Source organism: Nonomuraea diastatica, from assembly GCF_004349015.1.
GTDB lineage: Bacteria > Actinomycetota > Actinomycetes > Streptosporangiales > Streptosporangiaceae > Nonomuraea > Nonomuraea diastatica.
On record NZ_SMKP01000014.1, the window covers coordinates 1 to 57,671 of the forward strand.

Annotated in this window: 50 protein-coding genes (1 of these 50 running past the window's edge); 20 read left to right on the forward strand and 30 right to left on the reverse strand. The window is 71.0% G+C overall.

Going from position 1 to position 57,671, the window contains the following annotated elements; translation table 11 throughout:
• Positions 1–78: 78 nt before the first annotated feature.
• Positions 79–648, reverse strand: a complete 570-nt coding sequence (locus E1294_RS06990; protein WP_132505952.1) for a substrate-binding domain-containing protein — start codon at positions 646–648, stop codon at positions 79–81.
• Between the two features lie 64 nt (positions 649–712).
• Between E1294_RS06990 and E1294_RS06995 the strand changes: the two genes are divergently transcribed.
• The 3 genes from E1294_RS06995 to E1294_RS07005 all read left to right on the forward strand — a co-directional run bounded on the left by E1294_RS06995 (position 713) and on the right by E1294_RS07005 (position 2,388).
• A complete protein-coding gene (locus E1294_RS06995) occupies positions 713–1,138 on the forward strand; it encodes a CBM35 domain-containing protein (protein ID WP_281284385.1) in 426 nt (141 codons plus the stop codon).
• Positions 1,139–1,247: 109 nt separating this feature from the next.
• Positions 1,248–1,811 (forward strand): hypothetical protein, encoded by a 564-nt coding sequence (locus E1294_RS07000; RefSeq protein WP_132505956.1) that lies wholly within the window; start codon positions 1,248–1,250, stop codon positions 1,809–1,811.
• A complete protein-coding gene (locus E1294_RS07005) occupies positions 1,795–2,388 on the forward strand; it encodes an OmpA family protein (RefSeq protein ID WP_132505958.1) in 594 nt (197 codons plus the stop codon). The genes E1294_RS07000 and E1294_RS07005 overlap by 17 nt, the downstream gene beginning before the upstream one ends.
• 7 nt (positions 2,389–2,395) lie before the next feature.
• Here E1294_RS07005 and sthA read toward each other — a convergent pair whose 3' ends face one another.
• A complete protein-coding gene (gene sthA, locus E1294_RS07010) occupies positions 2,396–3,811 on the reverse strand; it encodes a Si-specific NAD(P)(+) transhydrogenase (RefSeq protein WP_132505960.1) in 1,416 nt (471 codons plus the stop codon).
• Between the two features lie 60 nt (positions 3,812–3,871).
• On the opposite strand from sthA, the gene E1294_RS07015 reads away from it, so the two are divergent.
• Complete coding sequence (locus E1294_RS07015) at positions 3,872–4,702, forward strand: PhzF family phenazine biosynthesis protein (protein WP_132505962.1); 831 nt, start codon at positions 3,872–3,874, stop codon at positions 4,700–4,702.
• On the opposite strand, the gene E1294_RS07020 is transcribed toward E1294_RS07015, so the two are convergent.
• The 7 genes from E1294_RS07020 to E1294_RS07050 form a co-directional block, all read right to left on the reverse strand.
• Positions 4,680–5,624: a 5-oxoprolinase subunit C family protein gene (locus E1294_RS07020; RefSeq protein ID WP_132505964.1), complete on the reverse strand. Its 945-nt coding sequence runs from the start codon at positions 5,622–5,624 to the stop codon at positions 4,680–4,682. The genes E1294_RS07015 and E1294_RS07020 overlap by 23 nt on opposite strands.
• Positions 5,625–5,719: 95 nt before the next feature.
• Positions 5,720–6,349 (reverse strand): 5-oxoprolinase subunit B family protein, encoded by a 630-nt coding sequence (locus tag E1294_RS07025; RefSeq protein ID WP_132505966.1) that lies wholly within the window; start codon positions 6,347–6,349, stop codon positions 5,720–5,722.
• Entirely contained in the window at positions 6,346–7,101 is a 756-nt protein-coding gene (locus E1294_RS07030) for a LamB/YcsF family protein (RefSeq protein ID WP_132505968.1), read from the reverse strand. The genes E1294_RS07025 and E1294_RS07030 overlap by 4 nt, the downstream gene beginning before the upstream one ends.
• A gap of 17 nt (positions 7,102–7,118) precedes the next feature.
• Positions 7,119–7,505 (reverse strand): thioesterase family protein, encoded by a 387-nt coding sequence (locus tag E1294_RS55565; RefSeq protein ID WP_342775021.1) that lies wholly within the window; start codon positions 7,503–7,505, stop codon positions 7,119–7,121.
• Positions 7,442–7,873 carry an acyl-CoA thioesterase domain-containing protein gene (locus E1294_RS57060; RefSeq protein WP_132505972.1) on the reverse strand — a complete coding sequence of 144 codons (432 nt, stop codon included), beginning with the start codon at positions 7,871–7,873 and terminating at the stop codon, positions 7,442–7,444. The genes E1294_RS55565 and E1294_RS57060 overlap by 64 nt, the downstream gene beginning before the upstream one ends.
• 21 nt (positions 7,874–7,894) lie before the next feature.
• A complete protein-coding gene (locus E1294_RS07045; protein WP_246082867.1) occupies positions 7,895–9,385 on the reverse strand; it encodes a hypothetical protein in 1,491 nt (496 codons plus the stop codon).
• Between the two features lie 198 nt (positions 9,386–9,583).
• On the reverse strand, positions 9,584–9,808 hold the full coding sequence (locus E1294_RS07050; protein ID WP_132505974.1) for a hypothetical protein: 225 nt from the start codon (positions 9,806–9,808) through the stop codon (positions 9,584–9,586).
• Between the two features lie 154 nt (positions 9,809–9,962).
• Here E1294_RS07050 and E1294_RS07055 point away from each other — a divergent pair, with 154 nt between their 5' ends.
• The 3 genes from E1294_RS07055 (at position 9,963) to E1294_RS07065 (ending at position 14,765) form a co-directional block, all read left to right on the forward strand.
• Positions 9,963–10,532, forward strand: a complete 570-nt coding sequence (locus E1294_RS07055) for an HhH-GPD-type base excision DNA repair protein (RefSeq protein ID WP_132505976.1) — start codon at positions 9,963–9,965, stop codon at positions 10,530–10,532.
• Positions 10,533–10,776: 244 nt separating this feature from the next.
• Positions 10,777–12,870 (forward strand): SpoIIE family protein phosphatase, encoded by a 2,094-nt coding sequence (locus E1294_RS07060; protein ID WP_132505978.1) that lies wholly within the window; start codon positions 10,777–10,779, stop codon positions 12,868–12,870.
• 242 nt (positions 12,871–13,112) lie between these two features.
• Positions 13,113–14,765: an RNA polymerase sigma factor gene (locus E1294_RS07065; RefSeq protein WP_132505980.1), complete on the forward strand. Its 1,653-nt coding sequence runs from the start codon at positions 13,113–13,115 to the stop codon at positions 14,763–14,765.
• A 244-nt stretch (positions 14,766–15,009) separates the two neighbouring features.
• Here the strand turns inward: E1294_RS07065 and E1294_RS07070 are convergent, their stop codons facing one another.
• Positions 15,010–15,747: a YaaA family protein gene (locus E1294_RS07070; RefSeq protein WP_165977137.1), complete on the reverse strand. Its 738-nt coding sequence runs from the start codon at positions 15,745–15,747 to the stop codon at positions 15,010–15,012.
• Between the two features lie 403 nt (positions 15,748–16,150).
• Between E1294_RS07070 and E1294_RS07075 the strand changes: the two genes are divergently transcribed.
• Positions 16,151–16,867 (forward strand): GNAT family N-acetyltransferase, encoded by a 717-nt coding sequence (locus E1294_RS07075; RefSeq protein ID WP_132505982.1) that lies wholly within the window; start codon positions 16,151–16,153, stop codon positions 16,865–16,867.
• Between the two features lie 97 nt (positions 16,868–16,964).
• On the opposite strand, the gene E1294_RS07080 is transcribed toward E1294_RS07075, so the two are convergent.
• A complete protein-coding gene (locus tag E1294_RS07080; RefSeq protein WP_132342023.1) occupies positions 16,965–17,195 on the reverse strand; it encodes a DUF7455 domain-containing protein in 231 nt (76 codons plus the stop codon).
• 224 nt (positions 17,196–17,419) lie between these two features.
• On the opposite strand from E1294_RS07080, the gene E1294_RS07085 reads away from it, so the two are divergent.
• Complete coding sequence (locus E1294_RS07085; protein WP_132505984.1) at positions 17,420–19,510, forward strand: DNA gyrase/topoisomerase IV subunit B; 2,091 nt, start codon at positions 17,420–17,422, stop codon at positions 19,508–19,510.
• Positions 19,511–20,223: 713 nt separating this feature from the next.
• Here E1294_RS07085 and E1294_RS07090 read toward each other — a convergent pair.
• Positions 20,224–20,736 (reverse strand): beta-class carbonic anhydrase, encoded by a 513-nt coding sequence (locus E1294_RS07090; protein WP_132505986.1) that lies wholly within the window; start codon positions 20,734–20,736, stop codon positions 20,224–20,226.
• A gap of 141 nt (positions 20,737–20,877) precedes the next feature.
• Between E1294_RS07090 and E1294_RS07095 the strand changes: the two genes are divergently transcribed.
• Entirely contained in the window at positions 20,878–21,192 is a 315-nt protein-coding gene (locus E1294_RS07095) for a hypothetical protein (protein WP_132505988.1), read from the forward strand.
• Positions 21,193–21,215: 23 nt separating this feature from the next.
• On the opposite strand, the gene E1294_RS07100 is transcribed toward E1294_RS07095, so the two are convergent.
• Positions 21,216–21,779: a thioredoxin family protein gene (locus E1294_RS07100; protein WP_132505990.1), complete on the reverse strand. Its 564-nt coding sequence runs from the start codon at positions 21,777–21,779 to the stop codon at positions 21,216–21,218.
• 54 nt (positions 21,780–21,833) lie between these two features.
• Between E1294_RS07100 and E1294_RS07105 the strand changes: the two genes are divergently transcribed.
• On the forward strand, positions 21,834–22,205 hold the full coding sequence (locus E1294_RS07105; RefSeq protein WP_132505992.1) for a VOC family protein: 372 nt from the start codon (positions 21,834–21,836) through the stop codon (positions 22,203–22,205).
• A 121-nt stretch (positions 22,206–22,326) separates the two neighbouring features.
• Here E1294_RS07105 and E1294_RS07110 read toward each other — a convergent pair whose 3' ends face one another.
• Together E1294_RS07110 and E1294_RS07115 are read right to left on the reverse strand one after the other, a co-directional pair.
• Positions 22,327–25,392, reverse strand: coding sequence for a glycoside hydrolase family 3 N-terminal domain-containing protein (locus E1294_RS07110; protein ID WP_246082861.1), 3,066 nt, complete (start codon positions 25,390–25,392; stop codon positions 22,327–22,329).
• Positions 25,393–25,765: 373 nt separating this feature from the next.
• Positions 25,766–28,261 (reverse strand): DNA gyrase/topoisomerase IV subunit A, encoded by a 2,496-nt coding sequence (locus E1294_RS07115; protein ID WP_132505994.1) that lies wholly within the window; start codon positions 28,259–28,261, stop codon positions 25,766–25,768.
• Between the two features lie 493 nt (positions 28,262–28,754).
• Between E1294_RS07115 and E1294_RS07120 the strand changes: the two genes are divergently transcribed.
• Both E1294_RS07120 and E1294_RS07125 read left to right on the forward strand, forming a co-directional pair.
• Positions 28,755–29,576 (forward strand): TauD/TfdA dioxygenase family protein, encoded by an 822-nt coding sequence (locus E1294_RS07120; protein WP_132505996.1) that lies wholly within the window; start codon positions 28,755–28,757, stop codon positions 29,574–29,576.
• 117 nt (positions 29,577–29,693) lie between these two features.
• On the forward strand, positions 29,694–31,811 hold the full coding sequence (locus tag E1294_RS07125; protein ID WP_246082862.1) for a RecQ family ATP-dependent DNA helicase: 2,118 nt from the start codon (positions 29,694–29,696) through the stop codon (positions 31,809–31,811).
• Positions 31,812–31,838: 27 nt separating this feature from the next.
• Here E1294_RS07125 and E1294_RS07130 read toward each other — a convergent pair whose 3' ends face one another.
• Together E1294_RS07130 and E1294_RS07135 are read right to left on the reverse strand one after the other, a co-directional pair.
• Positions 31,839–34,526 (reverse strand): ABC transporter substrate-binding protein, encoded by a 2,688-nt coding sequence (locus tag E1294_RS07130; protein ID WP_132505998.1) that lies wholly within the window; start codon positions 34,524–34,526, stop codon positions 31,839–31,841.
• A gap of 301 nt (positions 34,527–34,827) precedes the next feature.
• Positions 34,828–35,721: a carbohydrate kinase family protein gene (locus tag E1294_RS07135; RefSeq protein WP_132506000.1), complete on the reverse strand. Its 894-nt coding sequence runs from the start codon at positions 35,719–35,721 to the stop codon at positions 34,828–34,830.
• 169 nt (positions 35,722–35,890) lie between these two features.
• Between E1294_RS07135 and E1294_RS55575 the strand changes: the two genes are divergently transcribed.
• The 4 genes from E1294_RS55575 (at position 35,891) to E1294_RS07155 (ending at position 42,000) form a co-directional block, all read left to right on the forward strand.
• Positions 35,891–38,824, forward strand: coding sequence for a bifunctional acetate--CoA ligase family protein/GNAT family N-acetyltransferase (locus E1294_RS55575; RefSeq protein WP_246082863.1), 2,934 nt, complete (start codon positions 35,891–35,893; stop codon positions 38,822–38,824).
• 114 nt (positions 38,825–38,938) lie between these two features.
• The gene (locus tag E1294_RS07145; protein WP_132506002.1) at positions 38,939–39,529 is read left to right on the forward strand and encodes a DUF5998 family protein; all 591 of its coding nucleotides are present in this window, start codon (positions 38,939–38,941) and stop codon (positions 39,527–39,529) included.
• 546 nt (positions 39,530–40,075) lie between these two features.
• On the forward strand, positions 40,076–41,182 hold the full coding sequence (locus E1294_RS07150) for an alkaline phosphatase family protein (RefSeq protein ID WP_246082864.1): 1,107 nt from the start codon (positions 40,076–40,078) through the stop codon (positions 41,180–41,182).
• Positions 41,179–42,000 (forward strand): sulfurtransferase, encoded by an 822-nt coding sequence (locus tag E1294_RS07155; RefSeq protein ID WP_132506006.1) that lies wholly within the window; start codon positions 41,179–41,181, stop codon positions 41,998–42,000. The genes E1294_RS07150 and E1294_RS07155 overlap by 4 nt, the downstream gene beginning before the upstream one ends.
• 180 nt (positions 42,001–42,180) lie before the next feature.
• Here the strand turns inward: E1294_RS07155 and E1294_RS07160 are convergent, their stop codons facing one another.
• From E1294_RS07160 to E1294_RS07175, 4 genes are all read right to left on the reverse strand, one after another.
• A complete protein-coding gene (locus E1294_RS07160; RefSeq protein ID WP_132506008.1) occupies positions 42,181–44,682 on the reverse strand; it encodes a CHAT domain-containing protein in 2,502 nt (833 codons plus the stop codon).
• A gap of 59 nt (positions 44,683–44,741) precedes the next feature.
• Positions 44,742–45,191, reverse strand: coding sequence for a hypothetical protein (locus tag E1294_RS07165; protein ID WP_132506010.1), 450 nt, complete (start codon positions 45,189–45,191; stop codon positions 44,742–44,744).
• On the reverse strand, positions 45,188–45,742 hold the full coding sequence (locus E1294_RS07170; protein WP_132506012.1) for an RNA polymerase sigma factor: 555 nt from the start codon (positions 45,740–45,742) through the stop codon (positions 45,188–45,190). Before E1294_RS07170 ends, E1294_RS07165 begins: the two co-directional genes overlap by 4 nt.
• 73 nt (positions 45,743–45,815) lie before the next feature.
• Positions 45,816–46,829 carry a S8 family peptidase gene (locus E1294_RS07175; protein ID WP_132506014.1) on the reverse strand — a complete coding sequence of 338 codons (1,014 nt, stop codon included), beginning with the start codon at positions 46,827–46,829 and terminating at the stop codon, positions 45,816–45,818.
• Between the two features lie 174 nt (positions 46,830–47,003).
• On the opposite strand from E1294_RS07175, the gene E1294_RS07180 reads away from it, so the two are divergent.
• Positions 47,004–47,498 carry a DUF3145 domain-containing protein gene (locus E1294_RS07180; protein ID WP_132506016.1) on the forward strand — a complete coding sequence of 165 codons (495 nt, stop codon included), beginning with the start codon at positions 47,004–47,006 and terminating at the stop codon, positions 47,496–47,498.
• A gap of 167 nt (positions 47,499–47,665) precedes the next feature.
• Here E1294_RS07180 and E1294_RS07185 read toward each other — a convergent pair whose 3' ends face one another.
• From E1294_RS07185 to E1294_RS07225, 9 genes are all read right to left on the reverse strand, one after another.
• Positions 47,666–49,090 carry a carboxyl transferase domain-containing protein gene (locus tag E1294_RS07185; protein ID WP_132506018.1) on the reverse strand — a complete coding sequence of 475 codons (1,425 nt, stop codon included), beginning with the start codon at positions 49,088–49,090 and terminating at the stop codon, positions 47,666–47,668.
• A gap of 1 nt (position 49,091) precedes the next feature.
• Positions 49,092–50,324 (reverse strand): beta-ketoacyl-ACP synthase II, encoded by a 1,233-nt coding sequence (fabF, locus tag E1294_RS07190; RefSeq protein ID WP_132506020.1) that lies wholly within the window; start codon positions 50,322–50,324, stop codon positions 49,092–49,094.
• A gap of 49 nt (positions 50,325–50,373) precedes the next feature.
• Positions 50,374–50,613: an acyl carrier protein gene (locus tag E1294_RS07195; RefSeq protein WP_132506022.1), complete on the reverse strand. Its 240-nt coding sequence runs from the start codon at positions 50,611–50,613 to the stop codon at positions 50,374–50,376.
• Positions 50,614–50,705: 92 nt separating this feature from the next.
• Positions 50,706–51,662: a beta-ketoacyl-ACP synthase III gene (locus tag E1294_RS07200; RefSeq protein WP_132506024.1), complete on the reverse strand. Its 957-nt coding sequence runs from the start codon at positions 51,660–51,662 to the stop codon at positions 50,706–50,708.
• Positions 51,659–52,555, reverse strand: a complete 897-nt coding sequence (locus E1294_RS07205; RefSeq protein ID WP_132506026.1) for an ACP S-malonyltransferase — start codon at positions 52,553–52,555, stop codon at positions 51,659–51,661. Before E1294_RS07205 ends, E1294_RS07200 begins: the two co-directional genes overlap by 4 nt.
• Before the next feature lie 103 nt (positions 52,556–52,658).
• Entirely contained in the window at positions 52,659–53,783 is a 1,125-nt protein-coding gene (locus E1294_RS07210; protein WP_132506107.1) for a PucR family transcriptional regulator, read from the reverse strand.
• Positions 53,784–53,897: 114 nt separating this feature from the next.
• On the reverse strand, positions 53,898–54,329 hold the full coding sequence (locus tag E1294_RS07215; RefSeq protein ID WP_132506028.1) for a DUF350 domain-containing protein: 432 nt from the start codon (positions 54,327–54,329) through the stop codon (positions 53,898–53,900).
• A 66-nt stretch (positions 54,330–54,395) separates the two neighbouring features.
• On the reverse strand, positions 54,396–55,541 hold the full coding sequence (locus E1294_RS07220; protein ID WP_132506030.1) for a glutathionylspermidine synthase family protein: 1,146 nt from the start codon (positions 55,539–55,541) through the stop codon (positions 54,396–54,398).
• 3 nt (positions 55,542–55,544) lie between these two features.
• Positions 55,545–55,946 (reverse strand): hypothetical protein, encoded by a 402-nt coding sequence (locus E1294_RS07225; RefSeq protein WP_132506032.1) that lies wholly within the window; start codon positions 55,944–55,946, stop codon positions 55,545–55,547.
• A gap of 100 nt (positions 55,947–56,046) precedes the next feature.
• On the opposite strand from E1294_RS07225, the gene E1294_RS07230 reads away from it, so the two are divergent.
• Positions 56,047–57,069 (forward strand): PHP domain-containing protein, encoded by a 1,023-nt coding sequence (locus E1294_RS07230; RefSeq protein ID WP_132506034.1) that lies wholly within the window; start codon positions 56,047–56,049, stop codon positions 57,067–57,069.
• 114 nt (positions 57,070–57,183) lie between these two features.
• On the forward strand, positions 57,184–57,671 hold the 5' portion of the coding sequence (locus E1294_RS07235) for a helix-turn-helix transcriptional regulator (protein WP_132506036.1). The gene runs 241 nt beyond the window's last position; the window shows 488 of its 729 coding nt (coding positions 1–488); it begins with the start codon at positions 57,184–57,186; the stop codon falls past the right edge of the window.

A 57,671-nucleotide genomic window follows, 5' to 3' on the forward strand; every position in this document is an offset into this window, starting at 1 on the left:
ACCCCCGACTGACCACCCTCCCCGGCCGGCTCGGCCCTGCGGGGCGGACCGGCCGCCGCCCGCGCGGGCGACGGGCGGTCAGGCGGGGGCGACAGGGGAGGAGACGAGGGCGGCGCAGGCCTCGGTGGCCATGACGGCGCTCAGCTGCGCCGACAGGGGCAGCGTGCTGGACAGCCCCGTCAGCAGGTGCTGGTGGCTGAGAGGCAGGCCGCGCCCCGCCAGGGCGGTGCGGAAGCCCTCCAGCCGCTCCTCGATGCTTGAGGTGTTCTCCGGCGGGGGCGAGACGAACGCGATGTGCCGGTGCCCCAGGTCGAGCAGGCGGTCGGTGAGGGTGCGGCCGGCCGCCACGTTGTCGGTGTGGACGGCGCAGGCCTGGATGCCCGCCAGATAGCGGTCGACCAGCGCCAGCGGGTAGCCGGCGAGGATGGTCCGCAGCAGGCGGGCGTTGTAGTACTCGCCGTGGACGGGGAAGACGATCAGGCCGTCGACGAGGCCGCCGTCCACCATGGACGCGATCGCGCGCTCCTCCTCCGCCTGGTCGCCGCGGGTGCGTTTGATCACGAGCGCGATCCCGTGTTCGGCGCAGCGCTCCTCCACGGCGGCGAGCAGTTCGAGACCGTACGCCTCCGACGCGTCGGGATAGATCATCGCGATCGCTCCAGAAGCCCGCTCGCCCTGTGCCGCGCGCTCGGCCGCGGCTCCCGGGGAGGGGATCGCGAGCTGGTCGAGGTCGGGCAGCTCACCGGAGAACGGCGTCTACGAGGCCGAGAACGCGCGGTCCGAGGTCATCGGAGGGGAGAGCAGCCGGCCAGGCTTCACCGGCAGGGGCTATCTCGCCGGCTGGAACGCCGCGGACCAGGCGCTGACCATCCATGTGAACGTCGGCCGCGCCAGGCCCCACCAGCTGCGCTTCCGCTACGCCGCCGGCGCGGGCGACGCGGGGCGCCGCATCCTGGTGAACGGCGCCCAGGCCACCGACCTGCGGTTCCCCGCCACAGAGGGCGGCTGGGACCAGTGGGGCACCGCCGTGCTCGACGGGGTCAGGCTGGCGCGCGGGCACAACACGATCCGGATGGAGCTGGGTGGCGGCAACTACCTCAACCTCGACGCGATGACCCTCCGACGCCAGACCACGTGAGACGTGCTGCTCCTCGTGCCCGGCACGCTGACGATCCCGCGGACCAGCCTCGCCGCGTGCTCCGCGAGTCCCGAACATTGTCCTGATATATCGCTACACTCCAGGCCTCATGAGGCTGACGAAAGTCCTTACCCTCGTGACCGCCGCCGTGCTCGCCGCAGGATGCCAGCTCGGCCAGCCATCGTCGCCGCAATCCACGGAAGAGGATGCGCCCTCCCGGTCCGAGCCGGTCAAGCGGGCGTCCACGGCGGTCACCGTCCCCCCTGACCGGGTCCTGGCCGGCCGGGAGGGGACGTTCGACGGCCACACGTTCAAGGTGGAGATCGTCCAGCTGATCCGCAGGGAGCGGTTCGTCAACCTCACCTTCACCGCCACGGTGACGAAGGACGGCGGCGGGCTCGGGTGGCAGGTGCACAACTCCTTCTCGGCCGTGCCCAAGCAGAACCCGACCGTGGACGGCGTCTACCTGGTCGACGTCAGGAACGCCAAGAAGCACCTCGTGGCGCTGGACAGCGAGGGCGGGTGCGTGTGCAGCCGCATCGAGGCCCTGTTCCTCAAGCAGGACCAGAGCGCGGTCTTCTCGGCCACGTTCGCCGCGCCGCCCGCGGACGTGGGCTCGGTCGACGTGCACATCCCGAACGTGGGGACCCTGGCGAATGTACCGATCAGCTAGCGCGCTGGTCCTGTCGCTGCTCGCGACCCTCACGCCCGCCCCCTCGTCTTCGCCCTCGCCGCCCATCCAGGCGCCCGTGGAGGGAGGGGAGCCGGCCACCGCGCCGGTGCTCGACATCAGCGGCAAGACCCTGGACACCGGCGGCAAGATCCTCGACATCGGCGAGCGGATCTCCACCCTCGACGAGTCGGTGACCAACGAGACCAGCGGCAGGCAGCGCACGATCACAGTGGCCGCCGACGTGCTGTTCGCCTTCGACAAGGCCACGCTCACCGGCAAGGCCGAGAGCCGGCTGGCGCAGGCGGCGGAGCTGCTCAAGGCCGAGGCGGCGGGCAAGCCGGTGAAGATCGACGGCTACACCGACGCCAAGGGCTCCGATGCGTACAACCTGGAGCTGTCGCGCAAGCGGGCGGAGGCGGTGCGCGAGGCGCTCGGCAAGCTGGTGCCGGGAACCGACTTCGCCGTGGCCGGCCACGGCGAGGCCGACCCGGTCGCGCCCAACGCGCTGCCCGACGGGGGCGACAACCCCAAGGGCCGTGCCAAGAACCGCAGGGTGGAGATCGGCTTCACCCGCTGAACCCGGCTCACATCCCCGCCGTGAGCCGGGCCACCACCCGCATCTTGTTCATCGCGTCCAGCGCCGCCACCTTGTACGACTCGGCCAGCGTCGGATAGTTGAACACCGCGTTGACCAGGTAGTCGACCGTGCCGCCGCAGCCCATGACCGTCTGCCCGATGTGCACCAGCTCCGTCGCCCCCGTGCCGAACACGTGCACGCCGAGCAGCCGCCGGTCCTCCGGCGACACGAGCAGCTTGAGCATGCCGTACGAGTCGCCGATGATCTGGCCCCTGGCCAGCTCGCGGTAGCGGGAGATGCCCACCTCGAACGGCACCTTGTCGCGGGTCAGCTCGTCCTCCGACTTCCCGACGAAGCTGATCTCGGGGATGGTGTAGATCCCGATGGGCGGCAGGTCGTCCATGTCGCCGACCGGCTCGCCGCACGCGTGCTGGGCGGCCAGCCGGCCCTGCTCCATGGACGTGGCCGCCAGCGCGGGGAAGCCGATCACGTCGCCGACCGCGTAGATGTGCGGCACCTCCGTGGCGTAGTTGGCGTCCACGGAGATCCGGCCCCGGTCGTCGGCGGTCAGGCCCGCGGCCTCCAGGCACAGCTCGGCCGTCTTGCCCTGGCGGCCCGCGGAGTACATGACGCAGTCGGCCGGGATCTTCTTGCCGCTTTCCAGCAGGGTCAGCGCACCGCCGGGGCGGCGTTCGACGGCGGCGACGTTCTCGCCGAACCTGAAGGTCACCGCCAGGTCGCGCAGATGGTATTTCAGCGCCTCCACGATCTCCAGGTCGCAGAACTCCAGCATGCGGTCGCGCCGCTCGATCACCGTCACCTTCGTACCGAGCGCGGCGAACATGGAGGCGTACTCGATGCCGATCACCCCGGCGCCCACCACGACGAGCGTCTCCGGCACCCGGTCGAGGTGCAGGATGGCGTCGGAGTCGATGACCGTCCTGTCGTCGAACTCGACGCTCGCCGGCCGCGCCGGCGACGTGCCCGTGGCGATCACGATCTTCTCGGCGGTGACCTTCGTCTCCTCCGTCTTGCCCTCCTCGTGGACGACGCCGATCGTGTGCGCGTCCAGGAACCGGCCAGTGCCCTGCAGCACCGCCACCTTGTTGCGGGCGAGCTGGCTGCGGATGACCTGGATCTCCCTGCCGATCACGTGCTGCGTGCGCATGCCGAGGTCGGCTACGGTGATCTCCTCTTTGACGCGGTAGCTGGCGCCGTACAGCTCCCGCTGGTTGAGGCCCGTGAGATAGAGCACGGCCTCGCGCAGGGTCTTCGACGGGATCGTGCCGGTGTTGATGCACACGCCGCCGATCATGTGCCGCTTCTCGACTATCGCTACGTTCTTGCCTAGTTTCGCCGCCGCGATCGCGGCCTTCTGCCCGCCCGGTCCGGAACCCAGCACCACCACATCGAAATCCGCCACATCGACCAGTCTGGGGGTGGCACGGCGACGGGAAAAGCCCTTCCTGGCAGACTCCGTCGTGTGATACGCGCATTCAGCCAGGTAGACGTCTTCGCCGCCGTCCCCTATCGCGGCAACCCGCTGGCCGTGGTGCTCGACGCCGAAGGTCTGAGCACCGAGGAGATGCAGCGGTTCGCCGCGTGGACCAACCTGTCGGAGACCACGTTCCTGCTGCCGCCGGCCACGCCGGAGGCCGACTACCGGGTGCGGATCTTCACCCCGGGCGCCGAACTGCCCTTCGCCGGGCACCCGACGCTGGGCACCTGCCACGCCTGGCTCGAGGCCGGGGGAGCGCCGCGCGAGGGCGGCGAGATCACGCAGGAGTGCGCGGCCGGGCTCATCCGGTTGCGCCGGACGGACGCCGGGATCGCGTTCCAGGCGCCGCCGCTGCTGCGCTCGGGACCCGTGGAGGACGAGCTCGTCGAGCGGCTCGCGGAGGCCCTGCGGATCTCCCGGGACGACATGGTCGACGTCGAGTGGGCCGACAACGGCCCCGGCTGGGTGGCGGTGCTGCTCGCCGACGCCGACGCGGTGCTCGCGCTCCGTCCCGGCCCGGTCCCGCACGACGTGGGCGTGGTGGGGTCGTACCCGGAGGGCTCGCCGTGCGCCTTCGAGGTACGGGCCTTCACACCGGCCCAGGGGACCACCGTCGAGGATCCCGTGACGGGCAGCCTGAACGCGTCGCTGGCACAGTGGCTGTTGCGGACCGGCCGGGCCACGGCGCCGTACGTGGCGAGCCAGGGCACCGCGCTCGGGCGTGCGGGACGGGTGCACGTCTCCACCGGCGAGCAGGGCGAGGTCTGGGTGGGCGGCTCGGTCGTCACCTGCGTCAGCGGGCGGGTCGTCCTGTGAACCTGACCTCGTCACCCGGCCTCAGCTGGGCGGCTACCGGCAGGTCCGCGGTCGTCACGACGGCGATCACCGGGTAGCCCCCCGTCGGCGGATGGTCGGCGAGGAAGACGATCGGCTGCCCGCTCGGAGGCACCTGCACGGCCCCGGCCACCACGCCCTCGCTCGGCAGCTCGCCCTCCTTGGCCCGCACCAGCTCGGGGCCGCTCAGGCGCACGCCGACGCGGTTGCTGTCCTGGCTCACCACGTACGGCCCCCCGCACAGCTCCTGCGGCGCGTCCGGCGTGAACCAGTCGTCGCGCGGCCCCGGCATGACACGCAGCACGGCGGGCCGGGGCCCGGGCAGGGGCGCGAGGTCGGCGACGATTCCGGTCACGGTGCCGGCTGCGGTGTCACCCCGTGCCGGGCCGACCGGCAGCAGCGCGCCCGCCCGCAGCGGCTCGGGGCCGAGCCCCGACAGCGAGTCGGTCGATCGGCTGCCGAGCACCGGTTCGGCCGCGATCCCTCCGCGCACGGCCAGATAGGTGCGCAACCCCCAGGCAGGCGTCCCCAGACGCAGCTCCGCCCCCGCGGGCACCCAGAACGGCACACCCATGCCGGCCCGCGCGCCCGCCCTCCTGACGGCCTCGTGCGGACCCCTGCCTTTCCCATCGAGGGTCCCACCGAGGGCCCCGCCGGAAGCGATCGTCACCGCCACCGGGGCGCCGGCCAGCGCCGCCCACCCGCCGTCGTGGAAACGCAACCAGGCCCCGCCGAACGTCAGCTCGATCCCCGCCAGCCTCTCCGCGTTGCCCACGAGCCGGTTGGCGAGCCGCAGGCTCGGCACGTCGGCCGCCCCCGAGTGGGGCACGCCGAGGTGGGCGTAACCCGGCCGCCCGAGATCCTGCACGGTCGCGTACGGACCGGGCGCCAGCACCTCGATCATCACGTGCCCGTGGCCTCACTCCGTCCGGCGGGCTCGGTCGCCATCTGCCATCCTCTTCTTCAGTAGCCCTGGTCGCTGCGTTGCCGTCGCCCCTTTCATGACGGCGGCGCTCCCTCGCGTACGAACCGCACGCGCATGCCCGGCCTGAACAACGACGGAGGGTCGGCCGTGACGTCCCACACCCGCACGGACGTGCGCCCGAGCAGCCGCCACCCTCCGGGCGAGGCGGTCGGATAGACCGCGGAGTAGGGGCCCGCGATCGCCACGGACCCGGCGGGCACCGACGTGCGCGGCGTGTCCAGCCTGGGCGACTCCAGCACCGGATCGAGCCCGGTGAGGTAGGCGAACCCCGGGGCGAACCCCAGCCACCCCACGACCAGCTCGCGCCCCGAATGCCGGGCGACCACGTCGTCCACGGAGATGCCGGCCAGCGCCGCCACCGACTCGAGATCCGCGCCGTCATAGACCACGGGAATCGTCACGACGGGCCCCTCGGCCGCCCCGGCGCCGGCCTTGCCCCGCTCCTCGGCGGCGACCGCCGCCAGCCGATCGCGCAACCACGTCTGATCAGCCCCGGGCGCCACCACGAGCACGGTCGCGGGCCCCGGCACGATCTCCGCCACCCCGGCCGGCCGGTCCGCCCGCAGCGCCGCGTCCAGCCGGTGCGACAACTCGAGCGAGCCCGTCTCCACGAGCAGCCCGTGCTCCCCGGCCCTGCGGATCACGTGAACGCCTGCAGGACGACCCCGGCCGCCAGCAGCGCGTCGCGGACCCCCTGCGCCAGCAGGACCGCGTCAGGCGTGTCGCCGTGGACGCAGATGGAACGGGCGGTCAGCGGGACGGAACTCCCGTCGGAGGCCGTCACGGAGCCCTCCACGGCCATCTGGCGGGCACGGGCCGCCACCGCCGCGACGTCGTGGATGACCGCGCCCGGCTCCCTGCGCGGGACCAGCATCCCCGCGGGAGTGTAGGCGCGATCGGCGAACGCCTCGTTCACCGTCGGCACGCCGGCGGCCGCCGCCACCTCGTGCACGACCGAGCCGGGCAGCGTGAGCACCGGCAGCGAGGGATCGTAGTCGGCCACCGCGTCGATCACCGCTCCCGCCTGCACCGTGTCGCGGCAGATCCGGTTGTAGAGGGCGCCGTGGGGCTTGACGTAGGACACCCGGCCGCCCATCGCCCTGGCGATGCCGTCGACGGCCGCGAGCTGGTAGAGCACTTCGGCGCAGAGCTCCTCCGGCTCGAGCTCCATCTCCCTGCGCCCGAAATGCGCCAGGTCGCGGTAGGACACCTGCGCGCCGATCGCCACGCCGCGGTCGACGGCCGCCGCGCACGTGCGCCGGATCGTCACCGGGTCGCCCGCGTGGAAACCGCAGGCCACGTTGGCGCTCGTGACGATGTCGAGCAGCGCCGTGTCGTCGCCGAGCCGCCAGATGCCGTAGCCCTCGCCGAGATCCGCGTTGAGGTCGATCACCATGGCACCATCATGGCGCTTCATGGCCTGCGCGGTGCGACGAACAAGGTCTGAGTGGCCGTCCCCACCTCGCCATTCTCGTCATACAGGGTCGAACGGGTCAGCCCGCGGCCGGCCGGGCCGAGCACGGTGGCCGCCTCCATGCAGATCCACTCCGTCCCGGGCGACCGGAACAAGGAGATCGTCAGGTCCACGTTCACGAAGAGATGCGTGGCGAAGTCGACGGCGAGGCTGACGCCGTTGCCGCTGTCGGCGAACACCGCCAGGCGCTCCAGCGGGGTGATCTCCTCGCCCTCGACCAGCGGCATGCCGAGCCTCCCCCAGACCGTGGCAGGGCCCGGCGTCAAGGGGCTGCCGGTGACGAAACGCCAGTCGAGCGCCCTGCCGTACCCGAAGCCCGAGCCCAGCCACGAGCGCGCGTGTTCCTCGGAACGGGGCGGGACCGGCGCGGGCGGCTGCCGGCCTCGCGGATGCGCCAGGCGCTCGCCCTGGCGAACTCGCGGCCGCCGGAGTGGACGCTCGCCGACAGGCACTGCACGCGCTTGCCGTCACGGGCGACGTCGGTCTCGACCCGCAACTCGGCCACGGGCACGGGCGCGAACACGTCGACCACCAGCCTGGACAGGTGCAGGCCGGGCCGCGGCGCCGTGCGCGCCAGCTCGTGCACGAGCAGGGCGGTGACGGGGCCCATGTGCTGCGAGCCGGGGTCCCACGGGCCCTGGGTGTGCTCCGACGCGCGGTAGCGGCCTTCGCCGACGCGGGTGTACATCGCCATAGAACGAAATTCTATGGCGAGCTAGATCTCGTCGGGAATGTCGGCGATGTCGTCGAGAGCCGCCGCGAGCTCTTCCGGGTCGCCGCCGATCCGCTCGGCGATCTCGATCAGCACGTGGAGCACGTCGTGGCGGTCGTGCCCGAGGTCGAGCAGGCGCTGCGCGGCCTCCCACAACTGCGGCGGGTCGCCCTCCCACAACCGGGTGGCGATCTCCTCGTGCCAGGCCAGGTGCTCCTGGTCGATCGCGCCGCCGTGGTCGATCTCGAGCAGCGTGCGGCGGTCGGCCTCGTCGGCGGGATTGAGGTGGTCGAGGTCGACGCCGTTGTGCGTGCCCTGCAGGAAGGGGAAGGCGAAGACCCGCCTGGCCAGCGCCGACAGGTCGCCGTCCGGCAGCAGCCGCTCCAGCAGGGGCCGGTCGAGGCCGAACGAGGTCGGATCCCGGTAGGCCTCGGGGAACTTGCCGATGGCCTCCCACACCGCGTCGAGCGTGGCCTTCAGCCCCTGCTCGGGCAGCTCCGTGCGGTGGGCGGCGAAGCGCACCCACGCCGCCAGCACGTGCGGCATCGCCTCCTGCTCCGCCACGCTCAGCATCACCTTGCGCGGCAGCCAGTCGAGCAGGAACGTCTCACACTTGGTGGGGCTGACCCGCAGCGGCCGGTTGAAGTCCCGCTCGCAGCCGTAGTCGATGATGTGGTCGGCGCAGCGGGAGGCGGCCGAGGGGTCGGACAGGTGCTCGGCCGCGTCGGAGGCCAGGAACTCCGCCGCCAGCATGGCCCGCCGCTCCCTGCTGTAGGGGGCCTCGATGTGCAGCGGCGCCGGCCGCTTGCGCCCGGGCGGCAGCGCCTTCAGCCTGGCCCTGGCGAACGCGTGGTAGGCGCTGTAGCTGTCGCTCACCGGCGGCGGGGTCTTGGGCTCCTTCGTGGCCTTCATCGCCGACTCCAGCAGCGCCCTGGCCTGCTCCGGCTGGATCTCCTCGAACAGCAGCATCGGGTTGCCCGCCGCCTCGGCCCTGGCCTGCTCGAGCAGCTTGTCGACCTGGGAGGAGACCCAGGCGTCGCGGGTCATGCCGCTCATGTTGTAGTCGACGACCATGACGAGCGCGTGGCGGTCGGCGGGAGGCTCGCCGTCGTTCCACCGGTAGGAGAACGTGCAGATCACCGTGTCCTGGTCGCCGTAGGCGTCGCGGGAGACGTAGCAGCCGGCCGGCTTCACCGCGCCCACCCGGTCGGCCCAGCCCGGCCTGGCCACCCCCGACTCCATCATCGCGAGCGCCGCGCCCTCGGCCTTGGCGCCCTGGCGGGCCGTGCCCAGGTAGGCCAGGCACATCAGCAGGGTCAGCGAGGCCGGGGTGCCGGCCTTGGCCGCGTAGTCGACCAGCCCCTCACCGAGCACCTGCTCCACGTCGCCGCCCCGGACCCGCCGGCCCCACCAGGCCCCGATCATGTCGGAGACCATCAGCTCCGCGTCGAGGGGGGTGCGTACGGCGAGCAGTTCTCGAGCCGCCTGCACCATCTCCTTGAACACGTCGTCGGGCGGAGTGCTCTCCCGGGGATCTCGTCGGTGTCGGCGCACGCCCTCACTCTCTCGTATTCCAGGCACGAACGGTGCGGAGAACACGGCCCGGTGACCTCGATGTTATCGGAGGGTCATGCCGGTGACCCGCGTCCAGGGTCCTGTGGGAACACGCCGCAGGACGCTTGCGGCGTCACGTCAACGGGAGCTCCGCGGCGGAGGCGCGGAGTTCACGATCGCGAGCAGGTGCTCGCGGGCGATGCGTTCCACGACCTCCGGTGTCGCGGTGACGCCCAGATGCTGCGCACACGCGCACACGTCGGCCACGCAGCGGTCGATCGTGTCCACGGGTACGGTCAGGAACTCTTCGGCCAGCCTGAGACTGACCGGTTCGCGCAGGAACCGTGTGGCCAGAGCGAGCATAGGAGTGAGATTCCTCTGGAGGCCTAAGGGCAAACCCCTAGGAACGTCTGCAGGGCGACTTGCGCTCTCATTCCACCCTTTCTCGGACGGGTGTCAAGCCTCCACGACGCCTGTGTTCACTTCACCCGGTGCCCTTTCATGCGAAGCTGTCTCCATGCGCATCCAGCTCGCCCAGCGGAGCGAGGCAGACGAGCTCCTCGGCCGCAGCCCGCTCGCCCTGCTCGTCGGCATGCTGCTCGACCAGCAGATCCCCATGGAGTGGGCGTTCACGGGGCCTCACACCATCTCCCAGCGGCTGGGCCACGACCTTTCCGCCGAGGAGCTCGCCTCCTACGATCCGGAGGAGTTCGCCGCGCTGCTGGCCCAGCCGCCGGCCGTGCACCGCTATCCCAAGGCGATGGCGGGCCGGATCCAGCAGCTCGCGGCCTACCTGGTGGAACACTACGACGGCAGGCCCGAGCGGATCTGGGCCGAGGCCGCCGACGGCAAGGACGTGTTCAAACGACTGAACGCCCTTCCTGGATACGGCAAGCAGAAGGCCCAGATCTTCTTGGCATTGCTGGGCAAGCAGCTGGGGGTCCAGCCGTCAGGCTGGCGAGAGGCAGCCGGACTCTATGGCGAGGAGGGTGCACACAGATCGGTCGCCGACGTGGTCGACGCCGACAGTCTGGGCCGGGTGCGCGCCGCCAAGCAAGAGGCCAAGCGCGCGGCCAAGGCCCGATAGCCGTGGCGGGCAAGCGCCCCGGCAATCGGGCGCGGTAACCTGATCTTGCTGCGCAAAGTGGAGCGACTTTGACAGGATGCGTAGACCCTAGAGGCGACCGGGCACCGGCGGGGGCTTCCGTCCGCGCGTGCCCATCGCCGATGATGTACTGCAGGATCCGGTCGCCCGGAGCTGCGCTACGCCGATACACGATTATGGAGATGTGCCGCGTGGGAGACCCTGGCACGCGACGGAGGTGCGGACCATGAGCGCCGAGACCTCCGTTCCCCGTCCCCGGGAGTCGGATGTGGACATCTCAGACTCCGCCCTCTTCAAGGGCATGTTGTCGGAGGCGGAGTTCGCCTTCGCGTTCTTCGACGCCGACGGCCGCGTCCAGCGGGTCAACGACGTCTTCAGCGACGTCGTCGGCGTGCCCGCGGAGCGCATGGCGGGCCGGCAGCCCGTCGAGGTGCTGGCCGCCGACCTGAGCCAGATCATCACGCATGCCGTGCAGGCCGTCATCGAGAGCGACGCGCCGGTCACCGAGGGCCGCGTGCGCGTGCGGTCGGCGGAGGGCGACACCCGGCACTGGTCGCTGTCGTTCTCGCCGGTCCACGACGACGCCGGCGAGCTGTGGGCGATCGCGCTGATCGGGCTCGACGTGACCGAGAGCCGCCAGACCGAGGAGGCGCTGCGCCGCAGCGAGGAGCGCTACCGCTCGCTGGTCGAGGCGCAGTCGCAGCTGGTGTGGATCACCTCGCCCACGGGCGCGGTCGTCGAGGACGCCCCGCAGTGGCGCGCCATCACCGGCCAGGGCCTGGAGGAATACCTCGCCAACGGCTGGCTGGACGTCGTGCATCCGGAGGAGAGCCAGCAGACCGAGGAGGCGTGGAGGGAGGCGCTGCGCGGGCGCACCATGTTCGAGTGGAACTACCGCGTGCGCACCCGTGCCAGCGGTTACCGCCACTTCGAGGTGCGGGCCGTGCCGATCATCCGCCATGGCCGGGTCGTCGAGTGGGTCGGCGCCAACACCGACGTGACCCCGCAGCGCGAGGCGGAGGAGATGCGCGGCAGGCTGACCGACCAGCTCGGCGCCGCCGCCCTGCGCACCGCCCGGCTGCAGGGCGCCACCGCCATGCTCGCGGAGGCGCTGACGGTCGAGCAGGTGGTCCAGGTCATCATCGACGTGGGCCGCACCGCCCTGGCCGCCGACCGCTCGGCGGTGGCGCTGCTCGACACCGACAGGGCCGCACTCAAGCTGATCAACGGCGAGGGCATCCCCGAGGCGTCCGGTTCCTCCGGCGAGGAGATCCCGCTGTCCAGCTCCAGCGTGATGACCATGGCGGTCAACAGCCGCAGGCCGGTCTTCGCCGAGTCTCCCGAGTCGCTGAAGGCCCAGCTGCTGGAGGCGGGCGGCGACGAGGACGTCCTGGGCAACTACCTCGCCCGCAGCGACGAGCGCGCGTGGGTGGGGCTGCCGCTGCTGGCCGCCGGGCGCGCTTTGGGAGCGCTCCGATTCTCCTTCACCCGGCCCCAGAAAATCTCCCAGGAGGACGGCGTCTTCCTGGAGGCGCTGGCCGGCCAGTGCGCCCTGGCGGTCGAGCGGGCCACGCTGTTCGAGCGTGAGCACCGCACCGCAGAGACGCTGCAGCGCAGCCTGCTGCCCGACCGCCTGCCGGTGGTCAAGGGCCTCGTGCTGGCTCAGCGCTTCCGCTCGGGCAGCCGCCACGTCCAGGTCGGCGGCGACTGGTACGACGCGTTCGTCCTGCAGGACGGGCGTGTCGCGGCGGTCGTGGGCGACGTCATGGGCAAGGGCGTCAAGGCCGCCGCCGGCATGGGCCGCATCCGCAACGCCATGCGGGCCCTGGCGCTGACCAACCCGCCGCCCGCGGCCGTGCTCACCGGGCTCGACCGGGTCTTCGAGGCCACGGAAGAGGAAGAACAGGTCACGACCCTGGCCTACATGGTCGTCGAGCCCGTCACCGGTGAGGGCACGCTGGCCATGGCCGGGCATCCGCCGCCCGTGCTGGTTTCGCCCCAGGGCACGGCGATCCTGTGCGACGCAGAGCCCGGCACTCCGCTAGGCTGGCCGACCAGCCGCAGGCAGTTCCGGTTCGTGGTGCCGCCCGGCCATACCGCCGTGCTCTACTCCGACGGGCTCGTGGAGAACAGGAAGCGCGGGCTGGATGCCGGTCTCGCAGAGATTTGCAGTGTTGTGACCGAAGCGCCGCCTGAGGTCGTGAGTAGTCCTCACATGTTGCTGGACTTCCTGGTTGACCGGATGTTGTCTGGATATGAACAAGATGATGACGTTACAGCGCTAGCAATTCACGTGCCGCCAGCCACGAAGAGTGACTGAATGAAACAGTCATAACGGTTGCTTTCGGGTATCGGTGCCCCGCTTACGTACGCACTACTGTCTCGGTCGGCCTAGGGTGGAGGTCAACCGCCGGGAGGTGGCCGTATGGAGTGCGGGGTCGTGCCACAATGCTGTGCAGGTCCGTCGCGGTCCGCACGGCCTCACCGATCTCCGAGAGAGGCAACAGCCCCCCAGCGGGCATCTGGGTCCATTGTCGCCACGCGTTCGTTCGAGAGGTGTTCGTGTCGCCTGCAAGTTCGACTCGCTCGAAGCCACAAGAGCTGAACGAGCCCGTCATTCAGCGACTGCTCGAGCGTGGGCGCTCGCAGGGTTTCCTCGAGTCTGAGGATGTCCGTCAGGCCTTCGAGGAGGCGGACATCCCCATGTCGCACGCCGCCGCGTTCTTGCGGAACCTCAGCAAAGAGGGCGTGACCGTGGTGGTGACCGCCGCGGATTCGGCTGCGCCGAAGAAGTCTCGTGGTCCAGCAAAGCGCCGCACCGCCGCCCCCGTCAAGACCAAGACGGCGGCGGCCGCCAAAGAGCAGCAGCCCGAGACCGTGACCGCGGTCGTGGGCACCGCTGAAGCCGAGCCGGCCGCCAAGAAGGCGGCCCCTGCCAAGAAGGCCGCTCCGGCGGCGAAGAAGGCCGCGGCCGCCGCCGCCGCCAAGAAGGCCGAGCCGAAGGACGCTGGGCCTGCCGAGACCAAGCCGAAGGCACCCGAGACCCCGCGGGCCGAGGGGGACGACGAGGACATCGAGCTCGACGGCGACGTAGAGCTGGAAGACCTCGAAGACATCGAAGTCGACGACGAGGAGATCGTCGCCGAGGGCGACTCCGAGGCGGAGGGTGACTCCGACACCGACGACGAAGCCGAGGAGCCCAAGGCCGTCGAGGTCACCGTGGAGAAGACCGAGGAAGAGGTCCTCATCCTCTCCGACGACGACGATGACGCCCCGGTGGCGCAGGTCGCCGCCGCCGGGGCCACCGCCGACCCGGTGAAGGACTACCTCAAGCAGATCGGCAAGGTCCCCCTGCTCAACGCCGAGCAGGAGGTCGAGCTGGCCAAGCGCATCGAGGCGGGCCTGTTCGCCGAGGAGCAGCTCGGCGGCGGCGAGACCGAAGGGCTCCCCGTCGATGTCAAAGCCGAGCTGGAGTGGATCGCCGAAGACGGCCGCCGCGCGAAAAACCACCTGCTGGAGGCCAACCTCCGGCTCGTGGTCTCGCTGGCCAAGCGCTACACCGGCCGCGGCATGCTGTTCCTCGACCTGATCCAGGAAGGCAACCTGGGCCTGATCAGGGCCGTCGAGAAGTTCGACTACACCAAGGGCTACAAGTTCTCCACCTACGCCACGTGGTGGATCCGGCAGGCGATCACGCGTGCCATGGCCGACCAGGCGCGGACCATCCGCATCCCGGTCCATATGGTCGAAGTGATCAACAAGCTGGCCCGCGTCCAGCGGCAGATGCTGCAGGACCTCGGCCGCGAGCCCACGCCGGAAGAGCTGGCTCGCGAGCTCGACATGACGCCTGAGAAGGTCGTCGAGGTCCAGAAATACGGCCGCGAGCCCATCTCCCTCCACACCCCGCTGGGTGAGGAGGGCGACAGCGAGTTCGGTGACCTCATCGAAGACTCCGAGGCCATCGTCCCTGCCGACGCCGTCAGCTTCACGCTGCTCCAGGAGCAGCTGCACTCCGTTCTCGACACGTTGTCGGAGCGGGAGGCGGGCGTCGTCTCGATGCGCTTCGGGCTCACCGACGGCCAGCCGAAGACGCTCGACGAGATCGGCAAGGTTTACGGGGTCACCCGTGAGCGCATCCGCCAGATCGAGTCGAAGACCATGTCCAAGCTGCGCCACCCGTCACGCTCCCAGGTCCTGCGCGACTACCTGGACTGATCGACCGCATCACGCCGCCGCCTCGCCCGGACCCGTCCGAGCGGGGCGGCGTCGTCGTATCCGACGGCGGATCTGTGAGACATGCGCGTCGAGCGTCGTGGGTGGTCGGTCCACGAGACGGGCGCGTCGAGCATCCGGTGGCTACGGGGGACGTGCGCGTCGAGCGTCCGGTCTGGGGGCTCTGGGCGGTGCGCGTCGAGCGTCCGGGGGCTCTGGGGGTGCGCGTCAAGCGTCCGGGTGTTGGCTAGGAGACGTGCACGTCGAGCGTCCATGAGCGGCCGGCGCGCGTGGGCGCCGTCGCTTCGATGCGGTAACCCTGCGCGTCGAGCACCTTGACCAGCTCATCGGGGCTCGTGGGCGTGGTGCCCTGCTGCAGGAGGGCTCGGGCGATCTCGCCTCGCGTCGCCTTGGCCATGTGGCTGACCACCTTGCCGTCCCTGAACACCCTGACCGTCACCGAACGTTCCCCGGGTTGCCAGGTGCTCGCGTAGGTGGCCGAACGGAGATCCACCACCAGCCCCGGGATATGGTCCAACACCTTCGAGACCTGCGGCCGCCAGAACGCGCCCAGCCCTCCGAGCGGAGGCAGGTTGACGCCCATCGACAGGCGGTAGGGCGGAATCCGGTCTGTGATTCGCACCACACCCCAGAGGCCGGAAAAGATCAGCAGCGACTCCTCAGCCCGGCTCCGGGCCTCGCCGTCCAAGGTGCGCAGCCCGAGATTGTCGTAAAGCACCCCGGTGTAGAGGTCGGCGGCGGGCAGCGTGGCAGCCGTCTTCAGCGCGACGTTCCTGGCCAGTTCGCCCGCCAGACCGGGCGTCAGACCGAGCACGTCGATGGCGTCACGGCGCTTGGACGCCCGCACGAGCGCGGTCATCACCCGCTTGCGAGACCTGTCCAGGGCGGGGAACGACAGCTCGCCGACGGGCGGACCGCTGCCTTCCGCCGCTTTCCCCTCCGACGGTGGCAACAGAATCATCACAACCACAGCCTATGGGGGTTCTCTGTTCTTTACGGCAGGCCAGGCGGGCGCCAGCCGCCGACCGGGGCTGGGCTCTGTCCAGGGAGACGCTCACCAAATGGAGGCGGCTGAGCGCCGCAACGGCGCTTCCTGGGCCGTGCGCTTCGCCGAATCGATGACCACCATCCGCCCCGCGACGCTGCCCTGACATTCCATGCACCGTGGGCTCCCGATCTGTTCCCGTCCCCTGTTCGTCCTGGTGCGTGTCCCTTTGGCGCATGCTCGTCGGCTCTGGATGGCCGTTCGTTGCGGAGGGCGTCTGTCGTGGGTGTCCACGCCGTGAGGTGGCTGGGAGTTCCGCAGGGGCCATGGTCTCGGGGTGCCGGGTAGCTGGTCGGCCGGGCGAGGTGATTAGGCTGCGCCAGTGGATTTCGACGTGCTGGTGCATGAGGCCTGGCCTGCCTACGAGCAGCGCGTACATGACGGTTGGGTGCTGCGTTACGCCGGTGGTGTGACCAAGCGGGCCAACTCCGTGCTCCCGCTGCGCGCCCCTGTCGATCTCGGCGGCGCCATCGAGGCCGCGGAGGCGTTTTACGACACGCGCGGGCAGCGCTGCGTGTTTTCGCTGGGACCCAAGACCGCGCCCGGCCTGGACGAGGAGCTTGAGCGGCGAGGATACGAGCTGGTCGACCCGACCGTGGTCATGGCCGGTACACCGGGGAACGCGCCCGCGTACAAGGTCAGGATCCAGGATCGGCCGTGGCGGGGCTGGCTGGAGACGTGGTGGGCCGTGGACGGGCGCTACGGCGTGGGCGTCGAGGACGCCGAGCGCATCTGCACCGGAGTGCAGGCCTGGTATGCGGCGTACGAGGAGGATGGTGTGGCGTTGTCCGTTGGGCGGGGCGTGCCGCAGGACGGGACGCTGGGCATCTACTGCATGGCCACGTTGCCCGGCGCCCGCCGGCGAGGGCTGGCGCGCGCGGTGCTGCGGGCCATGGTGGGGCACGCGGGCACGCGCTCCGCCTACCTGGTCACCACCGCCAGGAACGAGGGCGCGCAGGCCCTCTATCGCGGCGAGGGGTTCGAGATCGCGGGAAGGTATCACTACCGGGTGGCGGGTGCACCGGCGAAGAACGGGTGAGCCGCGCCAGGGTGAACGCAGCGCGGCGACCCCGGGCACGCCCGGGGTCGCCGCGCTGTTACGCGCTATGTGGTTATCTCATCACGACGAGCGCCGGTCAGCGTTCGTCGTTGGGGGCAACAGTTGGGGTTTCGCTGAGGCGAGCCGACTCGTCCAGAATGTCGGCGCCCTTTTCACGCAGCGCTGCGATGTGCTGACGCCCATGATGGGCGCAGAACAGCAGCTCCCCACCCACGGGCAGGGTCGCGCGAATGTAGGCCTGGGCACCGCAGCGGTCGCAGCGGTCGAGGGCCGTCAGCGGCTTAACGGGGGCGAGAGCTCCAGTCACGTATCGCCTTTCGGGTCACCCCCGCCGAAGCGAGGATCTGGCGTCAGTCACTTGGAACAACATCTAACCGGACGTGGACGTTCCCAACCGCCCCCTCTCTACGCCCAGAGCGGAATGTGTCCGAAAGTAATGATGATCAGCCGGTTGGTAACAGCAAACGCGGCTCCATGGCAAGCTTGTACGCGCGCGTGCGGGAAGAACGGTAAGCTACGCACACGTGTTCGATGCCTAGACCCAGGGGAGCTGGAGTGACGCTAGTGGAGGCGGGTTACACGGCTCGTCACCTGTCGGTGCTTGAGGGCCTCGAGGCCGTCCGCAAGCGACCCGGCATGTATATCGGGTCCACCGACAGCCGCGGGCTCATGCACTGCCTCTGGGAGATCGTGGACAACGGCGTCGACGAGGCGCTCGCGGGCCACTGCGACCGCATCGAGGTCGAGCTGCACGCCGACGGCTCCATCGAGGTGCGCGACAACGGCCGCGGCATCCCGGTGGACATCGAGCCCAAGAGCGGCCTGGCCGGCGTGGAGCTGGTCTATACGAAACTGCACGCGGGCGGCAAGTTCGGCGGCGGCGCCTACGCCGCGTCCGGCGGGCTGCACGGCGTCGGCGCCTCCGTGGTCAACGCCCTGTCCTCCCGGCTCGACGTGGAGGTCGACCTCGACGGCCGCGTGCACGAGATCAGCTTCCGCCGCGGCGTCACCGGCATCTTCGACGGTGAGGGGCCGACGGCCAAGTTCAAGAAGAAGTCCGGGCTGCGCGTCGGAGACAAGCTGCTGAAAAACGTCACCGGCACGCGCGTGCGCTTCTGGGCCGACAAGCAGATCTTCCTGCCCGACGCCGAGGTCTCGCTCGACGAGATCCACGTGCGGCTGCGCCAGACCGCGTTCCTGGTGCCGGGGCTGACCCTGGCGGTCTATGACAGCAGGCACGAGGAGCGCATCGAGGAGGAGTTCCGCTTCGACGGCGGCATCTCCGAGTTCACCGAGTTCCTCTCCCGCGACGAGGCCGTCTGCGACGTGCTGCGCCTGCAGGGCTCCGGCCATTTCCACGAGACCGTGCCGGTCCTCGACGACCAGGGCCACATGACCCCCACGCAGGTGGAGCGCGAGCTCCTCGTCGACGTGGCGGTCCGGTGGGGCAAGGGCTACGAGTCGACCGTGCGCTCGTTCGTCAACGTCATCGCCACGCCCAAGGGCGGCACCCACCTGACCGGTTTCGAGCGCGGCCTGGTGCGCACGGTCAACGAGCTGCTGCGCGAGACGCGCCTGCTGAAAAACGGCGACGACCCGGTGACCAAGGACGACATCTCCGAGGGCCTGACCGGCGTGGTCACCGTCCGCGTGCCTGAGCCCCAGTTCGAGGGCCAGACCAAGGAGGTGCTCGGCACCTCCGCGGCCACCCGCATCGTCTCCCACGTGGTCTCCCGCGAGCTCAAAGAGCTGTTCGCCAATCCGCCGCGCGGCTACAAGCAGCCGCTCAGGGCCGTCCTGGAGAAGATCGTCGCGGCGGCCAAGGCTCGCATCGCGGCCCGAGAGCACCGCGACAACCAGCGGCGCAAGAGCGCGCTGGAAAGCTCCGCGCTCCCGGCTAAGCTGGTCGACTGCCGCAGCGACGACGTCGACCGCAGCGAGTTGTTCATCGTCGAGGGTGACTCGGCGCTGGGCACGGCCAAACTGGCCCGCGACTCGGAGTTCCAGGCGCTGCTGCCGATCAGGGGCAAGATCCTCAACGTGCAGAAGGCCTCGGTGAGCGACATGCTCAAAAACGCCGAGTGCGCCGCCATCATCCAGGTGGTCGGGGCCGGTTCGGGGCGCTCGTTCGACATCGAGGCGGCCCGCTACGGCAAGGTCATCCTCATGGCCGACGCCGACGTCGACGGCGCCCACATCCGCTGCCTGCTGCTGACCCTCTTCCACCGCTACATGCGGCCGATGGTGGAGGCGGGGCGCGTGTTCGCCGCGGTGCCGCCGCTGCACCGCATCGAGCTGACCAATCCCGGCCGGGGCAAGGAGAAATACATCTACTGCTACTCCGACGGAGAATTGCAGAAGGTGCTGCGCGACCTGGAGCGGCGCGGCAAGCGCTGGAAGGATCCGGTGCAGCGTTACAAGGGCCTGGGCGAGATGGACGCCGACCAACTGGCCGAGACGACGATGGATCCGCGCCATCGCATCCTGCGGCGGGTCCGCATCGAGGACGCCGAGGGCGCCGAGGGCATCTTCAGCCTGCTGATGGGCAGCGACGTGGCGCCGCGCCGCGAGTTCATCGTCAACAGTGCTGCCGAGGTGGATCGCGACCACATCGACGCATAACGCCTTTGCTGCCCGGCCCGCGTGGAGCGCCATCCAAGCGACGTTGACGCATGACGTTCCAGCGCTCTTGAGTTTCCGGTGTCCGCGGGGTTGCTGTGGCGCTGGTCTGTTCCGATGGTGTCGGCGGATGGTGTCGGCGGAGCCTTTGCTTCCGGCGGTGCCCTGGTTCGGCGGTAGCCGCTTTGTGGCGCGCGTTGCTCTGTGGCGCCCTGCGTTCTCGTGCTTGGCGCTCTTCTGACCGTCGCGGGCGATGTGAGGGTCTTGTACGGCGCTGGAGCGGTCCCTGCGGGACGAAACGAGCCCGCTCGGTACCGCGAAGTGCGGCCGTGCGGTGGCGTGGCCACAGGGGCGCTTGAGGCTACAGAGGGCCGAGTGGTGGCGATGAGGCCGGCCCGGCTCCAGGCTCTTGTGGCCCGCCATTAGCCAGCTGGCTCTGGGGCGCACTTGAAGGAGCCCGTCAGCTGACTCCGGGGCGTGCCGAAGGAGCCCGTCAGCCGACTCTGGGCGCTGAAGGAGCCCGCGAGCCGACTTCGGGCGCGCCGAAGGAAAGGTGCGAGGGCACCTCCAATGGGCCGGTCCTCCGGGCGGTTGGCCCGGCCGAGGAGGTGGCCGTGGCCGGAGCGCGCGTTCGCGATCGGCGTGTGCGCTCAGCACGCCGTCCTGGGAGCTGGGCATGCCGTATCCGACGCTTCCCTCACGGAAGGGGACGAACGTCAGGCCGCGTCGGACGCCTGTCGCGGGGCCGGGGTCAGCAGGCCGGTGTGGACGTCGTAGATGGCTCCGGTCACCGGCAGGTCCTTCGGCAGGAACGGGGTGCTGCGGATCCGCATGAGGTCGTGGCGCAGTGCCACGTCCTGGTCGGGCACGGTGTGAAACTCCAGGCTGCGGGTGTCGACTCCCTGCTCGCTGGTGAGCGCGTGCACGTCGGAGTCCGTCACCTTGGACATGCCGCAGTCCGTGTGCGGCATCACCAGCACCCGATCGACGCCCAGCAGGTAGACGGCCAGCACCAGGGTGCGCAGCACGTCGTCCGTCACCCGGGCGCCGGCGTTGCGGAGGATCTTGGCGTCGCCCGGTTGGAGACCCAGCAGTCCGAGCGGGTCGATGCGGGAGTCCATACAGGTCACCACGGCCAGTCCGCGGGCTGCCCGGCCGGTGAGGGTGGAGTTTTCGAACTCCTTGGCGAACTTCGCGTTGGCGGCGTACAGGTCGTCGAACGCTCTCATGACCACAAATATCCCTCACTCTCCGAACTTCATGCTTTCCGGGGGGTCACGAATGGCCCGACTTGGCAAACCTCCCGCGATGGTCCTTTGCTCTGCGTGATGATGTCGTAGCCGTATGTACGGGATCGAAGAAGGTTGCTCGTGAGTAGATCCGAAACCCTTGCCGCGTTTCTCCGTGTTCACGCCTGGCGTCGCCTCGACCGCGTGGAGTCCAACGACGGCGGCCGTAACGCCAGGAGTGCGCTGGCGCTCCTCGACACCGCCGCCTACGCGGCCGGCCTCCCCGACGACGACCCGCTGATCATCATGTTGGATGAGGCGGGTTGCTACGGGCCGCTGGGCTGTGAGGGCTTCGACCCGGGGGAGGCCGGCACCCGGCTGATCCGGCACTGGGAGGGTGGCGAGCCGCACGAACTGCTGCTCGCGATCCCGTCCGCTATCGCGGCCTCCGGCTGAGGGACACGTAAGAGAGCGAGCGTTCAGGCGGGAGCGTTGCCCGGCTTCCACTTGATGCCGCACCCGAGTGACGGGCGCTGCTCCTCCGCCACCGGGTCGCCCGCCAGCACGGCGTCGATGGCCGCCCGCAGGGACGCGCCGGTCACCTGCTCCGCGTTCCCCGGCCGTGAGCCGTCGAACTCTCCCCGGTAGGCGAGCTGCATCTGCGCGTCGTACAGGAAGAAGTCGGGCGTGCACGCCGCCCGGTAGGCCTTGGCCACCTCCTGTGTCTCGTCCAGCAGGTACGGGAACGTGAATCCGGCCCGCTCGGCCTGCTCCGCCAGGTGTGTCGGGTCGTCATCCGGGTAGTTCACGCTGTCGTTGCTGGAGATGGCGACGATCGACAGTCTCGCGCCGTAGTCGGCGGCCAGGGCTCCGATGCCGTCCTCGATATGCCGTACGTAGGGGCAGTGGTTGGACAGGAAGATCACAAGTGTGGCGGGAGAGCCTTTGAGGTCCTCCAGTGAGACGTTTCCGCCGTCGATGGCGGTCAGGTCGAAGGCCGGCGCGGGAGTGCCGAGCGGAACCATGAACGAGTTGGCAGCCATGGCAACATTCTTGTCTCCGATCGGCCAGGCAAAACAGGCCGGGAAGGTGAATTGATGAGCGGCATCGCGCAGTTCCGGAGCATCGTGTTGGATTGCCCCGACCCCGAAGGACTTGCGGGGTTCTACTCGAACCTCCTCGGGTGGCCGGTCACGTCCGTCGAGGAGGACTGGGTGGTGGTCTCCGACGGCGGGTCGCCCAGGCGGCTGGCCTTCCAGCTCGCTCCCGACCACCGGCCGCCGGCCTGGCCCGACCCGCACCACCCCCAGCAGATCCACCTCGATCTCACCGTGGACGACATGGACGAGGCCGAGGCGCGGGCCATCAAGATCGGGGCGCGCAAGCACGAGCACCAGCCGAGCGAGGACGACAAGTTCCGGGTGTTCCTCGACCCGGCCGGGCATCCGTTCTGCCTCTGCACGACCTGAACGGGGGCTCCCGGTCCAGCGACCCCCGGCCCGGGTCATGGGGACTGCTCCCCGGGCCGGGCCGCCGGGACCGGGATGGGGACTGACCCCGCCCACACCGGGGCCAGTCCCCTTCACCGTGTCAGCGGATCGACCGGGCCAGCAGGTCCACCGCCTTCCTGTACGCGCCCGCCGCCAGCTCGTGGTCGGCCGCGGCCTGCAGGTCGGGCCGCCTGCCGGTGCGTTGCGCGAGGTCCCTGGCGACCGAGACGAGCGTGTCGGCCTCGGCGTACGAGACGTTCCGCGAACGTTCGAGCAGCGCCGCGGCCGCTTCGAGCGCTCCCAGGACCACGCGCGTGTCGCGGACGGAGCCGTCGGCGCGCCAGCGGCGGTCCGACAGGGCTGGCGTCAGCAGCAGGGCCGCCGCCCTGGAGCGGCTGTCGCCCTTGGCGAGTTCGTGTCGTACGGCCTTGAGCCGGTCGCGGGCGCGGTCGGTGCGCAACCCCCACCCGTACGGGAACAGCGGATCGTAGGCGGCGTCGCCCACGTTGATCGGCAGCTGCTCCACGGAGCGGAACCAGGTGAACGGCAGCCGCCCCGTGTACGGCACCGCACCGAACAGGGGGTCGGCCACGCCGTCGCCCTCGGTCCCCGGCAGCCACGAGGCGACCACGGCCTCGACGCCCGACAGGTCGCCGAGCAGCATCGGACGCCCGGAGACCACCAGGACGGCGCACTTCATCGCCCCGCACACCCGGTCGACGGCGGCCCGATCGGCGGGGGACAGGTCGAGTGTGCGGCCCGCGCGTCCCACGTCGCCCTGGCCCTCGGCGTACGGGGTCTCGCCCACCACCACGACACCCGCGTCGTGCCCCGACAGGTCGGCTGAGGCGTCCCGCGAGTACGTCACGGACCCGGCGCGCGACCGGACGGCCTGCAGGATCGTGGTGCCGGTGGTGATCGGACCGGACGCACCCTGCCAGCTGATCGTCCAGCCGCCCGACTGGTTGCCGATGTCGTCGGCGTTCGAGCCGGCCACGTACACCTTGGCGCCGCGCCGCAGCGGCAGCAGGCCGCCCTCGTTCTTCAGCAGCACCTGCGACCTGGCCGCGGCCGTGCGGGCGACCGCGCGGTGCGCCGCCGAGCCCACGTCGCCGAGGCGGGAGCGGTCGGCGTACGGGCGTTCGAACAGCCCCAGCCGGAACTTCTGCGTCAGGATCCTGGCGACCGCGTCGTCCACCCGCGCGATCGGCACCCGACCGGCCTCGACCTCGGCCTTGAGCGCTCCGATGAACTCCGGGTAGGCGTACGGGACCATGATCATGTCGAGCCCTGCGTTGACCGACGTGCGCACGTCGCTCGGATAGTCGCCCGGGATCTGGTCGATGGCCTGCCAGTCACTGATCACGAATCCCTCGAACCCGAGCCTGCCCTTGAGCGTGCCGTTGATCAGCTCGTCGTGGGCGTGCATCTTCAGCGGCCCGTCGCCGAAGTCCACGCTGGAGAACGACGGCATGACGGTGGCGACGCCGCGCTTGACCGCCTCCTGGAACGGCGCCAGGTGGATCGCCGCCAGTTCCCCGCGACTCGTCCGCGTGACGCCCTGGTCGATGGTGTAGTCGCCGGTGGAGGACGAGCCGTACGTGGTGCCGCCGTCGCCGGCGTAGTGCTTGGCGGTGGCCAGCACCCCGTTGTCCTGCAGCCCGTCGATGACGGTGGCCATCCGCGTCACCAGCGCGGGGTCCTCGCCGAACGACTCGTACGCCCGGCCCCACCGGTCGTCGCGCGAGACGCACAGGCACGGGGCGAAGTTCCACGGAATGCCGGTGGCCTTGACCTCCCTGGCGGTGATCTTGCTCGCCTTCCCGGCGAGTTCGGGGTCGCGGGCGGCGCCCAGGCCGACGTTGTGGGGGAAGATCGTCGCACCGACCACGTTGTTGTGCCCGTGCACTGCGTCGACGCCGTAGATCAGCGGCACCTGCAGGCGTGTCCGCCGGGCCTGGAGCTGGAAGGCGTCGATCATGTCGGCCCACCCTTCCGGCGTGTTCCTGGCGGGCGCCGACCCGCCGCCCGACAGGAGCGAGCCGAGCCGATAGGTGGCGATGTCGCTCTGCTTGGCCAGCGCGCCGCGCTCGGCCTGCGTCATCTGGCCGGCCTTCTCCTCCAGCGTCATCCTGCCGAGTAGGTCGGAGACGCGGTCCTTGACGGGTTTGCGGGCGTCCAGGTACGGCAGGTCGTGCGCGTTGATGACGATGACCGGCGGCTCCGCCGGAGGCCGCGTGCCCGTGCCCGACAACTCGATCGGGATGGTCTCCGCGACCTCCCTCCGCCGGTCCTTCCTGATCTCGACGGTGAACGTCCGCGACGAGCCGGAGGCGGTGCCCGCGGGGAACGCCAGCGTGCCCTGGGCCGCCGTGTAGTCGTCGCCGGAGGTCGCGGTGCCCGTGCCGGTGCTGTAGTCCACGGCCAGGTCGGCGGGGAGCGGCTCTCCGGTGGCCGTGGTGATCGTGACGCTGACCCGTACCTTGTTCTTCTCGTCGTCCTTCTCGTCCACCGGGTAGACGGGCTTGTCCGTGGACAACCGCACCGGGCGTGGGGGAGCGGTCCCGTACACCTGCACCTCGTCCCACCGCAGGCTGCCCTGAGCGGTGGGCAGGCGCATCCCGTAGCCCCACATGGCGACCAGGTCCAGCTCGCCGTCGGTCGGGGCGCCGCCGGGCTGGTAGTCGGCGCGGCGGGTGAAGCTCTCGAACGGCACCTTCACCTGCCGCCAGCCTGCCGTGTCATCGGTGAACGACGACTCGAACAGCTCGGAGTTGCCCGGACCGCCGCCGCCGTCCTTGAGCTCGAAGAAAATCTTCTGGCCGGAGCCGGTGCCGTTCACCCAGAAGGAGAACCCTTCGTACGCGGACCAGTCCTGGGTGGCGGGCAGGTCGTGGGACCAGCCGCCCCACTGGCGCACGTTGTAGACCGAGGTGAGCACCCGGTTCGTGGCGGGCGCCTCCGGACGGGTGGTGTCGGGCTCGACGGTGAGCGCCGGGGTCGAGGCCGCGTCGTTGCCCCAGGCGTACACGCCGGCGGGCACGCCGTCCGACTCGAAGTCGGTGACGGTGAGCGGTTCGGCGGCGGCCGCGGCGGGTGGGGCGACGATCAGCGAGCCGGCCAGGGACAGGGCCGCCGCCCATAACGGGGATCTGGATGGGAACACGGTACCTCCAGTCGAGGGGATGAGAGAGCGCTCTCCCAGACCATCGGAGGTAAGGCGTATTTCATAACATCAGCCCGCTCAGCCCTGTGAGGACGCGGGCCCACCGGGGGGCAGGCGCCGTGCGCGACCGGCCCGGCAACACGCCGAACGCCGGCGACCGCCCCGACGGCCGCTCCGCCTACGCGTGCGTGGCCGTCGGGACCTCAAGGACCGTTCCGTCGAGGCGAGCGGTGTCGTCGTCCCGCACGGTCGTCCCGTCAACGCGCGGGTCGCCGGCACCTCGTCAGCGCCGCCGTGACGTGCGGAGCCGCCGGTGCTGGGGCACCTCCCCCGTCACGCGCGGAGCCGGTGAACGTGCGGGGCCGCGCGTCGGTCACTCCTCCAGGGGTGTCTCGCCGTCGGCGGAGGGCAGGGCGGCAGGATCGGCGGCGATGGCGCCGCCGATGGCGCCGATCGTGTGGGTGAGGCGGACGCCCGAGCCGTCCCGCCTGCCGAACTCCTCCGGCAGCGGCACCGGCTTGCCCACCGTGGAGACCGCCTTGGCCGGAGCCGGTCCGGCCCAGGCCAGCAGGAGTTCGTCCTCGCCCTTCAGGAACCGCTGAGCCCGGACGCCGCCCGTGGCCCGCCCCTTGGCCGGGAACTCCGCGTAGTCGGACACCTTGCCGCCGCCCACCTGTGTGCCGGGCAGCGCCGTGGAGGAGCCGGCGATCGTGACCACATGGCCGGGACGCTCGGGGTCGACGGCGCCGAACCAGATCACCCGCGCGTCACCGTCGAGGCGGATGCCCGCCACGCCCCCCGCGGGACGCCCCTGCGGGCGCACCAGCGCGGCGGAGTAGCGCAGGAGCTGGGCGTCGGAGGAGATGAACACCAGGTCGTGGCTCTCCGACACCAGCTCGACGGCGCCCACCACGCGGTCGCCTTCTTTCAAGGTGATGACCTCGAAGTCGTCGCGGTTGGCCGGGTAGTCGGGCACCACCCGTTTGATTACGCCCTGCGCCGTGCCCAGGGCCAGGCCGGGGCTGTCGGGGTCGAGGGAGCCGAGGCCGACGACCTTCTCGTCGGGTTCGAGTGAGACGTATTCGGAGACGGGATGGCCGCCCGACAACGACGGCGGGTTGGCCGAGGGTGGCAGCGTCGGCAGGTCGACGACCTGGACACGGATCAGCCGGCCGTGTGACGTCACCACGCCCACCTCGCCGCGTACGGACGTGCGGACGACGGCGACGAGCACGTCGTGCGCGGTGCGTTCGCCCTCGCCCGCCAGCGGCGAGGCGTCGGAGGTGCGGGCCAGCAGGCCGGTCGAGGACAGCAGCGCCAGGCACGGGTCGTCGGCCACCTGGAGCGACTGGATCGGGGTGCGGGCGACGCCCGGCGCCTCCAGCAGGACGGTCCGGCGCGGCGTGCCGTATCGCTTGGCCACGTCGGCCAGCTCGCCCGAGACCACCTGGCGGAGCTTGGCCGGCGAGGAGAGGATCTCGGTCAGCGCGGCGATCTCGTCGCTGAGCGTCTGCTTCTCGCGGTCGAGCTCCAGCTTGTCGAATTTGGTCAGCCGGCGCAGCGGCGTGTCGAGGATGTAGGCGGCCTGGATCTCGGACAGCTCGAACACGTCCATCAGGCGGGTGCGCGCCTGGGCCGAGTCGTCGGAGGAACGGATGACCTGGATGACCTCGTCGATGTTGAGCAGCGCGATGATGAGGCCGTCGACCAGGTGCAGGCGCTCCTCGCGCTTACGGCGCCGGAACTCCGACCTGCGACGCACGACCTCGAGCCGGTGGTCGACATAGACCTGGAGCATCTCGCGCAGCCCTAGCGTGCGCGGCTCGCCGTCGACCAGGGCGACGTTGTTGATGCCGAAGGTCTCCTCCATCGGCGTCAGCCGGTAGAGCTCCTCCAGCACGGCCTCGGGGATGAACCCGTTCTTGATCTCGACGACCAGGCGCAGGCCCTTGTGCCGGTCGGTGAGGTCTTTGAGGTCGGCGATGCCCTGCAGCTTCTTGCTGGTCACCAGTTCCTTGATCTTGGTGACCACACGCTCGGGGCCGACGTTGTAGGGGAGCTCGGTGACGACGATGCCCTTGCGGCGCGGGGTGATCTGCTCGACCGCGCAGGTGGCTCGCATGCGGAACGTGCCACGCCCCGTTTCGTACGCGTCGCGCACGCCCTGCAGCCCGATGATCGAGCCGCCGGTCGGCAGGTCGGGGCCCGGCACGAACTTCATCAGCTCGTCGAGCGTCGCCTCGGGCTTCTTGATCAGGTGGCGGGCGGCGGCCACGACCTCGGTGAGGTTGTGCGGGGCCATGTTGGTGGCCATGCCGACCGCGATGCCGCTCGTGCCGTTGACCAGCAGGTTGGGGAACGCCGACGGCATGACCGTGGGCTCGGTCTCCTGGCCGTCGTAGTTGGGCTTGAAGTCGACGGTGTCCTCGTCGAGCGACTCGACCATGAGCATCGCCGCCGGGGCCAGCCTGGCCTCGGTGTAACGCATGGCGGCGGGCGAGTCGTCGGGGGAGCCGAAGTTTCCGTGGCCGTCGACGAGCGGCAGGCGCATGGAGAACGGCTGCGACAGCCGGACGAGCGCGTCGTAGATGGCGCTGTCGCCGTGGGGGTGCAGCTTGCCCATGACGTCGCCGACGACGCGCGAGGACTTGACGTGGCCGCGCTCGGGGCGCAGGCCCATCTCGCTCATCGAGTAGAGGATGCGCCGCTGCACCGGCTTGAGGCCGTCACGGGCGTCAGGCAGGGCGCGCTGGTAGATCACCGAGTAGGCGTATTCGAGGTAGCTCGTGCGCATCTCGGAGGAGACGTCGATGTCGACGATCCGCTCCTCGAAGTCCTCAGGTGGGGGTGCAGTCGTGCGTCGGGCCATCTTGTGCTGCGCGGCTGCCTCGGTCGTCGCGCCGAGGGGAAGCGCATCCTCCTTCTGTCCTTGTGCGGTAACCGTAACCGTCAGCCTGGCAGAGCGGCGTCAGGTCGACGGGTGGGGCGTCGACGTAAGCTCTCCCGGTCGCGGCGCGATGGCGGCCGAAGGCGCGTGCGGGCACGAGACCGGTGCGGGTGTGACGTTTTCGTCCTTGGAGATGATGGCACGAGCCAGGCGCGCTGTGACGTATCCATGGCGTTGCTCATGCCGTCGCAGGCTCCCGGCGGGGCCGCGCGGGCGAGGGCCGCTGCCGTCAACATGCCTCCTCGGTGATGATCTGGTTGCCGGGGAGTGTGCGGTGTGCGCGTCTCCGGCGTCAAGATGATACGCGATCCGCGCCACTTCTCGTAAACATGTTCGATGGCCGATGGTTCTTGACCAAGCAATTGCTTGGGTGTTACGTTCCGGACACGAGGGTCCCGTCGTCTTCGGAGGCGTCATGATCGAGTTTCATCCCGTGACGAAGCACATCGGCGCCGAGGTCACCGGGGTCGATCTGCGCAAGCCGCTCTCACCGGAAGAGGTCGCGACCCTGCGCGAGGGCTGGCTCAAGCACCTCGTCCTGTTCTTCCGCGACCAGAACATCGACGACGAGCAGCACCTGCAGTTCGCCCTCAACTTCGGCTCGCTCAACCACCCCGCCTTCAAGAAGGACGCCGACAGCCCCATCCACGTGCTCGACCAGACCTCGCCCAAGGGGGAAGGCGGCGACGAGTGGCACAGCGACAACACCTTCGAGCCCACCCCGCCGATGGGCTCGCTGCTGCGCTGCGTCCAGCTGCCCAGCGTGGGCGGCGACACGTGCTGGGCCAACACCTACCTGGCCTATGAGACGCTCTCGCCGTCGCTGCAGCGGTTGTGTGACGAGCTGACCGCCGTGCACGACATCACGATGTCGATGAAGAAGGCCATCTCGAAGGGGCACCCGTTCGACCTGGCCGAGATCCAGGCGAAGTGGCCGCCGATCGAACGCCCGGTCGTCCGCGTGCATGCCGAGACCGGCCGCAAGGCCCTCTTCGTCAACCGCGCGTCGACGACCCGCTTGGTGGGGCTGAGCGACCGGGAGAACGAGGCGCTCCTGCCCTTCCTGATCGACCACATCCGCTCGCCCGAGTTCCAGCTCCGGCTGCGGTGGCGGCCAGGGACGCTGGCCTTCTGGGACAACCGCCCCACCCAGCACTACGCGGTCGCCGACTACACCGAACGCCGCCGGATGCACCGCGTCACCATCAACGCCTTCCCCGAGCACGCCGACGCGTAGCACTCACGGCCTGACACGGTCGTCGCTCATGGCACCAGCCCGCGCATGCCGTAAAAGATGCTGGTTTTGCGGGCCTCGGTCACCACGGCGCCCGCGGGAGCTGGTAACAAGGGAGGCATGATTGACGCCCCCGATGCCGGGATGCTAAGGGAAGAGGCCGAGACGCGGCTGCGGGCGCTGGCGGGCGAGCACGCCGTGCTCCGCGACGACCAGTGGGCCGCCATAGAGGCGCTCGTGATCGACCGCCGCAGGGTGCTCGTCGTGCAGCGCACCGGCTGGGGCAAGTCGGCCGTCTATTTCGTGGCCACCGCGCTCCTGCGCGAGCTCGGCGAGGGTCCCACCGTCATCGTCTCCCCGCTGCTGGCCCTCATGCGCAACCAGATCGCCGCCGCCGAGCGGGCCGGCATCAGCGCCGTCACGATCAACTCCGCGAACCCCGAGGCGTGGGAGGAGATCTACGGCCAGGTCGCCGACGGCATGGTCGACGTGCTGCTGGTCAGTCCCGAGCGGCTCAACAACCCCGACTTCCGCGACAACGTCCTGCCCGAGCTGGCCGAGAGCGCCGGGCTGGTCGTGGTCGACGAGGCCCACTGCATCTCCGACTGGGGCCACGACTTCAGGCCCGACTACCGCAGGCTGGCGACGTTGTTCGGCGACCTGCCGCCGGGCATCCCCGTGCTCGCCACCACCGCCACCGCCAACGCCCGCGTCACCCGCGACGTGGCCGAGCAACTGCGCCTTCCCCCCGAGCTCCGGCCCGAGGGCGGCGACGACACGCTCGTCCTGCGCGGGCCGCTGGAACGCGAGAGCCTGCACCTGAGCGTGGTCCGCCTGCCGTCCGCCGAGCAGCGTCTGGCCTGGCTCGCCCAGACGCTGCGCGAGCTGCCCGGCTCCGGCATCGTCTACACCCTCACCGTGGCCGCCGCCCACGAGATCGCCGGCTACCTGCGCGAGCAGGGGCTCGAGGTGGCCGCCTACTCCGGCCAGACCGAACCGGCCGAGCGGCTGGCGGCCGAGGAGGCGCTGCTCGGCAACCAGATCAAGGCGCTGGTGGCGACGAGCGCGCTCGGGATGGGGTTCGACAAACCCGATCTCGGGTTCGTGGTGCACGTGGGGGCGCCGCAGTCGCCCGTCGCCTACTACCAGCAGGTCGGCCGGGCCGGGCGCGGCGTCGAACGGGCCGAGGTCATCCTGCTGCCCGGCACGGAAGACCGCGACATCTGGGCCTATTTCGCGTCGCTGGCCTTCCCGCCCGAGCCCGTCGTACGCACCACGCTCCAGACCCTCGAGGAGCGCGGCGTCATGTCCACCCCTGCGCTCGAAACGGCCGTCGACCTGAGCCGCGGCCGGCTGGAGATGATGCTCAAGGTCCTCGACGTCGACGGCGCGGCCCGCCGGGTCAAGGGCGGCTGGGAGGCCACCGGGCAACCGTGGGCCTACGACGCCGAGCGTTACGCCCGCATCGCCGCGGAGCGCAAGGCCGAGCAGGACGCCATGCTCAGCTACCTGACCACCTCCGAGTGCCGTGAGCGGTTCCTGCGCGGGCACCTCGACGACGAGACCGCCACGCCGTGTGGCCGCTGCGACAACTGCACCGGCACGCACCGCTCGACGGAGATCGGCGCGCAGGCCGTCGAGGGCGCCCGCGAGCGCCTCAGCAGGCCCGGCGTCGAGATCGAGGCCCGCAGGCAGTGGCCCACCGGGCTGTCCGACCTGTCCGGCCGGATCAAGCCCGGCCTGGGCGCCGAGCCCGGCAGGGCGCTGGGGCGCCTGACCGACATCGGGTGGGGCAACCGGCTGCGCGAACTGTTCAACGCCGGCGACGGGCCGATGGCCGACGACATGTTCGCGGCCGTGGTGAAGGTGTTGTCCGCGTGGGACTGGCGCGAGCGCCCGGTGGCCGTGGTCAGCGTGCCGTCCGCGACGCGGCCCAAGCTGGTGCGCACGTTCGCCGAACGGCTGGCCCAGGTCGGGCGGCTGTCCTATCTGGGGGAGCTGGGCTACCGCGCGGGCTCGCCCGGGCAGCAGTTCAACAGCGCCAAACGGGTGCAGGCGATCAGGGGCACGCTCGCCATGCCGAAGGACGTGGGCGCCGCGATCGCGCAGTGCGGCGGCCCGGTCCTGCTCATCGACGACCGCGTTGACACGGGGTGGACGATGACCCTGGGCGCGGCCATGGTGCGCCACGCCGGGGCGCCCGCCGTGCTCCCCCTCGCCCTGGCCACCACGTCTTGACCGGCACGTCCTGACCGGCACAGCCGGTCAGGTGAGACTCATCGTGACCAGGTCGTAGTTGCCGTAGACAGGGCTGACATGGACGTTGGCGGCCCTGGCTCCGCGCAGCAGCAAAGGGGAGCGCCAGGCCAGTGGCACGAGCACGGCCTCCTCGGCGAGCCGCTGCTCCACCTGCGTCCACAGGCCGGCCCGGCGGGCAGGGTCGAGTTCCGTCCTGGCCTGGTCGATGAGCGTGTCGATCTCCTTGACGCGCACGCTGACATTGAGCGAATATTCCTTCTCGTTGATCTCCCTGCTGTCCGCGATCAACGGCAGGAACGCGCCGGGGTCGGGCCAGTCAGGGCTCCAGGCCTTGGCGATCAGGCCGACCTTCTCCTTTTTGAGGTACGCGGGGCTGCCGCCGTACTTCTGGTAGAAGTCCGAGAGCGATTTGCGCTCGAGGGTGAGGTCGATGCCGACCTTGGCAAGCGCGGCCCGGACGGCCTCCGCCGCGCTGGTCTCGATGGGGGACAGGTCCCGGTAGAGGTAGGTCGCGGTGAAGCCCGACGGACGCCCACACGCCCGCAACGACTCCCTGGCGGCCTCCGGGTCGCCGGCCGGCGTGAGGTTCGGATCGGTGTGGCGGCGGCCCGCGATCGTGGGCGGCAGCAGTGACGTCGGCGTCCCGGTGGCGCCGTAGACGCGGGCCAGGGCGCTCAGGTCCAGAGCGCGGACGACCGCCCGGCGGCACTCGACGTCGTCGAACGGCGGCACCTGCGGGTTGATCGCCAGGAGCTGGACGGAGGCGGTGACGGGGGCGTCGGCCCGCGCCTTGAGCGCCGGATCGCCGAGCACCGCTCCGACGGCGTTCGCCGCCACCGCCGGTCCGTAGTCGATGGTGCCCGCCCGCAGGCGCTGGGTGGCGTCCTCCGCGCCGACATCGAACTCGATCACGTAGCCGTCGGGGAGCGCCGTCCGGTGGGGATCGGCGCCCCAGTGGTCGTTGCGCACCAGGACGATCCTGCGATCGTCCACGCTCTGAAACCGGTAGGGGCCCGAGGACACGACGTTCTCCGCGTAGCGCTCCTTCGTGTCCTTGGCCTCCGGCACGGGGATGGTCTCCGGGAGCTGGACGGTGTGGTCGAACGCGGCAGCCGGCCGCTTGAGATGGAACACGATCGTACGGTCGTCGGGCGTCTCGATGGCCGAGTCCGTGTTCACATCGGGCGACCGGTAGGGACCCTGGTAGCCGGAGGGGAGATCGAGCGCGAGATCGAACAGGCTCGATCCACGGACGAAGCCGGAGTCCATGCTGCGCAGGACGGCGTATTTGACGTCCCGCGCGGTGATCGCCGTCCCGTCCTGATATTTCACACCCTGGCGGAGCTTGTAGGTCCAGGTCTTGCCGCCGTCGCTGGGCACACCCGGTGATTCGGCCAAGTCCGGTACGATCTGCGCCCCGGCGCCCCCCGGCGCCGGCTTGAACATCGTCAGCGACCGCCCGTACAACCTGACCAGGTTGAGCGAGTCGGGCATGTACATGTTGCCCGGATCGGTGGAGTCGAGGAGAGACGAGAAGGCCACGTTCAGGGTCCCGCCCTTCTTCGTGGACGGGTTCGCGACCGAGGCCACCGCCGCCCCGAAGCCTTTCACGGGTGAGGAGACGGGCGTGGAACCCACCGCCGTGTTGTCCGCCGACGGCGGCGTCGCCTGCCAGACCAGCCAGCCGGCGAACCCCACGACCAGCGCGGCGGCCACGGCGCCTGCCGAGATCAGCACGTTCCTGCGGCGGATGGAACCGGCGGTCGCCTCCGGAGCCGGCGGCGTCACGGCCCCGCTCCGCGGGTAGCGGGCGTCGTACGGACGGGTCGCGCCGTCCGCCTGCGGGGGTAAGGGAACCGGGTCCGGCCGCACGGCGACGGGAGGCGCCGTGCCTGCGCGAATGAGATCCTGGATCAGCTGCCGGGCGTTCGGCCGCTGCCGGTGGTCCTTGGCCAGCGCCGCCCGCAACAGCGGCATGAGCTCGTCAGGGACGCCCGACAGATCGGGATCGAGATTGAGGATGCGGTGGATCACCACCGGCATCGGCCCGGACCCGAACGTCCCCCGCCCCGTGGCCGCGAACACCATCGTCCCCGCCCACGCGAACACGTCGCTGGCGGGGGAGGCGTCCCCGAGGAACTGCTCGGGCGCCATGAACGCGGGCGTCCCCACGATCCCGCTGGTCATGCTCTGGCTGATGTCGAGCGCCCGCGCGATGCCGAAGTCGATCACCCGGGGCCCGTCGCGACCGAGCAGCACGTTGCTCGGCTTGAAGTCGCGGTGCACCACCCCGGCCTCGTGGATGGCGGCCAGCGCCGTGGCCGTCGTGATCGCCATCCGCACCAGCGCCGGTCCCTGGATCGGCCCTTCCCTGGTGACCTGGTGTTGCAGAGAGGGGCCTTCGACGTATTCACCTACGATGTAGGGCTGGTCGTTCATGGTGCCGACCTCGAGCACCCTGGCGGTGCAGAACGCCGCCACCCGCCGCGCCGCCTCCGCCTCGCGGCGGAACCGGCGCACGGCCTGCTCGTCGTCGGCGAACCTGGCGTGCAGCAGCTTGATGGCGACCTGCTCGCCGGAGGAAGAGACGCCGAGATAGACGCTGCCCTGACCGCCCTCGCCGAGGAACCCGGTGATCTTGTACGAGCCGACCGACGGCGGATCACCCGGCCGTAACGGACGCACGACGCCCATCCGACTCCCTTATATCCCGATGATTTCTCATCGCTCACCATAGTGCCGGAAGGGCGCCTGGAGCGGGAACCGCCGACTCGCCGGCACCGCGTCAGGCGACCTTCGCCCGGTGATCAGCGCATGCCACGTGGTGCGTGATTCCTCGCATCACGCTGGTGGTCCGCCCGGACGCAGCTGTCCGGAGGCAGGTCGTGATGGCGACGTGCGGAGCCTGTCACGTGTGCCGACGATGACCCTGAGGTCACATCTGCGCATCCGGCACAAGCGACTGGACATGCGGGGTGAACGCGCCGGAGGGGCACTAGAACGGGGGACGCGCGCCCAGGTGCATGATGGCCTTGGCCGCCAGGCGGCAACCCGACGCCAGCGCCTCCGCCGGCGGCTTGCCTTCGAGCCACGGCGGCAGGAACCCGGCGGAGAACGCGTCACCCGCACCGGTGCCGTCGACGATCTTGTCGACCGGCTCGGCGGCGACCCGGACCGGATCGGGGCGGCCGTTGGAATACCACAGCGCGCCCTCGGCGCTCATCTTGATCACGACCTGCGGGAACCACGCGGTCAGCACCTTGGCGGCGGCCTCGGGCTCGTCGCGGCCCGTCAGGACCTTGGCCTGGTCGATGTTGGCGAACAGCAGCTTGGCGCCGTTGGTCCACTCGAGGAACGGCTCGGCGCCCGTGCGCTCCAGCGGCGCGGACGAGGCACAGTCGACCGAGATCGACATACCGGTGCGCCTGGCCATGTCGAGCGCCGCGAGACCGGCGTCGCGCGAACCCTCGTTGATCAGCGTGTAGCCGGAGAGGTGCAGATGGGTGCCCTGGCCGAACAGATCGCGCGGCAAATCTTCCGGCGACAGCGCCGCGTTGGCGCCAGGGTCGGACAGCATGGTGCGCTCGCCCTTGTGCGTCACGAGCACCACGCAGGTGCCGGTGGGCCGCTCAGGGTCCATGACGAGCCGGGCGTCGACGCCGTAGCCCATCAGCTCCATGTCGCGGTTTCGCCCCGTGATGTCGGCGCCCCTGCGGCCGATGTAGGCCACCTCCGCGCCCTCGACGGCCAGCCACGAGGCGATATTCGCCCCCGAGCCACCGCCGTGCATGGTCACGATCGCCGGGGTGTCGCTCGCCCTGGCGAGCGCATAACGGGCGCGCGCGACCGCGTCGGTCATGAGATCGCCCACCACGACGACCCGCGTCATGATGTCACCACCTTGCTGCCTTCGGAACGAGCCTGGCCACGGCAAAACTAACAGCTTCCGGGCTGCTCGTGGGACGGACCCATCACACAGGGCAGCAGTCGATGCACAAGCGTTGCCCAACGGGGGCCCCGGGTCTTGGCATGTGGGATGCGGGTTTACGCTCAGGATTGTGGAGGAACAGTATCCGGCTCACTGGGAGGCGGATGTCGTCCTGGCCGACGGCGGCACCGCGCACGTCAGGCCGATCAGGCCCGCCGACGCCGATCGTCTCCGTTCCTTCTACTCCCGTCTGTCCGACGAGTCGATCTATTTCCGCTTCTTCGGGCCTCGGCCGCGGTTGTCCGACAAGGAAGTCGCACGCTTCACGAACGTCGACTACGCCAACAGGGTCGCGCTGATCGCCACCCTCGGCGACGAGATGGTCGCCGTGATCCGCTACGACCGCACCGGCCCAGGCGAGGCCGAGGTCGCCTTCCTCGTCGAGGACGCGCACCAGGGCAGAGGAGTGGCCTCCGTGCTCCTGGAGCACCTGGCGGCCACGGCCCGCGAGCGCGGCATCGAACGCTTCGTCGCCGACGTCCTGCCCGCCAACATGCGGATGACGGGCCTGCTGCGGCAGGCGGGCTACACGGCCCAGAGCCAGTTCGCCGATGGCGTCGTACGCATGACGCTCGACCTCACCCCCACCGACACCTCAGCCGAGGTGACGGCCGCCCGCGAGCACCGCGCCGAGGCCAGGTCGATCGCCCGGCTGCTCACCCCCGGCTCCGTCGCGGTCATCGGCGCCTCGCGGGAGCCCGGAGGCGTCGGCCAGAGCGTCCTGCGCAACCTGCTGGCCGCCGGCTTCACCGGCCCCGTCTATCCCGTGCACCGCGAGATGCGGGCGGTGCACGGCGTACGCGCCTACCCGAGCGTGACGGCGATCGACGACGAGGTCGACCTGGCCGTGGTCGCCGTGCCGGCCGAGAGCGTGATCGACGTGGTCGAGGAGTGCGCGGAGAAGGGCGTGCACGGGCTGGTCGTGGTGTCGTCGGGGTTCGGCGAGACGGGCGCGCGGGGCCGGGCCATGCAGGACGAACTCGCCCGGATCGCCCGCTCCCACGGCCTGCGCGTCGTCGGCCCCAACTGCCTCGGCATCGCCAACACCGACCCGGCCGTCAAGCTCAACGCCACCCTCGCCCCCACCGTGCCCGGCCGGGGCAAGGTGGGCTTCTTCAGCCAGTCGGGCGCGCTCGGCACCGCGCTGCTCCAGCGGGTGGCGCAGCGTGGCATGGGCATCTCGTCGTTCGTCTCCGCGGGCAACCGGGCCGACGTGTCCGGCAACGACCTGCTGCAGTATTGGGAGGAAGACGACTCCACCGATGTGATCCTGCTCTACCTGGAGTCGCTCGGCAATCCGCGCAAGTTCACCCGGCTGGCCCGGCGCATCGCCCGCCGCAAGCCCATCGTGGTGGTCAAGAGCGGCGGCACCCCCGCGGGTCACTCGGCGGAAGAGCTCGGGCTGCCCGACTCGGCGATCAGCTCCCTGTTCGAGCAGGCGGGGCTGATCAGGGTCGACGATCTCATCCAGCTGTTCGACGTGGGGCAGGTGCTGGCGTACCAGCCGCTGCCCGCCGGGCCCAGGATCGCGCTCGTGACCAACTCCGACGCGCTCGGCCTGCTCGCCGCCGACGCCTGCCTCGCCGCGGGCCTCGAGCCGCGCCCGCCGGTCAACCTCGGTCCCGCCGCGGGTCCCTCGGAGTTCGGTACGGCGCTCGCCGGCGAGTTGTCCTCCCCCGACGTTGACGCCGCCGTCGTGATCCACATGCCGCCCATCCCGGGCGCGTCCGACGACGTGGCCGCCGAGTTGCTGCGCGTCTCCAAGGACGTCGCCAAGCCGGTGGTGACCACGTTCCACGGCCATCTCGGCATGCACCCGGCGCTGCGCGTCGAGACCGGCTCCGCGACGCCCGGGAGGTGCTCCATCCCCTCATACGCGGCGCCCGAGGAGGCGGTGAGGGCGCTGGCGCACGTGGTGCGGTACGCGAGGTGGCGGGCGCACCCGGCGGTGCCGCCACCGGAACTCGGCGACATCGACACCACCCGCGCCCGATCCCTGGCCCACACCACCCTGGCCGCCGCCACTCCTGGAGACGCGGCCACGGCTGCGGCCGCGGGCACCGCCACGGCACCGGGTGAGAGGACCACTGATCCTTCGCAGGGAGAGGCGGTCACCGCGTCACCTGATGGATCACCCGGTACGGCGACCACCGGGCCGTCGGGTGAGGCGGTCACCGCGTCGTCCGGTGGGTCGCCTGGTGAGGTGGCAGTCGCGTCGGCCGGTGAGTCACCGAGCGAGACGGCCGCCACGTCGTCCGGGACATCGTCCGGGACGCCGGGCGGGGGGCTGGACGCAGGGCGGCTCGGCTCGTCGGGTGCGTTCGCCGAGCCGGGGCCGCCGGTCGAGATCGACCCCACCGAACTGCTGTCCTGCTACGGCCTGACCGTGTGGCCGGCCGAGATGGTGTGTTCTGCTGACGAGGCGGTGGCGGCGGCCGAGCGCCTGGGCTGGCCCGTGGTGGTCAAGGTCGCCGACCCGGGCGCCTCACGCAGGGCCGGGACGGTGCGCCTGGGGTTGACGGGCCCGGAGATGGTCCGCAACGCCTACACGGAGTTCGCCGTGCAACTGGGCGAAGGAGCGCAGCTCGCGGTCCAGCGTATGGCTCCGCAGCCCGCCGTGCCGACCGTCGTGGGCGTCATCGAGGACCCCGCGTTCGGGCCGGTCGTGTCGTTCGGGCTGGGCGAGGTGACCGCCCGGCTGCTGCAGGACCAGGGTTTCCGCCTGGCCCCGCTGACCGGCGAGGACGCCGCCGCCCTGGTGCGCTCCGTACGCGCGGCTCCGCTCCTGTTCGGCGAGTACGGCTACCCGCCCGTGGCCGTCGACGCCCTGGAAGATCTGCTCGTACGCGTCGGCCGTCTGGCCGGCGACCTGCCGGAGCTTGCCCGGCTGGACCTCGACCAGGTGCTCGTGGGGGAGACGGACGTCATGATCCTCGGCGCCCGCGCCACCCTGCGCACGCCGGCGGGCCCGCGTCTGGACGGTGGCCCGCGCCGGCTCTCCTGATTCGCCTTGAGCGAATGCAGCGAACAAAGTGCTCAATGTTGCCTGTATACAGACCGTTATAGAGCGTTATATCCGGTGGGTGAGTGCACTGCCCGGTCCTGGCAGGATGGACCCATGAGGGAAACCCGAGTCTCTGCCGCGGGCCTGCGCGAAGCGATCGAGCGCAGCGGCTATTATCCCGACCTCGTCACCGACGCGGTCGAATCCGCGCTGGGCAAGGAGGTCGTGACCGCGTTCGTGGTGCACCACGAGGCGACCTTCGATCCCGCTATGGAGGTGCGCAGGCACGTCACGGTCCTGGTGCTGACGACGACGCGGCTGCTGGTCTGCCACACCGACGAGCACCCGGCGGTGGAGGGCGTCTCCGCGTCCCACGCCTCCACCACCACGGAGGCCGTGCGCCTGAGCCGCGTCCAGTCGGTCGCCGTCACCCGCGTGGTGCCCGACCCCGCCTCCTACGCGCCCGGTGTCCCGCCCACGGAAGTGACCCTCACGATCGGCTGGGGCGCCATCTCCCACGTCGACCTGGAGCCGGCCACGTGCGGCGACGAAAACTGCGAGGCCGACCACGGCTACACCGGCGCCATCACCGCCGACGACCTCTCGCTCCGGGTCAGTGAGGCGGCCGACGGCCCTGAGGCGGTCAACCACGTCCTGGCGTTCGCGAAGTCCCTCTCCGAAGCCACCGCCCACGCCACCACCTGACTTCTCCCGGCCCCGCACCGGCCCTCACCCTCGACGCCGGCGCCCCCGCCCATCCACCCCACACCCCCAGAATCCGGCTGAACATCCCCCAAGAACACGCCCACAAGGGGCGGCACCGTGCCGGGGGACACCCGGCCTGCAGGGCAAGCGACGACTGTCACGGGTGAGCACAGGGCTGACAGAGGAACCGGCAGACCTGGACACCGGCTGCAGGCCGCCGACGACCGTCATGAGCACACGGCCGACGGGAAACCGACGGGCCTGGACATGACAGAGCATGCGGCGCCGGCCACCCGGAGAACACGGCCGATGGGGGCACCGGCGGACCAGCGCACCGGCCGGCAGTCGCACCGGCCGACGATTCGGCGAAGAACACGGCCCAGAAGACGCTCGTAACGGCGAGCACTCCGTGAGCCTTCACGACCGGCCATGACGGACGGAGACCGGCGTCGGCGCGTGCGGGCAAGCCGGCCTTGCCGTAACAGCTGAAGGCCACCTCCTGAACCGGCAGAAGCCCGACGCCGGAGCGGCGGCTAGGCTATGCGCATGGTGCCCGGGTATGGCGGCGGCGCGCTGACGGATCTGCCGGATTCGTTGCTGGCCGCGTTGGGGATGCGCGCGCCCAACACGCTCGCCATAGAGCCCGCCGAGCGCGTCTGCCTGTTCGTGGTGGACGGTCTGGGAGCCGAGTTGCTGCGCGCCCACTCCGACGCCGCCCCGTTCCTGGCCGGCCTGCGGAGCAGGACGCTCACCGCGGGTTTCCCCGCCACGACCGTGACGAGCCTGTGCTCGCTGGGCACGGGCCTGACGCCGGGCGAGCACGGCATGCTCGGGTTGATGCTGGCCGTGCCGGGCACCGGGCACCTGTTCAACTGCCTGCGCTGGACGCTGCCCGGCGGCCAGGCGATGGACCCGGACGAGTGGCAGCCCGCCGAGACCGTCTACGAGCGCGCCACTCTGGCTGGCATCGACTCCGTCTATGTCGCGCCCGCGGAGTTCGAGGGCACGGGGCTGACCAGGGCCGTCTACCGTGGTGTGCGCTACGCGGCCGCCGAGACCGCCGACGAGCGCATCGCCCGTGTGCACGAGGCGATGCGGCGGCGCCCCGCTCACATCACCGTCTATTACGGGGATCTCGACGCGGCCGGCCACATGACGGGCTGGGGTAGCGAGGAGTGGCTGCGGCACCTCGGCGTGGTCGACGGCATGGCCCAGCGGATCGCCGAAGGGCTGCCGCCCGGGTCCGCCTTCTACGTCACCGCCGACCACGGCATGGTCAACGTCGGCGAGAAGGTCGATGCCGAGAGCGTCCCCGAGCTGACGCAGGGGGTGGCGCTGCTCGGCGGCGAGGCCAGGGCCAGGCACGTCTATGCCAGGCCGGGCGCGGGCGATCAGGTGCTGGAGGCGTGGCGCGAGATCTTCGAGGGGAAGGCCTGGGTAGCCTCCAGGGAGGAGGCGGTCGAGTCGGGCTGGTTCGGGCCCCGCGTGCGTGACGCGTGGCTGGAGCGCATCGGCGACGTCGTGGCCGTCCCCTATACCGACCTGGCCATCACCGCTCCCACGAACCATCCGGTCGAGGCGATCTTCACCGGCTACCACGGTTCGCTGACGGCGGCCGAGCAGAATGTCCCGCTCCTGGAGGTACGCACGTGACGAGCCCGCTCATCACACCCGCCGATCTCGCCGCGCTCGACGGCGTGACGGTGCTCGACGTCCGCTGGCGGCTCGGTGGCCCGCCGGGGGCGGAGCTCTACCGCGAAGGGCACATCCCGGGCGCCGTCTACTGCGACCTCGACACCGACCTCGCCGGGTCTCCCGGCGACGGCGGCCGGCACCCGCTGCCGGAGCCCGGCGCGTTCCAGGACGCCATGCGCCGCCTCGGCGTGTCGGACCACCGGCCGGTCGCGGTCTATGACGACGTGGGTTCCACGGTGGCGGCCAGGGCCTGGTGGGCGCTGCGCTATTTCGGCCATCAGGACGCCCGCGTGCTCGACGGCGGGCTCGCCGCGTGGGCCGGAGCCGGGCTGCCCACCACGAAGGAGGCTCCGGACCCCCTCGGCCATGGCGACTTCACCGCGCGGCCGGGCGGGATGCCGATGCTGACGGCCGACGAGGCGGCCGCGCTGGCCGCGGAGGGCGTGCTGCTGGACGCCCGGACCGCTGAGCGCTACCGGGGCGAGGCAGAGCCGGTCGATCCCGTGGCGGGTCACATCCCCGGAGCCGTCAACGCGCCCACGACCGGGAACGTCGGGCCCGACGGCCGGTTCCTCGCCCCAGACACGCTGCGGGCCCGCTTCGCCGGTCTCGGGATCAGCGAAGGGGTGGAGGCCGGCGCCTACTGCGGGTCCGGCGTGACGGCCGCCCATGAGGTGCTGGCGCTGGAGGTGGCGGGCCTGCCCACGGCCGCGCTGTACGTCGGCTCCTGGTCCGGCTGGGTCGCCGACCCGTCACGACCCGTGGCGACCGGCTGACCACCCCAGGACGAACGCGATGTATGCGCGGCGGCACCTCACCGCGGGCAACCACCAACCGCGCCAGCACAAAGGCCGCCGCGCGAGGGGCCGCACGCCTACGCAGCCGCACTGGGGCCGGTACGAGGCCGCCGCGCTGAGCAGCACGTCGCCGTGGGGGCGCAGGTGTCCGGTGCGCCGTCAGTACAGCGCCCGGTCGCCCGCGCCGAAGCAGACGAAGGCGTGCTCGCCCGTCTTGGCCGCGGCGCACGCCAGCGCCGCGTCCGGTGGCCGGCCCGCCGCCACGAGCTCGTGAAACACCCCCATGATGGCCCGGGCCGCCTCGTCCCGCACCGGTACGAGCCCCGCCACCACGCACGACGACCCTTTGGCCAGGAACGCCCCTGGCAGACCGAGCGGTGCTCCGTCCACGGGTGCCCGTGACATCCCCGAGTTGCACGCGGAGAGCACCACGAGCCCCGCCGACCGGGGCACCTCCAGCAGGTCGTACGCCATGAGCGGCCCGTCCTCCAGCGTGATCCCGGACACCAGCGGGCTGCGCGCGTGGAACACCCCGTGCGCCGCCAGGTGGAGCACGTCCGCGACTTCGAGCGCCTTCAGGACGTCCGCCGTGCGCGCGGGCGACTCGCGTCCCCCTGGGTGGCAGGCCAGGACGTGCGCCACTTCGGCGTGCGCGTGCGCCAGCGCGGGCCCGGCCGCGGCCACGACCACCGGGGGCCCGTCGCGGCGTACACGATCGAGCGCGCGTACCCAGGCGGCCGCGCTGGCGGTCACGCTCACCGGGCGCTCCCGCAGGTTGGGCAGCGCGCCCCAGGGCAGCGTGTGCAGCGCGCCCACGGGCACCACCACGAGCGGCCCGTTGCCCAGCTCGGCGAGGAGCGGCTGCAGCACCAGCCGTTCGACGTCGACCGCAGCGGCTTCGACGTCGCCGGGGCCGGCCTGGCGGCGCAGCGAGTAACGCAGCCGGACGATCGCCTCCTTGACCTGCCGCACGTCGGCCAGCCGCCGCAGCAACATCCGTCGCTCGCAGATCAGTACGGCCAGCAGCGACTCCTCGTGGGCCACGAACTCCACCAGGGTCCCCGCTCCCAGCTCCGCCCGTACCCGCTCGGCGTCGGCGGGCGAGCCGGCGTGCGCGGGAGCGGTGACGGCCCGCCACCGCTCGCTCCACTCGAACACCTCCTCGACGCCTCCGTCGCGCACCGCCAGCCCCAGCCCGAAGGCCGCCAGCCGTTCCCCGGCTCTGGCCGCGTGGGCGCGCAGCGACGGATCGTCGAACGTCTCGACCTGCTCGCTGACCTCCGACAACCCGTCCTGGACGGCGCGGAAGGCGCCGGTGTTGTCCTCCTGCAGCGCGGCTTCGAGCGCGAGCGCGTGCTGGCGCACCGGTCCGGGGATCTGCGAGGCGAGCCGCCTGGCCTGCGGCTCCGAGCCCAGCGGGGTGAGCCGGGTGCCGGCCGGGACCCATCGTTCGCCCCGTTCGGCGTGCCGGGTGAGCCGGGCGAGCTGCGCGGAGGCGATCGGGTGGTCGTCCACGGCGAGTGCCGCCTCGGCCGCCACCAGCCGCAGTGCCGCCCCTGCCTGCGGGGCGAAGCCGTTCTCCAGCTCGTCCGCGCACGCGATCAGCTCGCCGACGAGGGCGGGGGTGACGGGTTCGAGCGCGAGCCGGGAACGCAGCACGACCTCCTGCGCCAGCGGCAACCAGCGGATCCGCTCCTGGGCGGCCAGCTCGGCGGCGGCCTGCTCGGCCACCTGCCTGGCCTGGTGCGGGTCGCCGGTGAGCAGCTCCACCTGGGCCAGTTTCAGCCGCGCCTCGGCCAGCGCCACCTGGGCGCCCGACGCCTCCAGGTCGGGTACGGCCAGGCTCAGCATCGCCCTGGCTTCCCCGGGCAGGTGGGCGGCCAGCAGCGCGCCGGCGAAGTCCGCCCGCATCGTGGCCAGCCGCTCGGGGAAGCCGAACAGGGTGTCCTCGGCATCCCGGTAGTGCTTGAACGCCCCGGCGATGTCGCCCCGGCGTACCGCGAGGAACGGCAGGTTCGCGGCGGACAGGCGGGACAGGTGCAGCAGCCCGGCGTGCCGGGCGATCTCCAGGCACGCGGTCAGGTCGCGCATCGCGGCGTCCCAGTCGCCGCGGTAGGAGTGGATGAGACCGCGGTTGAGCAGGCCGCCCGCCAGGAACCTGCGGTCGTCGATGGTGCCGGGCGCGGTCACCAGGGCACGCAGCGCACGGTCGCAGGAGGCGATGGCCTCCTGGTGGCGGCCGAGGTGGGCCAGGGCGACCGCGCGCTGGGTGTCGAGTTTGGCGCGGTCGAGCGGGCGCAGATAGGCCCAGGCCAGGGCGGCCACGCGCAGCGCCTGCAGGGGATGCCCGCGTTCGGTGCGCACGGTGACGAGGGAGAGCCGCACCTGCGCGAGCCGCTCCTGCGGCGCGCCGGGGGTGCCGAGGGCCTCCCGGAGGTGCTGCTCGGCCGCTTCCAGGTCGCCGAGCTCGCGGGCGGCCAGCGCCATCGCCCGCAGTGACATGACCGCGGCCTCGGCGGAGCCGACGCGGCGGGCAGCCGCCAGCACGAGGCGGCCCGCGCGCATGGCGTGGCCGGGATCCACCAGGGAACGCAGCATCGCGGCCTCGGCCGCCCTGACGAGCGGATCGAGGTCGCCTGATGAGTCCGGGTATGCACTCATGGCAGGCCTTGGTCTGGCGCCGGGCGGGGGCACGGCTCCCCCGCCGGCTGGTGGCTGGGTCAGGGCCGGATGCGCACCCATCTGGTTTGTACGGGGGAGCGTCCGGGCCGGTGGCACACCACGCTGAGCCAGCCAGGAGGCAGGCCCGTCGCGGCGAAGTTGCCGTTGCGGGCGATGTGCCTGGTCAACGTAAGGTGCGGGGTCTTCACGTCGATGACGGCGTCTTCGCCCGGGTGGGGGCACACCTGTCCCGCGACGTCGATGAGCCCGTCGCCAACCGTCACCTCCAGGTCGAAGGTGAGGCCGTCGGCGACGAAGCGCACCAGGTGGCAGCCGTCAGGGTCGCGCACGTCGGGGCCCGCGGCGGCGCGCGCGCCGGGCGTGGCGGTCACCGCACGGGGGACCCGCAGCTCGTAGACGTCGCGTGCGGCGGCGGACACGTGGCTCGGGATGGGGTCGTTTCCCGCGGCCAGCCGGAGAGCCGCCAGGAAATACTCGTCGTTGATCATTGCGCCGTCTCCTGTGATGAAATCAGGGTGCGCAGTTTCTCCAGACAGCGGGCCTTGGTCGGGCCCACACTGCCCACGGGCATGCCCAACCGCGCCGCCATCTGCCGGTTTCCCAGATCGATGGCGACCAGCTGGATGAGTGTGCGGCAGGGCTCGTGCAGTGCGGAGACCTGCTTCCAGAGCAGGCGCCTGCCGTCGGCCTCCAGCACGGCGGAGGCGGGGTCGGGATCGTCGACGGCCTCAAGAGTGAGGAGGTCGTGGTCGAAAGGGGAGACGTCATGACGCTTGCGGAGGAACGCGTGAGCCTCGCGGCGCACGGTCGTCATGAGCCAGCCGCCGACTTTCGCCGGATCCCTGAGCGTGTGGAGGTGCTGGAGCAGCCGCAGCCAGGACCCCTGGACCGCGTCCGCCGCGTCGGAGGGGCTGAGCCCGGACGCCCTGGCCACCGCCCACATCCGCGGCCCGTATCTGGCCTCGAGCTCGTCCCACGCCGTCCGGTCGCCGCCGGCCGCTGCCGTGACCAGCTCCGCCGGCTCGCGTGGATCGGGCATGCGGCCTCCTTCCAGTGCGGCACGCCGAGGCGATGACGCCTCTTCGTGATTGCGTGAGGACTGAGCGTAAACTCTACAGACTCGCCGGTACGAGAACTCCCAGATCCGGAATTTGCCGGGCCTCCTCGGAGCCGAGGAGCCGACTGACCACCTCCTTCGTCGGCTCGTCCCTGGCCGCGTCGGCGATGGCGCCCGCCACCACCGCGGTGGCGAACGACGTGCCGCTCCAGGCCGCGAAGCCCGCGAACTCGCCGCCCCTCAGGAAGCTGCTGGTCAGCCAGTCGCCGCGGGCGCAGGCGTCCACCCAGGTGCCATGGCCCGAATAGGGGGCCCGGTGCTCCTGTGAGGCGTCCACGGCCGCCACGCCCACGGCGCCCGCCAGCGCGGCGGGCCAGAACGGCCGGTCGGAGGCGGTGTTGCCGGCGCAGGCCACGGTCACCGTGTCGCTCAGCGCGGCGAGGGCGTCGGACAGCAGGGGCGGCGGCCGGTCGTCGAAGGTGTGGCCGCCGAAAGACAGGTTGAGCACGTGGGGAGGCCGCTCGCGCATGCGGTGCAGCGCGCGGACGACGGTCGCCTCGTCGCCGAAGCCGTCGCCGTCCAGCACCCGGCGCACCCGCAGCGCCGCGCCCGGCGCCCGGCGCGCCAGCAGGCCCGCGATGAACGTGCCGTGCCCCGCCTGCGCGCCCTCCGCCGCGTCGGTGTCGTCAGGGCCGAGCTGCTCGTACCAGTCGTTGCCGGACCACCACGGGTGCTCGGCGACGCCGGTGTCGAGCAGGCCGATGACCACGTCCGAACGCGTCTGGCCCGGCTTGTAGCGGATGGGTGGTGCGGGGAAGGGCCGGGACGCGGGGCCTCCGAAGAACAGGGGCTGGCCGCGGAACACGTGGTTCGGCGAGGCCCGCACGCCCTGGTCACGGAGTTCGGCGGCGACCTCGCAGGGGTCCGCGCCGGGAGACAGGTGGATGACACAGACCCCGTCCGCCTCCGAGACCGCCGAGGTCCAGCGCGACGCGGCGGACAGCGCCGACCGGTCGGTCAGCATCTGACCTGGCCGGATGAACGCCTCGCCGACAGATTGCATGTCCATGAGCCGGTATCTTTCCTCCCCTGCCCCGCTGTCACATGCGACTTCCGCACCAAGTTGGTATGGCCCCCCACTGGTGCCAGATGGCGACCGACGGTAGTCTCTCCCTAGTCACTTGTGATCATCCCGGGACGAGGCCGTTGGGGAAGGCGCACCTCGTACCGAACGGGAGGTCCGGTGTCTGCTCGTGGCGTCCTTTACGTCCACTCGGCTCAGCCCGCGCTGTGCCCACACATCGAATGGGCAGTCGCGGGTGTCCTCGGCGTGCCCGTAGATCTGACGTGGACTCCGCAACCCGCCGCGCCCAACGTCGTGCGCGCGCAGGCGGAATGGGAGGGCCGGCCGGGCGTCGCCGCGGCCATCGCCTCTTCGCTCATGGGCTGGCAGCGGCTCAGGTTTGAGATCACCGAGGACGCTTCTCCGGGTGTCGACGGGTCCCGGCACGCCTACACGCCGACGCTCGGCGCCTTCACGGCGGTCATCGGGGCGGCTGGCGACATCATGATCTCCGAAGACCGGCTGCGCACCGCGATGATGATGGCCGCTCAGGGGCGGTGCGTGCTGGAGGACGAGCTGGACAGGATGCTCGGCAAGCCGTGGGACGAGGAGCTGGAGCCGTTCCGCTATGCCGGGGACGGCGCGCCGGTCCGCTGGCTGCACGCCGCCGTCTGACCTCGCCGTACACCCGCCCGGCACGAGCAGCACCCTGCGGCCGGGCTCCGCTGCCCGGCACCAGCAAGGCCCCGCACCCAACGGGTGCGGGGCCTTGTGCTTGGGCCCTGACGGCTGGTGGGCAGCGAGACGGCGCGGCGCGCCGCCCGGGATGCCGTCGTCGGCTGCTACAGCGGGATGTTGCCGTGGGCGCCCCGGGCCGGGGTCGCCTGGGCGAGCAGTTTGGCGATCGCGCCGCGGGTCTCCTCCGGCTTGATCACCTCGTCGATGACGCCCAGCTCCTGCGCTCTGGTCAGGCCGCCGGCGAGCTTTGAGTGCTCCTCTGCCAGGCGCTCCTCCAGCTCGGCCCGGTCCTCGTCGGGAACGGCCGCCAGCTCGCGCCGCTTGATGACGCGCACCGCCGCGACGGCCCCCATGACGGCGACCTCGGTGGTGGGCCAGGCGAAGACCTTGGTGGCGCCCAGGGCGCGTGAGTTCATCGCGATGTACGCCCCGCCGTACGCCTTCCGTGTGATCAGCGTGACCCGCGGCACGGACGCCTCGGCAAAGGCGTGCAGCAGCTTGGCTCCCCGGCGCACCACGCCGTCGTGCTCCTGCCCGACACCCGGCAGGTAACCGGGAACGTCCACGAGGACAACCAGCGGCACCCCGAAAGCGTCACACATGCGTACGAAGCGGGCGGCTTTCTCGGCGGACGTGGCGTCGAGGCAGCCGCCGAGCCGCATCGGGTTGTTGGCGATCACACCGACCGTCCGGCCACCCAGGCGGCCCAGCGACGTGACGATGTTCGGTGCCCACTTGGGGTGCAGCTCCAGGCCGGGCTCGTCGAGCAGGCCGTTGACCAGCGGCTTGACGTCGTAGGCACGGCGCGCGGAGTCGGGCAGCAGCGTGGAGAAGTCCACTTCCTCGATTTCTCCCGAGCGCATCCGGCCCTGGTGGCCGAGGAGCGTGGCGAGCTGGCGCGCCTTGACGTAGGCGTCGGTCTCGGACTTGGTGACGATGTGCGCCACGCCGCTGCGCTTGCTGTGCGGCTCGGTGCCGCCCAGGGCGGCGCTGTCGACGTCTTCGCCGGTGACGCTGCGGACCACGTCGGGGCCCGTGACGAAGATGCGGCCGGAGTCGGCCAGGATGACCAGGTCGGTGAGCGCGGGACCGTAGGCGGCGCCGCCGGCGGCGGGGCCGACGACCACGGAGATCTGCGGCACCACGCCGGACGCCTTGGTCATGGCGGCGAAGACCCGGCCGACGGCGTGCAGCGACTCGACACCGTCGGGGATCCGCGCGCCGCCGCAGTGCCAGATGCCGATGACCGGCACCCGCTCGCGGACGGCCACGTCGTAGGCGTGCACGATGTGCTCGCAACCCTCGCTGCCCATGGCGCCGCCCTGAAAGCGGGCGTCACTGCAGAACGCGACGACGGGAACACCCTCGACGCGCCCCATGGCGGCCAGCATGCCGCTCTTGTCTTCAGGGGTGATGAGCCGCAGCGAGCCCTCGTCGAGCAGCGCGGTCAGGCGGACGACTGGATCGCGGGGATCGGCGGGCTCCTGATCGGAGCCTGGCGTCACCACCCGGTTGTCGAGGACGGTCACTTTATGCCCCCTTAAACACGACGGTCACGTTGTGCCCGCCGAATCCGAACGAGTTGTTGACCGCGGCCACGTCGCCTTCGGGCAGCGTGCGGTTCTTGCCGTGGACGACGTCGACCTCGATGCCGTCGTCGAGATCGTCGATGTTGATGGTGGCGGGAACGACCCGCTCCTGCAGCGCTTTGATCGTGAAGACCGACTCGATGCCGCCCGCGCCGCCGAGCAGGTGCCCGGTCATGGACTTGGTCGACGTCACCAGCGGGTGGGTGCCGATGGCCTTGGCCACGGCCTGCACCTCGCCGACGTCGCCCGCGGGCGTCGAGGTGGCGTGCGCGTTGACGTGCTTGACGTCGTGGCCGGTGACGCCGGCGTCGGTGAGCGCCTGCGTCATCGCCATGATGATGCCCCGGCCGTCAGGCTCGGGCTGCGTGATGTGGTGCGCGTCGGCGGAGTAGCCGACGCCGGAGCAGTAGGCGTAGATGCGCGCGCCCCGCGCCCTGGCGTGCTCCTCCGACTCCAGCACCACGATGCCGGCGCCTTCGCCGAGCACGAACCCGTCGCGGCCGCGGTCCCACGGTCTGGACGCGCCCGCCGGGTCGTCGTTGCGGGTGGACATGGCCCGCGCGGCCGCGAAGGCAGCGATGTTGAGGCCGTGGATGGCCGCCTCGGTGCCGCCGGCGACCACCACGTCGGCGCGGCCCACCCTGATCATGTCCATCGCGTGGCCGATGGCCTCGGCGCCGGACGCGCACGCCGACACCGTGGCGTGCACACCCGCCTGGGCGCCCAGGTCGAGCCCGATCCAGGCGGCCGGGCCGTTGGGCATGAGCATCGGCACGGTGAACGGCGACAGCCGGTTCCAGCCACGCTCGCGGTAGGTGTCGTAGGCGGTCAGCGTGGTGTTGATGCCTCCGATGCCGCTGGAGACCACGACGCCGAGCCGCTCCGGCGGCACCTCGGGAGAGCCGGCGTCCTGCCAGGCCTCCCTCGCGGCGACCATCGCGAACTGCTCGCTGCGGTCGAGACGGCGGGCCTCGGGCCGCGGCAGCACCTCGGCGGGGTCGACCGCGGCCGTCCCCGCGAACTTCACGGGGACGGTGTCGATCCAGTCCGTGGTGAGAGCCTCGACACCCGACTGACCGGCGAGGAGCGCCGTCCAGGTCGAGGTGACGTCCCCACCGACGGGCGTCGTCGCGCCGAGCCCGGTGACGACGACACGTACCCGGTTCGCACTCACGTTTCGCGCTCCCTTGCTGATCAGTACTGGTCGGATCGGGTGTTGCGGCTCAGCTCTGGATGAAGGTGAGGACGTCCTTGACCGTCTTCAGGTTCTTGAGCTGGTCGTCGGGGATCTCGACGCCGAACTCGTCCTGGGCGGCCACGGCGATCTCGACCATGGACAGGGAGTCGATGTCGAGGTCGTCCACGAAGCTCTTCTCGGGGGTCACCTCGGACGCCGGAATGCCGGTGATCTCGTTGATGATCTTGCCAAGGCCCTCGAGGATGTCCTGCTCGGTGGCAGCCATGTCGCTATTTCTCCTTTGGTTTCCTGGGAATCTGTGCGGTTGCGCCGCACAAGTCTTTCTCTGGGCGGGCACGGCGCAGACCGTGCCCGATCCTACGGAATCTCGATCACTTGGCCCGCGTAGGTCAGGCCCGCGCCGAAGCCGAGCACCAGCGCGAGATCGCCCGTGCGGACCTCGCCGCGCTCCACCATGCGCGAGAGCGAGAGAGGGATGGAGGCGGCCGAGGTGTTGCCCGAGGTGACGATGTCGCGCGCGATGACGGCCTGGTCGGCGCCCAGCTTACGGGCGATGGCCTCGATGATGCGCAAGTTGGCCTGGTGAGGCACGAACGCAGCCAACTCGGACGGGTCGACGCCCGCCCGCGAGCAGGCCTCGAGCGCCACCGGATGCAGCGCGGTGGTGGCCCAGCGGAACACCGTCTGGCCCTCCTGGCGGAGATAATCGGCGCGGTCCTTGATGATGATCGCGTCGGACTTGTCACCGGCGCTGCCCCACACCACAGGACCGATGCCGGGGGTCTCCGACGGGGCCACCACCGCGGCCCCCGCGCCGTCGGCGAAGATCACGGCGGTGGACCTGTCGGTCCAGTCGATCCACTGCGACAGTTTCTCCGCGCCGATGACCAGCACGTTCCTGGCCGAGCCCGCGCGTACCGCGGCGCTGGCGGTGCCGAGCGCGTAGCAGAAGCCGGCGCAGGCGGCGTTGACGTCGAACGCGCCGGGCGCCTGGATGCCCAGGCGGTGGGCGACGATGGCGGAGGCGTTGGGGATCTGCGTCTCGAGCGTGCAGGTGGCGACGATGACGAGGTCGATGTCTTCCGGCGACAGCCCGCTGGCGGCCAGTGCCTTGCCGCCGGCGATGGCGGCCATGTCCTCCAGGGACTCACCGTCGGGCGCGACCCTGCGCTCCTTGATGCCGACCCTGGACAGGATCCACTCGTCGTTGGTCTCCATGGTCTTCGCCAGGTCGTCGTTGGTGACCACGTTGGCGGGCTGGTAGTGGCCGAAGGCGAGCACCCTGCCGCCAGGGGCGATGTCGGGAATCTTCACGGGATCAGCTCCCTGGCCGCGTCGAGGTCGTCTGGGGTCTTCAGCGCGACGGTCCGCACGCCGCGCAGGGCGCGCTTGGCCAGGCCGGTCAGCGTACCGCCGGGCAGCAGCTCGATCATCCCGGTGATGCCCAGACCGGCCATGGTCTCCATGCAGGCACCCCATCGGACGGGGCTGCTGACCTGCTGCACCAGCCGCTCGACGAACTCGGCGCCGGTGGCGACCGGCCGGCCGTCGAAGTTGGACAACAGCGTGACCCCCGGGTCGGCGGGCGTGACGTTCCTGGCCGCCTCGCGCAGGCTCTCGACCGCCGTGGCCATGTGGGAGGTGTGGAAGGCGCCTGCCACGGAGAGCGAGATGAGCCGGGCGCGGGCGGGCGGGTCGGCCTTGAACGCGGCCAGCTGCTCGATGGTGCCTCCGGCCACGATCTGCCCGGCGCCGTTGATGTTGGCGGCGGTGAGCCCGTGCCTCTCGATCGTGGCGAGGACCTCTTCTTCGACGCCGCCGAGCACGGCCGTCATGCCGGTCTCGGTGATGGAGGCGGCCTTGGCCATGGCCTGAGCGCGGTCGCGGATCAGGGCGAGCGCCTGCTCAGGGCTGAGCACCCCGGCCAGTGCGGCGGCGGCGAACTCGCCGACGCTGTGCCCGGCCACGACGTCGGGGGCCGCGCCGAGCGCCTCGGCGGAGGCCAGCGCGGCGGCCACGAGCAGTGGCTGGGCGACGGCGGTGTCGCGGATCTCGTCGGCGCCGGCGGTCGTGCCCTGCGCGATCAGATCGACCCCGGCGACCTCGGACCACGAGCCGAGCCTGTCGGCCAGACCGGGCAACTCAAGCCATGGAGTCAGGAAGCCTGGCGTTTGGGCACCTTGGCCCGGAGCGACGAGTACAAGCACAAAATCCACCATGCCCTGTAGAACTCCGACACGCGGATGGAGATCCGTACGAACTTTGTCCAGGGTGATTTGTAGGAACCCTACAGGGGGGATTTCGGCGCGGTTACGTTAGAGCGCGCCAGCTTACTGCACTCTCCGCGAGCCTGCCGAGGATGAGCCCCACCTGGAGAGTGAAGGCCGACCTGCCCTCGGTGGGCTGGTAGCCCGTCAGCTCGGTGATCTTCTTGAGGCGGTAGCGCACGGTGTTGGGATGGACGAACAGCAGCCGGGCCGTGGCCTCCAGCGAGGTGCCCTGCTCCAGGTAGGTGGCCAGCGTGTCGAGCAGCGGGGTGCCCGCGAGCGGCAGGTGGACGCTCTCGATGAGCTGCCGCCTGGCGTCGAGGTCGCCGTCGAGCGCCCGCTCGGCCAGCAGGTCCTCGGCGTGCACGGGCCTCGGCGCGTCGGGCCATCCTGAGGACGCCTTCAGCCCGGCCAGCGCCGCCCTGGCCGAATTGGCGGCGGCGTGCAGGTCGGGCACCTCGGGGCCGATGACGATGGGGCCGACGCCGAAGCGGGCCACGACCTGCTTGGCCGCGTCGTTGACGCTGCCCGCGCCGCCCACGATCACGATCAGCCGGTCTGCCTGGACCCCCGCCAGCAGGTCCATGCCGATGCGGCGGCCCTTCTCCCGCAGGCCGTCGATGACCGCGCGCGGGTCGCCCTCGGGGGCGTGCCCGGCGATGACGACGACGGGGGAGGAGGTCCAGCCCAGCGCGGCGGCCCAGGAGTGCAGGCCGTCGTCCACCTCGCCGCGCACCAGGGCGTCCACGATCAGGGCCTCCAGCCTGGCGTCCCACGACCCCCTGGCCTCGGCCTCGCGGGCGTAGACGTGGGCGGCGGCGAAGGCGACGTCGCGGGTGTAGCGCAGCATGGCCTGCTGGAGCTCGTCCTCGCCGCCCGGTGCGGCCAGCTCGTGGGTCTGCGCCTCGACCACCTCGACCACGACCCTGACGATGTCGACGGTCTGCTGGAGCGAAATCGACCGTTTGAGCTCGCGCGGCGCCGTGCCGAAGAACTCGATGCTGGGCGTGCGCCGCCCCTCACCGGCGGTCGAGAACCACTCGACGAACGCGGCGATGCCGGCCTGGGCCACGAGCCCCACCCACGACCGGTCCTCGGCGCTGAGCGCCCGGAACCACGGCAGTTGCTCGTCCATGCGCGCCATCGCCGCCGTGCCGAGCGAGCCCATGGCCCGCTCGAGCCTGCGTGTCGTGTCCTCCCGGGTCCGCTCTGTCACGTCTCCTAGAGTGCCAGGTCCGCTCGGCTGACCGGAACGGCGCCGGCCCTCTCGGATCCGGCCCTCTCAGATGACGGCGACGGCGGTGATGAGCCCGATCGCGACGTGGGTCACCGCGAGCACGCGCGCGCCCGGCTGCAGATCGGGCTCCTTGACCAGCTCGCGTACGGAGATGCCGACCACCCGGTCGAAGATCAGCATGGCCACCGTCTGCACCACGATGCCGACCAGCCCGAACACCGCCGTGCCCGCGAGGCCCTCCGCGAGCCGGCCGCCCGACGACCAGATCGAGGCGGCCACGATCAGCCCGATGGCAGCCATGGCCGAGGAGGCCAGCAGGGTGGCGTTGGGATTGCGCTCGGAGCGGATGACCGCGCTCAGCTTGCCGGGTGTGGCCCAGTCGATCACGTAGAACCCGACGATCATCAGGATCACGCCGACGGCGGCGTATGCGGCGACGGCGCCTGAGCCGCGGGCGAGGATTTCGAGAAGAGTCACGTCAGTTCCAATCACGGGGAGCATGTCCGCCCGGCCGGGGCGGGCAGGTGTCGGTCGGAGAACACGTCAATCAGCGATGCGGTGCGGGACGAACGATGAGGTGTCGTCGGTGATGAGGCCGGTGGTCTCCCTGATGCCGAGCCCGGCCGCCTCGTCGGCGACCACCCAGGCGCCGAGCACCGGCCGCTGCCCCTCGAAGACGGGCAGCGCCTCGAAGCCCTGGAACACATATCCCTCGCGGCCGTAGACGCCAGGGGTCTCCCAGGTGCCCTGGGGGGTGACGATGCGCATGGAGGCCCCCTCCCTGCCGAGCAGCGGCTTGGCGATGTAGGAGGTGAGGTCACGAGGGCCGTCGAGGTAGGCGGGCATGAGGTTGGGATGGCCGGGATGGAGCTCCCACAGCAGGGCCAGCAGCGCCTTGTTGGACAGCAGGGTCTTCCACAGCGGTTCGATCCAGGTGGTGTGTCGTACGGCGTGCCGCCCGAAGTCCTCGGCCAGCATCCACTCCCAGGGATAGAGCTTGAACGCCGAGCGGATCATCCGCTCCTCGACGTCGACGAAGCGGCGGTTGAGGGAGTCCCAGCCGATGTCCTCCATGGCCACGGAGACGGTCTGCAGGCCCGCCTGCTCGGCGGTCTCCTGCAGGTAGGCCACGGTCATGGCCTCCTCGCCCGTCTCGTCCATGTTGGTGAACGCGAAGTGCGTGGGACCGGGCGGGAGCCCCAGCTGCGTCCAGCGCTCGATGAGCCGCTCGTGCACGGAGTTCCACTGGTCGCCGCCGGGGTGTGCGTCCTGCAACCAGAACCACTGGATCACCGACGACTCCACCAGGGAGGTGGGCGTGTCGGCGTTGTACTCCAGCAGCCTGGCCGGGCCCGTGCCGTCGTAGCGCAGATCGAAGCGGGCGTACAGGTGGGGGTCGCGGCGCTCCCAGGAGCGCGCGACGTCCTCCCACGCCCATTCGGGGATCGCGAAGTCGGCGAAGCGGCCTGCCGAGACCACGTGCTCGACAGTGCTCAGGCACATGGCGTGCAGCTCCTCGACCTGCTCCTCCAGCTCCTCGACCTCGTCCATCGAGAAGACGTAGTGGACGGACTCGTCCCAGTAGGGGCGGCTCAGCCCCGACGGGTGCGCGGCCTTGTGGTAAGCCAGGCCCTGGCTCTCGATCGTCTCCTCCCAGCCTGGCCTGGGAGTGCCGTGCTCGCGCCGCACCTGTCAGCCCCCGCCGCCCCATTTGCTGCCGAAGCCGCCGCGCTGGATCGATTTGCCGTTGCGGGTGTTGATGTCGACGTTGGACGGCCGGTAGGTGGTGCCACCGCGCACGCGGTTGCCGACCCGCGTGCCGCCGTAGTACCAGAGGTAAGCCCCATGCGACCCGCCGTAGTAGTGCGTGCCGCCGCCGTCGTCATCGTCGCAGAGGTCGTCGTCGACGATCTGGTAGCTGCCGTCGTCGAGCCGCATGACGCAGTCCGCGGTGACCTCCTCGTCGTCCTGCACGGCGGCGCAGTAGCCGACCAGCATCACGGACAGGACGCCGAGGATCGTGAGAGGGACGGCTTTCGACGCCTTGCGCGGGGGCTGCGGAGGCGAGTGGTGGGTGGGCGGCGGTGGTGCCATCAAGCTCCTGCTTTCATGGGCCGATTACTCTAGCGGCGGCGTCCGTCCGTGTTCAATGAGTAATTAGTGCATCGCGATTTATTTCGGCTATGGAGGATGTATGGATCCGGTCATGGCCCTGCGTGAGATCGCCTTCCTGCTGGAGCGCGCGGGCGAGCCCACCTACCGTGTGCGGGCCTTCCGCCGCGCCGCCGCGGTCGTCGCCGACCTCCCCAAGGACGAGCTCGTGCGGCTGGCCCGCACCGGACGGCTCGGCGACCTGCCGGGCATCGGCAAGGTCACCGCTCTTGTGGTCAACGAAAGTCTTGAGGGGCAGGTTCCGACCTACCTGCGAAGGTTGCACGCCACCGAGGGCGTCGAGCTCGACGCCGAGACCGCCGCGCTGCGCACCGCCCTGAAAGGCGACCTGCACAGCCACTCGGACTGGTCGGATGGCGGGTCGCCGATCGACGAGATGGCCGAGACCGCCGCCGGGCTCGGTCACGAATATCTGGCGCTGACCGACCACTCGCCCCGCCTGACGGTGGCCAAGGGCCTCTCGGCCGAGCGCCTGGAGCGCCAGCTGACCGTGGTGGCCGAGCTGAACGAGCGCCTGGCCCCGTTCAGGATCCTGACCGGGATCGAGGTGGACATCAACCCGGACGGATCGCTCGACCAGGAGCGGGAGCTGCTCGAACGGCTCGACGTCGTGGTGGCCGGCGTGCACTCCAAGCTCCGCATGGACGCCGCCGGCATGACCCGCAGAATGGTCACCGCCGTCGCCGACCCTCTCGTGGACGTGCTGGGGCACTGCACCGGCCGGGTGGTGCGGGCCGGCGGGCGGCGCGGGGAGCGCAGGCCGGAGTCGGAGTTCGAGGCGGAGCTGGTGTTCGAGGCGTGCCGGCGGTTCGGGGTGGCGGTCGAGATCAACTCGCGGCCCGACCGGCTCGACCCGCCCAAGCGGCTGATGCGGCTGGCGTACGAGATGGGGTGCGTCTTCGCGATCGACTCCGACGCGCACGCCCCCGGGCAGCTCGACTGGCAGCGGTACGGCTGCGAGCGGGCGGCCATGTGCGGCATCGAGGCGGAGCGCGTCGTCAACACCTGGCCCCTGGACAGGCTTCTCGACTGGACCCGGGCCTGACGCGCGCCCCGAGCGCCCCCGGCCGTCAGATCTTTGTAGTCTTGCGGTGAGGCAGGGGTTACCGGGCGCCGCGCGGGCCCGCGATTGTCGGTGGCGCGGCGTAGCGTCGCGGCTGTGAACCGTACCGACCGGCTCTACGCGCTCGTCGAAGACCTGCGCGCCATCGCGCCACGCTGCCGCTCCGCCCGCGAGCTCGCCGAGCGGTTCGAGGTGAGCGTGCGCACGATCGAGCGCGACATCACCGCGCTGCAGGAGTCCGGCGTCCCGATCTACGCCCAGCCGGGCCGCAAGGGCGGTTACGCCATCGACAGGAAGATGTCCCTCCCCCCGCTCAACTTCAGCCCGGCCGAGGCGGTGGCGATCGCGGTGGCGCTCAGCCAGGCCGGCGACCAGCCCTTCGGCCATCAGGCCCGCAGCGCGTTACGCAAGGTGGTGGCCGCGATGCCGGGGCCCGAGGGTGAGCTCGCCAGAGAGCTGGCCCGGCGGGTGCAGCTCGTCCGGCCGCCCGACCAGCCCGCCACCGGCATCCAGCCCCTGGGCGCCGAGGGGATCTCCCGGGCCATCGAGGAGGCGCTGCTGCGCCGCCGGGTGCTCAGGCTCGA

What these genes read in the sequence shown, in the direction of transcription:
- E1294_RS06990 (WP_132505952.1), bottom strand. Translation starts at nt 648, where the DNA reads ATGATCTATCCCGACGCGTCGGAGGCGTACGGTCTCGAACTGCTCGCC.
- E1294_RS07000 (WP_132505956.1), top strand. Translation starts at nt 1,248, where the DNA reads ATGAGGCTGACGAAAGTCCTTACCCTCGTGACCGCCGCCGTGCTCGCC.
- E1294_RS07005 (WP_132505958.1), top strand. Translation starts at nt 1,795, where the DNA reads ATGTACCGATCAGCTAGCGCGCTGGTCCTGTCGCTGCTCGCGACCCTC.
- E1294_RS07020 (WP_132505964.1), bottom strand. Translation starts at nt 5,624, where the DNA reads ATGATCGAGGTGCTGGCGCCCGGTCCGTACGCGACCGTGCAGGATCTC.
- E1294_RS07030 (WP_132505968.1), bottom strand. Translation starts at nt 7,101, where the DNA reads ATGGTGATCGACCTCAACGCGGATCTCGGCGAGGGCTACGGCATCTGG.
- E1294_RS57060 (WP_132505972.1), bottom strand. Translation starts at nt 7,873, where the DNA reads ATGGCGATGTACACCCGCGTCGGCGAAGGCCGCTACCGCGCGTCGGAG.
- E1294_RS07045 (WP_246082867.1), bottom strand. Translation starts at nt 9,385, where the DNA reads ATGGTGCAGGCGGCTCGAGAACTGCTCGCCGTACGCACCCCCCTCGAC.
- E1294_RS07050 (WP_132505974.1), bottom strand. Translation starts at nt 9,808, where the DNA reads ATGCTCGCTCTGGCCACACGGTTCCTGCGCGAACCGGTCAGTCTCAGG.
- E1294_RS07055 (WP_132505976.1), top strand. Translation starts at nt 9,963, where the DNA reads ATGCGCATCCAGCTCGCCCAGCGGAGCGAGGCAGACGAGCTCCTCGGC.
- E1294_RS07060 (WP_132505978.1), top strand. Translation starts at nt 10,777, where the DNA reads ATGAGCGCCGAGACCTCCGTTCCCCGTCCCCGGGAGTCGGATGTGGAC.
- E1294_RS07085 (WP_132505984.1), top strand. Translation starts at nt 17,420, where the DNA reads ATGCCTAGACCCAGGGGAGCTGGAGTGACGCTAGTGGAGGCGGGTTAC.
- E1294_RS07090 (WP_132505986.1), bottom strand. Translation starts at nt 20,736, where the DNA reads ATGAGAGCGTTCGACGACCTGTACGCCGCCAACGCGAAGTTCGCCAAG.
- E1294_RS07100 (WP_132505990.1), bottom strand. Translation starts at nt 21,779, where the DNA reads ATGGCTGCCAACTCGTTCATGGTTCCGCTCGGCACTCCCGCGCCGGCC.
- E1294_RS07105 (WP_132505992.1), top strand. Translation starts at nt 21,834, where the DNA reads ATGAGCGGCATCGCGCAGTTCCGGAGCATCGTGTTGGATTGCCCCGAC.
- E1294_RS07115 (WP_132505994.1), bottom strand. Translation starts at nt 28,261, where the DNA reads ATGGCCCGACGCACGACTGCACCCCCACCTGAGGACTTCGAGGAGCGG.
- E1294_RS07120 (WP_132505996.1), top strand. Translation starts at nt 28,755, where the DNA reads ATGATCGAGTTTCATCCCGTGACGAAGCACATCGGCGCCGAGGTCACC.
- E1294_RS07125 (WP_246082862.1), top strand. Translation starts at nt 29,694, where the DNA reads ATGATTGACGCCCCCGATGCCGGGATGCTAAGGGAAGAGGCCGAGACG.
- E1294_RS07130 (WP_132505998.1), bottom strand. Translation starts at nt 34,526, where the DNA reads ATGGGCGTCGTGCGTCCGTTACGGCCGGGTGATCCGCCGTCGGTCGGC.
- E1294_RS07135 (WP_132506000.1), bottom strand. Translation starts at nt 35,721, where the DNA reads ATGACGCGGGTCGTCGTGGTGGGCGATCTCATGACCGACGCGGTCGCG.
- E1294_RS07145 (WP_132506002.1), top strand. Translation starts at nt 38,939, where the DNA reads ATGAGGGAAACCCGAGTCTCTGCCGCGGGCCTGCGCGAAGCGATCGAG.
- E1294_RS07150 (WP_246082864.1), top strand. Translation starts at nt 40,076, where the DNA reads ATGGTGCCCGGGTATGGCGGCGGCGCGCTGACGGATCTGCCGGATTCG.
- E1294_RS07160 (WP_132506008.1), bottom strand. Translation starts at nt 44,682, where the DNA reads ATGAGTGCATACCCGGACTCATCAGGCGACCTCGATCCGCTCGTCAGG.
- E1294_RS07165 (WP_132506010.1), bottom strand. Translation starts at nt 45,191, where the DNA reads ATGATCAACGACGAGTATTTCCTGGCGGCTCTCCGGCTGGCCGCGGGA.
- E1294_RS07170 (WP_132506012.1), bottom strand. Translation starts at nt 45,742, where the DNA reads ATGCCCGATCCACGCGAGCCGGCGGAGCTGGTCACGGCAGCGGCCGGC.
- E1294_RS07175 (WP_132506014.1), bottom strand. Translation starts at nt 46,829, where the DNA reads ATGGACATGCAATCTGTCGGCGAGGCGTTCATCCGGCCAGGTCAGATG.
- E1294_RS07195 (WP_132506022.1), bottom strand. Translation starts at nt 50,613, where the DNA reads ATGGCTGCCACCGAGCAGGACATCCTCGAGGGCCTTGGCAAGATCATC.
- E1294_RS07210 (WP_132506107.1), bottom strand. Translation starts at nt 53,783, where the DNA reads ATGGGCTCGCTCGGCACGGCGGCGATGGCGCGCATGGACGAGCAACTG.
- E1294_RS07225 (WP_132506032.1), bottom strand. Translation starts at nt 55,946, where the DNA reads ATGGCACCACCGCCGCCCACCCACCACTCGCCTCCGCAGCCCCCGCGC.
- E1294_RS07230 (WP_132506034.1), top strand. Translation starts at nt 56,047, where the DNA reads ATGGATCCGGTCATGGCCCTGCGTGAGATCGCCTTCCTGCTGGAGCGC.